At 72.0% G+C, this 57352-nt stretch carries 52 protein-coding genes and 1 pseudogene (2 of these 53 only partly in view); 25 read left to right on the top strand and 28 right to left on the bottom strand.

What is annotated here, in order from left to right; all coding sequences use genetic code 11:
* Both AB0J88_RS32585 and AB0J88_RS32580 read right to left on the bottom strand, forming a co-directional pair.
* On the bottom strand, positions 1–1277 hold the 5' portion of the coding sequence (locus tag AB0J88_RS32585) for a serine hydrolase domain-containing protein (RefSeq protein ID WP_364357220.1). The gene continues 130 nt to the left of window position 1, outside the view; the window shows 1277 of its 1407 coding nt (coding positions 1–1277); the start codon lies at positions 1275–1277; the stop codon falls past the left edge of the window.
* 14 nt (positions 1278–1291) lie between these two features.
* Positions 1292–1735, bottom strand: a complete 444-nt coding sequence (locus AB0J88_RS32580; protein WP_364357223.1) for a hypothetical protein — start codon at positions 1733–1735, stop codon at positions 1292–1294.
* A gap of 90 nt (positions 1736–1825) precedes the next feature.
* On the opposite strand from AB0J88_RS32580, the gene AB0J88_RS32575 reads away from it, so the two are divergent.
* Together AB0J88_RS32575 and AB0J88_RS32570 are read left to right on the top strand one after the other, a co-directional pair.
* Positions 1826–2008, top strand: coding sequence for a hypothetical protein (locus AB0J88_RS32575; RefSeq protein ID WP_364357226.1), 183 nt, complete (start codon positions 1826–1828; stop codon positions 2006–2008).
* Positions 2009–2096: 88 nt separating this feature from the next.
* Positions 2097–3557 carry a long-chain fatty acid--CoA ligase gene (locus tag AB0J88_RS32570; protein ID WP_364357229.1) on the top strand — a complete coding sequence of 487 codons (1461 nt, stop codon included), beginning with the start codon at positions 2097–2099 and terminating at the stop codon, positions 3555–3557.
* Here the strand turns inward: AB0J88_RS32570 and AB0J88_RS32565 are convergent.
* The 4 genes from AB0J88_RS32565 to AB0J88_RS32550 form a co-directional block, all read right to left on the bottom strand.
* Positions 3529–4764: a cytochrome P450 gene (locus tag AB0J88_RS32565; protein WP_364357232.1), complete on the bottom strand. Its 1236-nt coding sequence runs from the start codon at positions 4762–4764 to the stop codon at positions 3529–3531. The two genes, AB0J88_RS32570 and AB0J88_RS32565, sit on opposite strands and share 29 nt — an antisense overlap.
* Before the next feature lie 62 nt (positions 4765–4826).
* The gene (locus AB0J88_RS32560; protein WP_364357235.1) at positions 4827–5270 is read right to left on the bottom strand and encodes a nitroreductase family deazaflavin-dependent oxidoreductase; all 444 of its coding nucleotides are present in this window, start codon (positions 5268–5270) and stop codon (positions 4827–4829) included.
* A 9-nt stretch (positions 5271–5279) separates the two neighbouring features.
* Positions 5280–6290, bottom strand: a complete 1011-nt coding sequence (locus tag AB0J88_RS32555) for a serine/threonine protein phosphatase (protein WP_364357238.1) — start codon at positions 6288–6290, stop codon at positions 5280–5282.
* Positions 6291–6337: 47 nt separating this feature from the next.
* Positions 6338–7495 (bottom strand): monooxygenase, encoded by a 1158-nt coding sequence (locus AB0J88_RS32550; protein WP_364357241.1) that lies wholly within the window; start codon positions 7493–7495, stop codon positions 6338–6340.
* Positions 7496–7606: 111 nt separating this feature from the next.
* Between AB0J88_RS32550 and AB0J88_RS32545 the strand changes: the two are divergent.
* Positions 7607–7831: pseudogene (locus AB0J88_RS32545) on the top strand (sigma factor); the annotation flags it as partial.
* Positions 7832–7870: 39 nt separating this feature from the next.
* Here the strand turns inward: AB0J88_RS32545 and AB0J88_RS32540 are convergent.
* Positions 7871–8578, bottom strand: coding sequence for a DUF4386 domain-containing protein (locus tag AB0J88_RS32540; RefSeq protein ID WP_364357244.1), 708 nt, complete (start codon positions 8576–8578; stop codon positions 7871–7873).
* A 106-nt stretch (positions 8579–8684) separates the two neighbouring features.
* On the bottom strand, positions 8685–9065 hold the full coding sequence (locus AB0J88_RS32535) for a VOC family protein (protein WP_364357246.1): 381 nt from the start codon (positions 9063–9065) through the stop codon (positions 8685–8687).
* Between the two features lie 74 nt (positions 9066–9139).
* Here AB0J88_RS32535 and AB0J88_RS32530 point away from each other — a divergent pair, with 74 nt between their 5' ends.
* From AB0J88_RS32530 to AB0J88_RS32515, 4 genes are all read left to right on the top strand, one after another.
* Positions 9140–9589, top strand: a complete 450-nt coding sequence (locus tag AB0J88_RS32530; protein ID WP_364357249.1) for a response regulator — start codon at positions 9140–9142, stop codon at positions 9587–9589.
* A 23-nt stretch (positions 9590–9612) separates the two neighbouring features.
* On the top strand, positions 9613–10644 hold the full coding sequence (locus AB0J88_RS32525; protein WP_364357252.1) for a D-2-hydroxyacid dehydrogenase: 1032 nt from the start codon (positions 9613–9615) through the stop codon (positions 10642–10644).
* 205 nt (positions 10645–10849) lie between these two features.
* Positions 10850–12376, top strand: a complete 1527-nt coding sequence (locus AB0J88_RS32520) for a hypothetical protein (RefSeq protein WP_364357255.1) — start codon at positions 10850–10852, stop codon at positions 12374–12376.
* A gap of 176 nt (positions 12377–12552) precedes the next feature.
* A complete protein-coding gene (locus tag AB0J88_RS32515) occupies positions 12553–13773 on the top strand; it encodes an MFS transporter (RefSeq protein WP_364357258.1) in 1221 nt (406 codons plus the stop codon).
* Here the strand turns inward: AB0J88_RS32515 and AB0J88_RS32510 are convergent.
* The 3 genes from AB0J88_RS32510 to AB0J88_RS32500 all read right to left on the bottom strand — a co-directional run bounded on the left by AB0J88_RS32510 (position 13766) and on the right by AB0J88_RS32500 (position 16288).
* Positions 13766–14641 carry an RNA polymerase sigma-70 factor gene (locus AB0J88_RS32510; RefSeq protein ID WP_364357261.1) on the bottom strand — a complete coding sequence of 292 codons (876 nt, stop codon included), beginning with the start codon at positions 14639–14641 and terminating at the stop codon, positions 13766–13768. The genes AB0J88_RS32515 and AB0J88_RS32510 overlap by 8 nt on opposite strands.
* Before the next feature lie 21 nt (positions 14642–14662).
* Positions 14663–15415: an SDR family oxidoreductase gene (locus tag AB0J88_RS32505; RefSeq protein ID WP_364357264.1), complete on the bottom strand. Its 753-nt coding sequence runs from the start codon at positions 15413–15415 to the stop codon at positions 14663–14665.
* 126 nt (positions 15416–15541) lie between these two features.
* Entirely contained in the window at positions 15542–16288 is a 747-nt protein-coding gene (locus AB0J88_RS32500; protein WP_364357267.1) for a GntR family transcriptional regulator, read from the bottom strand.
* 120 nt (positions 16289–16408) lie between these two features.
* On the opposite strand from AB0J88_RS32500, the gene AB0J88_RS32495 reads away from it, so the two are divergent.
* The 7 genes from AB0J88_RS32495 to AB0J88_RS32465 all read left to right on the top strand — a co-directional run bounded on the left by AB0J88_RS32495 (position 16409) and on the right by AB0J88_RS32465 (position 22510).
* Entirely contained in the window at positions 16409–17296 is an 888-nt protein-coding gene (locus AB0J88_RS32495; RefSeq protein WP_364357269.1) for a TIM barrel protein, read from the top strand.
* Positions 17297–17366: 70 nt separating this feature from the next.
* Positions 17367–18311 carry a 5-dehydro-2-deoxygluconokinase gene (gene iolC / locus AB0J88_RS32490; RefSeq protein ID WP_364357272.1) on the top strand — a complete coding sequence of 315 codons (945 nt, stop codon included), beginning with the start codon at positions 17367–17369 and terminating at the stop codon, positions 18309–18311.
* On the top strand, positions 18304–19179 hold the full coding sequence (locus tag AB0J88_RS32485; protein WP_364357275.1) for an aldolase: 876 nt from the start codon (positions 18304–18306) through the stop codon (positions 19177–19179). The genes iolC and AB0J88_RS32485 overlap by 8 nt, the downstream gene beginning before the upstream one ends.
* A gap of 32 nt (positions 19180–19211) precedes the next feature.
* Positions 19212–20012 carry a 5-deoxy-glucuronate isomerase gene (gene iolB / locus AB0J88_RS32480; protein WP_364357278.1) on the top strand — a complete coding sequence of 267 codons (801 nt, stop codon included), beginning with the start codon at positions 19212–19214 and terminating at the stop codon, positions 20010–20012.
* Entirely contained in the window at positions 20009–21850 is a 1842-nt protein-coding gene (iolD, locus tag AB0J88_RS32475; RefSeq protein WP_364357281.1) for a 3D-(3,5/4)-trihydroxycyclohexane-1,2-dione acylhydrolase (decyclizing), read from the top strand. Before iolB ends, iolD begins: the two co-directional genes overlap by 4 nt.
* On the top strand, positions 21847–22341 hold the full coding sequence (locus AB0J88_RS32470; RefSeq protein WP_364738102.1) for an aldehyde dehydrogenase family protein: 495 nt from the start codon (positions 21847–21849) through the stop codon (positions 22339–22341). The genes iolD and AB0J88_RS32470 overlap by 4 nt, the downstream gene beginning before the upstream one ends.
* A complete protein-coding gene (locus AB0J88_RS32465) occupies positions 22259–22510 on the top strand; it encodes an aldehyde dehydrogenase family protein (RefSeq protein ID WP_364357287.1) in 252 nt (83 codons plus the stop codon). Before AB0J88_RS32470 ends, AB0J88_RS32465 begins: the two co-directional genes overlap by 83 nt.
* On the opposite strand, the gene AB0J88_RS32460 is transcribed toward AB0J88_RS32465, so the two are convergent.
* Positions 22507–23979, bottom strand: coding sequence for a serine/threonine-protein kinase (locus tag AB0J88_RS32460; RefSeq protein ID WP_364357290.1), 1473 nt, complete (start codon positions 23977–23979; stop codon positions 22507–22509). The genes AB0J88_RS32465 and AB0J88_RS32460 overlap by 4 nt on opposite strands.
* A gap of 96 nt (positions 23980–24075) precedes the next feature.
* On the opposite strand from AB0J88_RS32460, the gene AB0J88_RS32455 reads away from it, so the two are divergent.
* The 3 genes from AB0J88_RS32455 (at position 24076) to AB0J88_RS32445 (ending at position 27673) form a co-directional block, all read left to right on the top strand.
* A complete protein-coding gene (locus AB0J88_RS32455; protein ID WP_364357293.1) occupies positions 24076–25521 on the top strand; it encodes a glycosyltransferase family 39 protein in 1446 nt (481 codons plus the stop codon).
* A gap of 90 nt (positions 25522–25611) precedes the next feature.
* A complete protein-coding gene (locus tag AB0J88_RS32450; protein WP_364357296.1) occupies positions 25612–26349 on the top strand; it encodes a metallophosphoesterase in 738 nt (245 codons plus the stop codon).
* Between the two features lie 547 nt (positions 26350–26896).
* Complete coding sequence (locus AB0J88_RS32445) at positions 26897–27673, top strand: cupin domain-containing protein (protein ID WP_364357299.1); 777 nt, start codon at positions 26897–26899, stop codon at positions 27671–27673.
* A 3-nt stretch (positions 27674–27676) separates the two neighbouring features.
* Here the strand turns inward: AB0J88_RS32445 and AB0J88_RS32440 are convergent, their stop codons facing one another.
* Genes AB0J88_RS32440 through AB0J88_RS32415 form a run of 6 tightly spaced genes read right to left on the bottom strand, consistent with a single transcriptional unit; the run spans position 27677 to position 33207 of the window.
* A complete protein-coding gene (locus AB0J88_RS32440) occupies positions 27677–28420 on the bottom strand; it encodes an ABC transporter ATP-binding protein (RefSeq protein WP_364357301.1) in 744 nt (247 codons plus the stop codon).
* Positions 28417–29205, bottom strand: coding sequence for an ABC transporter ATP-binding protein (locus AB0J88_RS32435; RefSeq protein WP_364357304.1), 789 nt, complete (start codon positions 29203–29205; stop codon positions 28417–28419). The genes AB0J88_RS32440 and AB0J88_RS32435 overlap by 4 nt, the downstream gene beginning before the upstream one ends.
* Positions 29202–30014 (bottom strand): ABC transporter permease, encoded by an 813-nt coding sequence (locus AB0J88_RS32430; RefSeq protein WP_364357307.1) that lies wholly within the window; start codon positions 30012–30014, stop codon positions 29202–29204. The genes AB0J88_RS32435 and AB0J88_RS32430 overlap by 4 nt, the downstream gene beginning before the upstream one ends.
* Positions 30011–30967 carry an ABC transporter permease gene (locus AB0J88_RS32425; protein ID WP_364357310.1) on the bottom strand — a complete coding sequence of 319 codons (957 nt, stop codon included), beginning with the start codon at positions 30965–30967 and terminating at the stop codon, positions 30011–30013. The genes AB0J88_RS32430 and AB0J88_RS32425 overlap by 4 nt, the downstream gene beginning before the upstream one ends.
* Positions 30964–32478 (bottom strand): ABC transporter substrate-binding protein, encoded by a 1515-nt coding sequence (locus tag AB0J88_RS32420; RefSeq protein WP_364357313.1) that lies wholly within the window; start codon positions 32476–32478, stop codon positions 30964–30966. The genes AB0J88_RS32425 and AB0J88_RS32420 overlap by 4 nt, the downstream gene beginning before the upstream one ends.
* Before the next feature lie 36 nt (positions 32479–32514).
* Entirely contained in the window at positions 32515–33207 is a 693-nt protein-coding gene (locus AB0J88_RS32415) for a DUF1684 domain-containing protein (RefSeq protein ID WP_364357316.1), read from the bottom strand.
* A gap of 136 nt (positions 33208–33343) precedes the next feature.
* Between AB0J88_RS32415 and AB0J88_RS32410 the strand changes: the two genes are divergently transcribed.
* Positions 33344–34339 carry a helix-turn-helix domain-containing protein gene (locus tag AB0J88_RS32410; protein WP_364357319.1) on the top strand — a complete coding sequence of 332 codons (996 nt, stop codon included), beginning with the start codon at positions 33344–33346 and terminating at the stop codon, positions 34337–34339.
* Here the strand turns inward: AB0J88_RS32410 and AB0J88_RS32405 are convergent.
* Both AB0J88_RS32405 and AB0J88_RS32400 read right to left on the bottom strand, forming a co-directional pair.
* The gene (locus tag AB0J88_RS32405) at positions 34324–37794 is read right to left on the bottom strand and encodes a S8 family serine peptidase (RefSeq protein WP_364357322.1); all 3471 of its coding nucleotides are present in this window, start codon (positions 37792–37794) and stop codon (positions 34324–34326) included. The two genes, AB0J88_RS32410 and AB0J88_RS32405, sit on opposite strands and share 16 nt — an antisense overlap.
* Positions 37795–37933: 139 nt before the next feature.
* Entirely contained in the window at positions 37934–39037 is a 1104-nt protein-coding gene (locus AB0J88_RS32400; protein ID WP_364357325.1) for an AI-2E family transporter, read from the bottom strand.
* 180 nt (positions 39038–39217) lie between these two features.
* On the opposite strand from AB0J88_RS32400, the gene AB0J88_RS32395 reads away from it, so the two are divergent.
* Positions 39218–39808, top strand: coding sequence for a hypothetical protein (locus tag AB0J88_RS32395; RefSeq protein ID WP_364357328.1), 591 nt, complete (start codon positions 39218–39220; stop codon positions 39806–39808).
* Between the two features lie 51 nt (positions 39809–39859).
* Here AB0J88_RS32395 and AB0J88_RS32390 read toward each other — a convergent pair whose 3' ends face one another.
* The gene (locus AB0J88_RS32390) at positions 39860–40297 is read right to left on the bottom strand and encodes a DUF1801 domain-containing protein (protein ID WP_364357331.1); all 438 of its coding nucleotides are present in this window, start codon (positions 40295–40297) and stop codon (positions 39860–39862) included.
* A gap of 199 nt (positions 40298–40496) precedes the next feature.
* Between AB0J88_RS32390 and AB0J88_RS32385 the strand changes: the two genes are divergently transcribed.
* Genes AB0J88_RS32385 through AB0J88_RS32365 form a run of 5 tightly spaced genes read left to right on the top strand, consistent with a single transcriptional unit; the run spans position 40497 to position 47429 of the window.
* A complete protein-coding gene (locus AB0J88_RS32385) occupies positions 40497–42599 on the top strand; it encodes a galactose oxidase early set domain-containing protein (RefSeq protein WP_364357334.1) in 2103 nt (700 codons plus the stop codon).
* Positions 42596–43135, top strand: coding sequence for a hypothetical protein (locus AB0J88_RS32380; RefSeq protein ID WP_364357337.1), 540 nt, complete (start codon positions 42596–42598; stop codon positions 43133–43135). The genes AB0J88_RS32385 and AB0J88_RS32380 overlap by 4 nt, the downstream gene beginning before the upstream one ends.
* 48 nt (positions 43136–43183) lie before the next feature.
* On the top strand, positions 43184–44767 hold the full coding sequence (locus AB0J88_RS32375) for a glycosyltransferase family 39 protein (RefSeq protein ID WP_364357340.1): 1584 nt from the start codon (positions 43184–43186) through the stop codon (positions 44765–44767).
* Complete coding sequence (locus AB0J88_RS32370; RefSeq protein WP_364357343.1) at positions 44764–46299, top strand: glycosyltransferase family 2 protein; 1536 nt, start codon at positions 44764–44766, stop codon at positions 46297–46299. The genes AB0J88_RS32375 and AB0J88_RS32370 overlap by 4 nt, the downstream gene beginning before the upstream one ends.
* Positions 46296–47429, top strand: coding sequence for a hypothetical protein (locus tag AB0J88_RS32365; protein ID WP_364357346.1), 1134 nt, complete (start codon positions 46296–46298; stop codon positions 47427–47429). Before AB0J88_RS32370 ends, AB0J88_RS32365 begins: the two co-directional genes overlap by 4 nt.
* Here the strand turns inward: AB0J88_RS32365 and AB0J88_RS32360 are convergent.
* Complete coding sequence (locus AB0J88_RS32360) at positions 47413–47649, bottom strand: Lrp/AsnC ligand binding domain-containing protein (RefSeq protein ID WP_364357349.1); 237 nt, start codon at positions 47647–47649, stop codon at positions 47413–47415. The two genes, AB0J88_RS32365 and AB0J88_RS32360, sit on opposite strands and share 17 nt — an antisense overlap.
* Before the next feature lie 126 nt (positions 47650–47775).
* On the opposite strand from AB0J88_RS32360, the gene AB0J88_RS32355 reads away from it, so the two are divergent.
* Positions 47776–48693 carry an MFS transporter gene (locus tag AB0J88_RS32355; RefSeq protein ID WP_364357352.1) on the top strand — a complete coding sequence of 306 codons (918 nt, stop codon included), beginning with the start codon at positions 47776–47778 and terminating at the stop codon, positions 48691–48693.
* Here AB0J88_RS32355 and AB0J88_RS32350 read toward each other — a convergent pair.
* The 6 genes from AB0J88_RS32350 to AB0J88_RS32325 all read right to left on the bottom strand — a co-directional run.
* Positions 48677–49879, bottom strand: a complete 1203-nt coding sequence (locus tag AB0J88_RS32350; protein ID WP_364738099.1) for a cell wall anchor protein — start codon at positions 49877–49879, stop codon at positions 48677–48679. The genes AB0J88_RS32355 and AB0J88_RS32350 overlap by 17 nt on opposite strands.
* Before the next feature lie 39 nt (positions 49880–49918).
* Positions 49919–50542 carry a TenA family protein gene (locus AB0J88_RS32345; RefSeq protein WP_364357358.1) on the bottom strand — a complete coding sequence of 208 codons (624 nt, stop codon included), beginning with the start codon at positions 50540–50542 and terminating at the stop codon, positions 49919–49921.
* On the bottom strand, positions 50539–51129 hold the full coding sequence (locus AB0J88_RS32340) for a hypothetical protein (protein ID WP_364357361.1): 591 nt from the start codon (positions 51127–51129) through the stop codon (positions 50539–50541). Before AB0J88_RS32340 ends, AB0J88_RS32345 begins: the two co-directional genes overlap by 4 nt.
* A gap of 99 nt (positions 51130–51228) precedes the next feature.
* On the bottom strand, positions 51229–52248 hold the full coding sequence (locus AB0J88_RS32335; RefSeq protein WP_364357364.1) for a DUF3068 domain-containing protein: 1020 nt from the start codon (positions 52246–52248) through the stop codon (positions 51229–51231).
* 59 nt (positions 52249–52307) lie between these two features.
* Positions 52308–57155 carry an alpha-(1->3)-arabinofuranosyltransferase family protein gene (locus AB0J88_RS32330; RefSeq protein ID WP_364357367.1) on the bottom strand — a complete coding sequence of 1616 codons (4848 nt, stop codon included), beginning with the start codon at positions 57153–57155 and terminating at the stop codon, positions 52308–52310.
* On the bottom strand, positions 57152–57352 hold the final stretch of the coding sequence (locus AB0J88_RS32325) for a substrate-binding domain-containing protein (RefSeq protein WP_364357370.1). The gene runs 1407 nt beyond the window's last position; 201 of the gene's 1608 nt are visible here — the last part of the coding sequence; its start codon lies off the right edge, out of view; it ends in the stop codon at positions 57152–57154. Before AB0J88_RS32325 ends, AB0J88_RS32330 begins: the two co-directional genes overlap by 4 nt.

Here is a 57352-nt window from a genome sequence, read left to right as displayed (position 1 = left end):
GTGGTGATGACGTAGAGGTCCGCGACGAACGTGTCGCCCTGCCAGGCGCCGGTTGCCACGACCGGGCGGCCCAGCGGTGCGCTCTCCCGCCACTCGCCGTGGCCGACCTCGACGTCCATCTCCGGTCCGAGGCGGACGAGCCAGCCCCCTTCGACGGGTTCGACGACCACCGTGGTGCCGTCGGGCAGCGGCGAGTCCTCGGCGGAGCCGTCCAGGCTCGTCTTGAGGGAGCGCCCGGGGGCCGCGGCACCCGGCACGGCTGGCAGGGACAGGCTCCGCAGGCGCGCCGCGAGGAGCGCGTCCTCCTCCGCGCTGCCGGCGACCTCCAGGTTGGGCAGCAGGCAGTCCCACAGGGCGGCGGTGATCGCCTCCTCCTGGATCATGGCGCCGGTCACGACGACCACGAGATCGTGCGACGGTACGACGACGCACTGCTGCCCGAAGGCGCCCTGGCCCCGGTAGCCGTGGCGCGACATCCAGAACTGGTAGCCGTAGCCGCGGAGGGCGTCGGGATTCTCCGCCCAGCCCTCGACCTGCTCCGTGGCGACGTGCGGCGTGGTCGCCAGCCGCACCCACTCGCTCGGAACGAGCTGCCGGTCGCCCCACCGGCCGCCGCGCAGCAGGAGCTCGCCGAAGGCGGCGACGGCCTCGGTCGTGAGGTGCAGCCCGTGGAACCCGAAGACGGCGCCGCTGGCCACCCGGTCCCATTCGGCGTGGTCGACGCCCATCGGCCGCAGCAGCCGGTCGTCGAGGAAGTCGGGGAGGCCGCGGCCCGTGACCCGTTCCACGATCCGGGCCAGGACGTAGGTGGTGGCGTTGTCGTACGCGTGCCGGGTGCCCTCAGGGTGGGCGAACGGGACGCGCAGGAAGCCCTTGACCAGGTCGTCCGGCTCGAGCTGCCAGGCGTCGGCGAGGCTGTCGGTGTCGTGCCCGCTCGTCATGGACAGCAGGTGGTGAACGGTGACGCGGCGGGCCTGCTCGGATATGCCGGGCGGCACGCGGTCGGGCAGCAGGTCCACCACCCGGTCGTCGAGTGCCAGCAGCCCGTCGGCGATCACGAGCCCGACCGCGATCGAGGTGTACGACTTGGTCAGCGAGTAGAGCAGGTGCGGGCGGTCGGCCGAGTACGGCGCCCACCAGCCTTCGGCGGCCACGTGGCCGTGGCGTACGACCATGATGGAATGACACTCGATCGACTGCGCCTCGAACCGGTCGAGCACGGCGTTGACCGCGCGGGAGGACACCCCGGACGCGGAGCGGGGCAGCGGAGGGTGCATTCCCCGCACCTTAGCTACGCGGGCTCCGGCCGCAACTGATTAGTCGCGGTGACGGTCAGCGCGCTGTAGTGCATGGTGAAGCCGCCGCCCAGGTCGTCGATCGCCTGGCCGGTGGCTGCCAGCAGCGCCGTCAGCTGGTCCGCCGGGAGCCGCGTGTAGAGGCCCTGGGTCGGCAGCACGTCGAGCCACTCGTCGCGGGTGTAGTCGCGTTGCCAGTCGTCGCGCCAGCGGTCGGGTGGGGCGAAGCCGGCGTCCGTCATGCCGGTGACCACCAGGCCGCCCATCGTCGTGTACGCGGACAGGGCGTCCGCCGGCGGCGCGGGCAGGTCGGGAACCAGCCGGGCGGTGATCTCCGCGAACGCCGCCGCGGCGGCGGGGGAGGGCTGGCCGGCGTTCCAGAACACCGCGAGCCGGCCGCCGGGCCGGAGCACGCGGGCGGCCGCGGCGGCGCCGGCCACCGGGTCGATCCAGTGCCAGGACTGTGCCCACCGGTGTCTCCCTGCGCGACCCGCGCGAGCAACTTTTCGGCGCCGCCCGAGGCCGGCTCGATGATCGCCCGTTACCTCGCCGCGGAACGGGACCTGGGCCGCCTCGCGCGCGACGCCGATCTCGACATCCTCGGCCTGACGCTGATCGGCAGCGGCCACCTGGTGTTCGCCGGAGGGGAGGCGGCTGAGCCCGAGGCCGTACACCGGAGGGTCGCGTCCGTCCTGCGTTCGGCGGTCGTTTGACGATCCGCCGGATGACATTCATCAGGTGTCATTCGGCTCGGGGTTCGGCGAGAATCGACGGATCTCGTCGTCCCGGGGAGGCACCGCCGTGACGTTCAACCTCAGCGTGATCCTCCGAGAGTCCGCCCGCCGTGACCCCGACAAGACCGCGGTCATCTTCGGTGCGCGCAAGGTCAGCTACGGCGAGCTGGACGCGGCCGCCGACCGGGCCGCGGCCGGCCTGCTCCGGCACGCGTCGCCCGGCGACCGGGTGGCGTTGATGCTGCCCAACCGGGTCGAGTTCCTCGAGTGCTACTTCGGCATTCTCAAGGCCGGCCTGGTCGCCGTGCCGATGAACCCGTTGCTGAAGGCCGCCGAGGTCGCGCACATCGTGGACGACAGCGGTGCCCGCGTGGTGGTCGCGGGTGACCTGTCGGCCGGCGAGGTGCCCTCCGGCGTGTCGGTGCTCAACCCCGACCGGCCCGGCTACCTCGGCGATCCCGATCCGTTGCCCTATGCCGCCACCACCAACGCTGACGACACCGCGGTCATCATCTACACGAGCGGCACGACCGGCCGGCCCAAGGGCGCGGAGCTGACCCACTTCCAGCTCTATCTGAACTGCTCGCTGTCCGGCGAGCGGTTCGACACCGGCCCCGACGACGTCGCCCTCGCGGTGCTCCCGTTCTTCCACGTGTACGGACTGTCCAGTGTGGTCAACGGGGCGGTCCGCAAGGGCGGCACGATCGTGGCCGTGCCCCGGTTCGACGTGGAGCTCGTGCTCGACGCGCTGCACGACCACCGGGTCAGCATCCTGGCCGGAGTGCCGACCATGTACCACGCCCTGCTCAACGCCGACACCGGCGACCGTGACCTGTCGGCGCTGCGGCTCGGCTCGTGCGGCGGGGCGTCCATGCCCGAGGCGGTGCTCAAGGGCGTCGAGGAGAAGTTCGGCATCACCGTGCTGGAGGGCTACGGGCTGTCCGAGACGGGCAGCACCGCGACGATGAACCCGGGCGTCGACGACCGCCGCATCCGCTCGATCGGCCGGCCGATCTGGGGTGTCGACGTGCGGGTCGCCGCGTCGGACGGCGCGGAGGTGCCGACCGGCGAGGTCGGCGAGCTGCTGGTCCGGGGGCACGTGGTGATGAAGGGCTACCACGGCAACCCGGCGGCGACGGCGGAGACGATCCGGGACGGCTGGCTGCACACGGGCGACCTGGGCTACCGGGACGCGGACGGCTTCCTCTACGTGGTCGACCGGATCAAGGACCTGATCATCCGGGGAGGCTTCAACGTCTACCCGCGCGAGGTCGAGGAGGTCCTCTACGGCCATCCGGCCGTGGCCGAGGCCGCCGTGGTCGGTCGCCCCGACGAGCGGCTCGGCGAGGAGGTCGTGGCGGTGGTCTCGGTGCGGCCGGGCGCCGAGCTGGACACCGCGGAGCTCATCGCCTACTGCCGGGCCAGGCTGGCCGACTACAAGACCCCGCGCGAGGTCCGGGTGCTGGACACGCTGCCCAAGAGCGCGACGGGCAAGCTCCTCAAACGCGAGCTGCGAGCCAAGCTCTAGCTTTCCGCGGTACGACGACCATGCCGTCCCGTGGTCGGGCCGGGATCCGGTCCAGGGGGATGCCGAGGTCCTGCGGCGGCACGTCGTAGTCCAGTCGGGCCACCCGGATCGCGAGGTCGGACAGCAGCGCGACCGTGTTCGGCTCGCCGGGGCAGCGGTGGCCGGTGGCCGGGTTCCCGGCGCCCTGAGGCACGAGCGTGAAGGGCTCCAGCGCGGCGTCCGCGTCGGGGCCGAGGAACCGTTCGGGCTCGAAGCGGTACGGGTCCTTCCACAGCGCCGGATCGTGGTTCTGCCCGTACAGGTCGAGCAGCACCAGCGAGCCGCCGGGGATGGCGTGCCCGGCGTACTCGACGTCGCCGGCCGCCCGCCCACCGACGAACGGCGCGAAGGGATAGAACCGGCGGACCTCGTGCGCGAACGCCTCCGCGTACGCGGGGTCGCCGGCCCGCAGCCGGTCCCGGTGGCCGGGCCAGCGGTGCAGGGCGTGCGCGGCGAACGCGACGAACCAGCTGACCGCGATCGTCGGCCGCGCGATGTTGAGCAGCTCGACGGCGGCCGTCTCCCGGGTGAGCAGGTGCCCGTCGTCGGCACGGTGCCGCGCCACGACGTCCAGCGGAGTGGCGCCACCGGCGCGGCCGTCGCGCACGGTCGCCACGACGTCGGCCAGCCGCTGCTCCTGGCGCCGGCGCGCGGCCCGCGCCCGCCAGTGCCGCGGCCCGGCGGTGCCGAACCCGTCGACCATCGCGACGCAGTCCCCGGCCAGGTCGCCGTCCGGCGGCAGGCCCATCCAGCCCCCGACCGCTTCCGCCAGGACCGCGGCGGACGCGTCGAGGAGCGACACGGGCCGACCGGCCCAGCCGGGCGCGGCGGCGTCCCAGGCGGCCCCGGTGCGCGCGACGAGGTCGGCGATCCGGTCGGAGGTGAACAGCCCGAGGAACATCGCCTTGCGGTGGCGGTGCTCCAGGCTGTCGAGGGTGTGCACCGCGCCGTGCCCGAACAGCGTCGACTGGACGGCCCCCGGGACGGCGCCGGCGCGGCGGACGTGCCGCTCGTCGTAGAAGAAACGGGCGGCGGAAGGACCGCCGATGCCGAACGCCCGCCGACCCATCAGCCTGGTCTGGACCACACCGTCGGCACTGGCACGGCGGCTGTCCGGCAACCAGGCGTAGCCCTTGAGCAGAAGGGCGGCGGAACTGTCGCGCATCATGCTGACCTTCATTCCCACTGGAAATCGGTCATAAACGGCAGATTGCCGAGAGGTGCCGCCTTTCAGGCATCGTCCTTCGGTGTCAGGACGAAGAGCGGGATCACCCGGTCGGTCTTCGACTGGTATTCGTCGTAGTCCGGCCAGGTCGCCGTGGCCCGCTTCCACCAGGTCGCGCGCTCCTCGCCGGTCGCCTCGCGGGCCACGTAGTCCTTGCGGACCGCGCCGTCCTGAAGCTCGACGTGCGGGTGGGCGACGAGGTTGTGGTACCAGACGGGGTGCTTCGGCGCGCCGCCCTGTGAGGCGACCACCGCGTACTGGCCCTCGTGCTCGACCCGCATCAGCGGCGTCTTGCGAATCTTGCCGGTCTTGGCGCCGACCGAGGTCAGCAGGATGATCGGGCGACCACGCAGCGTGTTGCCCTCGGCACCCTGGGTGCTCTCGAACAGCTCGGCCTGCTTACGGGACCAATCGCTGGGGCTGGGGGCGTACTCACCGTTCAGGGGCACGGTGTCTCCTTAACTGGGGGGTAGACGTGAAGCTACCTCGATTTCCCGCGCGGCGTCCGCGGCCGGGTACGGAGTCGTCCGGCTCGTGCCCCACAGGTCCCAGAAGAAGTCGTTGAACACCACGGCGACCCGGGCGTACCGGCTGACCACCGCGGCGAGCGGTGCCGGCAGCCCGGCCGGTGCGGCACCGGCGGCGCAGGCCCGGACGTAGTCGTTGCGAGCGACCGTGTCCGGCACCCCGGCGGCGTGCGTGACCAGCCAGTTGACCAGCTGCGCCTGCGTGTAGCACCGGTCGTGCGTGGCGTGGTGGGCGACGAAGGCCCGCTCGTCGGCCGACAGGGCGAACGCGGGCGAGGTGGCCAGACCCAGGTCCGCGAAGTAGAGCCGGCGGCCGTCGGTGAGCACGTTGCTGAAGTGCGCGTCGAAGTGCAGCAGCTCGTTGTCGTTCATGAACCCGACGTCGGTGACCAGCGCCCGGCACACCATGCCCACGGCGGCCGCGAGCGCGTCCGGTCCGGCCGCCGACCGGTCGTGCAGCCACGTGTCGAGGGTCCACGGCACGTACTCCTGGAACAGGACGATGCTCGCGGTGGCCGCCGCGCGGGCGCGCAGCCGGTCGCCGACTCCCGGCGCACCGCCCCAGTAGGCGACGGCGGCCGTGAGGTCGGCGTGCTCCGCGGGTGGCGCGGCGGCGCCCGGCAGCACCCGCCAGTGATGGAGCAGCGGGAACGCCGCGGTCCGTCCGGCCAGCACCCAGTCGGTCGCCATGCGGTTCGCGGCGAGCTCGCGCCAGGCGCCGAAGCCGGGGCTGCCGACCTCGCCGACGCCGTACTGGCAGAACGCCGGGAGGTCGAACAGGTTCGCGGTCGACAGCGGGTGGCGCCGCTCGAGGTCGCTGAGCGGGATCCGTTTGACGAACACCGCCGCGCCCGCGACGTCGAGCCGGGCCACGGCGCCGCCGATCCCGCTGCCGATCGCGTGCGCCGTCGCCACCTCGTGCGCGAGCCGCTCGTCGGTCATCCTGGCCAAGGCGGCCGACACGGCCCGGTGGCGGGCCAGCCGCCGCGTCAGCGGGTCTCGATCACGATGGCCAGGCACATCTCGTCGGCGGTGCCCTCGCCCCAGACCACGTAACGCGGCGGGAGCTTGCGCAGCGCCGGCAGTCTCTGGCGCAGGCCGGCGTCGTGGGTGCAGGTCACGCGGTAGGTGTCGCCCGGCTCGACGGTGACGCCCTCGCCGACGGGGCGCACGGCCTGGTCGTCGAAGTTGAAGGCCGGCACGTCGAGCAGGGTACGGGCCCGCGGCGTGCCGGGGTTCAGCTCTACCTTGATCGAGCGGCCGAGCAGGTGCATGTGGCCGCCGACGCCGTACAGGGTGGCGGACCGGAAGACCCGGCGGGTGCACGACTGGGTCGGTCCCGGGTCGGGGGCGCCGCCGCAGAGCCGGGTGAGGCCGTTGGCCCGCTGGCCGGCCTGCTCGCCGAACCGGCGGACCACGTCGGCGACCGCGCGGTCCCGGTCGCAGAGCGCGCCCTGCTCGCCGGCGGCGCACGGCAGCTCGATCGGCGCGGGCAGCAGCGTGGTGTGCAGCGGGGTCAGCTTCCCGCCGGCCAGTCGCAGGCGGACGCCGGAGCGGTCGGCCCCGCCGGGTGCGCCGCCCGTGGCCAGCAGGCTGTAGTGGATCTGCATGACCAGCAGGCTGCCCGGGGTCAGCTCGAAGCCGACGCCCTCGGGGTAGACGGTCTCGCCGACGCCGGGCGCCCAGCTCGCCACCCAGGCCGGGTCGTCGCCGATGCCGGCGTCACCGAAGCACTGCCAGCCGTCGCCGTCCGTGGCCGCGTCGTGCGCGCGTACCCGATCGGCGTCTTCGGCCGGGATCTGGAAGAAGATCGCGTGGTGCACGATGTCGCGGTTCTGCGGCTGGAACTGGCTGCCGGTCAGGTACGCCGTCTCCGTGAGCTTCGGGTCGACCACGAAACAGCGGTACTCGTCGGCGTCGTCGCCGGGCGGGTCCGGAGTGAACGGTCGCGCCAGCCCGGTGTCGACGAACCGCTCACCGCCGCGCAACGGCTGGGCCGGCGGCGGGGGAGACCCGGTGTGGCCGGCGTGCGCCGCGGCGGTCTCGGTGGGCGCGGGCGCCGCGACCTCGGGCGCGCCGGAGCCGCAGGCGGCGAGGCCGATCGCGCAAATGGTCAGGACCGCGACGAACGACAGGCGTCGGGACATGTACGCCAATGTATCCCTAACCGGCCCGCCCGTCGGGTAGCCGACTCGTCGCGTGCAACTTAACGCCCCCGTGGACCGTAAGAGGGTGGACACGGGGAGGAGGGGCCGCCGGTGCGCGACGAGCGCGGGTTCGACGAGTTCTACCGGGCGACAGCGGCTCGGACGATGCGGTACGCGGTCGTCGTCGTGGGCGATCGTGGGGAGGCGCAGGACGCGGTGCAGGAGGCGTACGCACGGGCGTGGCGGCGCTGGGACACGGTGGCCGGTCACCCGGCGCCGGAGGCCTGGGTGCGCCTGGTGGTCAGCCGACTGGCGACCGACCGCTGGCGGCGCCTCGGCGGCTGGCGGTGGAGGCGATCGAGGACTGGCGCTGACTCAGCCCGCCACGGGCGTCGGTGCCTGGACGGACGGCGACGGGTGGACCGGCGCCTGCCGCCGCACGCCGCGGACGAGCAGGTAGCCGACCATCCAGAACTCGCCGACCGACGCGGGATAGGCGAGCGCCTCCGCGACGATGTGCGCGTCGGGGACGAGGTATCGCAGGAACGCGCTGAGCACGTACGCGGCACCGCCGCTGACGAGGATCCAGCCGAGGACGCGGGGCATCCAGCCCGACCGCAGCACGCACCAGCCCATGGGGATGAGCCAGAGGCCGAAGAACAGTGCGCCGACGCCCCACAGGCTCTCGCTGACCAGATAGAGCAGCTGCGCGTTGGCCGCCGCGTCGCCGATCGGGTCGACCGCGACCGCGACCGCGGTGGCCAACAACGCCGCGCTCACCAGACCCACGACCGCGTTGACCAGTCCGAAGGCGGCGATCCCGCTCGCGGCGCCGGTGCTCACGCTGCGGAACAGGCGATAGAACCAGACGGCGGCGAGGGTTTGGGTGAGGACCATGCCCAGCTCCAATGCGACGCCGGCGCGGGCGAGCGACTCGTGCGCGACCAGGTTCGCCAGCGTCGCGTCGGGATCGTCGGCGGCGAAGAGCCGCGGACGGACGATGAGGAACCCGAGCACGCCGGTGACGGCGTTGCCGAGGTAGAACAGCCCAGCCAGGCGAGCGGTGCGTGTCAACGCGTGCATCGTGACTCCCGTTCGCATCATGTTAAGAAAACTTGACACCATCGAAGGTAAAGCAGCCCCGACATGGTGTCAATAATTCTTTACCTGGGCCTGTGTAGGCCGGAGCTCACGGCTCGTGGAAGGGCTCCGGCTCGGCCGGGATGCGCTTGGCCATGACGCAGAACTCGTTTCCTTCCGGATCCTCCAGGACGATCCACGAGCCACCGGCCTGAACGGGGGAGCGGCGGGCGTCGAGGGCGAGCAGCCGGGCCAGTTCCTGATCCTGGTCGCCGTCCGTGGGGCAGACGTCGAACTGCAGCCGGTTCTTCCCGCTCTTCGCCTCGGGCACGCGGATGAACAGGATGTCGGGGCTGACCGTGGCGCCGCGGATCGCTACGCCGGTCTCGTCCCTGGCGAAGATCCGGTAGCCCAGCACATCCGACCAGAAGGTGGCGAGCAGTTCCGGGTCCGCGCAGTCGATGACGATGTCGCCAACTCGGCTGGTCATGCGCGGCAGCCTACTGATCACCTCACGGGCGTGCGACCATGGCCGTCGCGCACAATCGATCGAAGGGTTCGACCATGGTCTCTGCTCAGCCCGTGCTACACGTGCTCGTGGTCGAGGACGATCTCGGCGACCTCGCGCTGGTCGAGAATGCCTTCGCTGAGCAGGGTGTCGCCAGCAGCCTGCACCACGTCGCCGACGGCGTCGACGCCCTGGCGTTCTTGCGGCGGGAGAACGGCTACGCCGACGCGCCTCGGCCCGACCTGATTCTGCTCGATCTCAACATGCCGCGCGTCGACGGTCGGCAGGTGCTCGAGCAGATCAAGCAGGACGAGGACCTGCGGTCCATCCCGGCGATCGTGTTCACGACGTCCGCGGCGACCCCCGACATCGTCTCCAGCTACCGGTCGCACGCCAACGCGTACGTCACGAAGCCTATCGATCTTGATGAGTTCGATCGGGTCGTCGCCGAGATCCGGGACTTCTTCGGTCGGACCGCCTCGCTGCCGCGTACCGCGTCTTCGTAAGGACGTCGGCTACGGTCCTGATCATGTCCGCGCGGCTCGGCGTTCTGATCGCCACGTATCTCGAACCGGATCTCGTCCAACGTGTCGCAGAGGTGGACCCGAGGATCGACGTCAGTTACGAGCCGGACGTCGTACCCGTGCCGCGCTATGCCTGCGACCACGTGGGCACGCCGCGCGAGCTCACCGCGGCCCAGCAGGACCGCTGGGAGAGGGCCCTCGCCGGCGCCGAGGTGTCGTTCGACTTCGACTGGCAGGCACCCGCGGACCTGCCCACCCGCGCACCAGGGCTGCGCTGGGTCCAGGCGACCAGCGCCGGCATCGGCGCCTTCGTGCGGCGCACCGGGCTCGACCGCACCGGCCTGACCTTCACCACGGCGGCCGGCATCCACGCCGTCCCGCTCGCGGAGTTCGCCGTGCTGGGCGCGCTGCACTTCGTCAAGGGCGTCCCGCACCTGCGGGCGCGGCAGGCCGCGCACCACTGGCAGCGCTACACCACCAGCCGGTTGGCCGGCCGCACCGTCACCGTGGTCGGGCTCGGCGGGATCGGCCGCCAGGTCGTGGCCAGCTTCGCCGCCCTCGGCACCCGGGTCCTCGCGGTCGGCCGCCCCGGCCGCGACTACCAGATCGACGCCGCGGCCAGCGTGCACTCGACCGACGAGCTCGACGACCTGTTGCGCCGGACCGACGTGCTGGTGCTCTGCACGCCGCTGACCGCGCAGACCGACGGGCTGCTCTCGGCCGACCGGATCGCGAAGCTCAAGACCGGCGCGATCGTGGTCAACATCGGCCGGGGCCAGCTCGTCGACGAGCCGGCGCTCGTCGAGGCGCTGCGCGGCGGCGCGCTCGCCGGAGCCGCCCTCGACGTGTTCGCCACCGAGCCGCTGCCGGCCGATTCGCCCTTGTGGGACCTGGACAACGTGCTCGTCTCGCCGCACTCGGCGTCCACGGTGGACACCGAGAACGCGGCCATCACCGATCTGTTCTGCGACAACCTGCGGCGCTACCTCGACGGTCGCGAGCTGCTCAACGTCTACCAGCGGGAGTTGGGCTACTGACATGACGGACCTGACCGACCTGTTCCGCGACTGCGGCCCTGAACCTCCTGCCGAGATGGAGGAGCACTACCTGGGCACGGTCGACGGCATGGCGGAGGCGGGCGTACTCAGCCAGTAAAAGGCGATTTGGCTCGGTGGGGCAGCACGTTCGCGGACGGTGACCTATCGTCTGCGGTCTTGATCTTTGACCCTTCCGAGGACACCCATGTCGATAAACACTGCCCGCCGGCTGCTCGCCGGAGTAGCGGTCGCCGGCGCGTTCGTCGCGGCGACCGCGTTTCCCGCCTATGCCGCACCCAATCTGAAAATGGACACGTTCGACGCGCTCGTGGCCGCGAACGGCTACACGCGCGGATTCGTCGCGCTGTACGGCGGCGGAGAAGAGCTGGTCGGAAAGATCTCCATCCTGATCGACTCGTCAGACCTCGACGGCGCCTCCGTCGAGCTCGACTGGATGTCGAGCGACTGGCTGTGCGACGCCACCACCGGCACCCAGATCCGGTGCGAGCAGGACGCTCCCGAAGGCTCCTTCGGCACCAGCATCAGCTACGTGATCAATGGCAAGTCGGACGCGGAGATCGGCACCAAGAGCAGCATCACCCTCACCGCGGACGTCGACGGCGCCACGGCGACCACGAAGTCGGTCGTCACGATCGCCGAGGCGAGCGATCTGAGGGTCCAGGAGGACCCGCTCCTGGCCAAGGGTGACCCGGGCGGCTTGGCCAAGGCGAACGCGCCGGTCTCCAACGTCGGCGAGTCCACTGTGGCCCGGACGACGATGGTTCTCTCGCCCGACTGGCGCACCCCTTACGCCGGCGACTTCTCGAACTGCGTCAACTACATGGACGCGTTCACCATCTGTGAGTTCGACCAGCCGCTCAAGCCAGGGAAGAGCTACCAGCTTTCCGAGGACATCCCGTACGCCGTCTCGAAGACCGCCCGCACGGGCGCGGTGTTCTCGACGTACGCCGACTGGTACGTCGAGGACGACTGGAAGATCCTCGAGCCGTCGTGGGGCCTGGGCGACTATGAGCCGACGCGGGGCACGGGCGAGCCGCTGCGCCTCGAAGAGGTGACGACCACCGCGCGTGGTCCGCAGACCGACATCAACCCCTACGACAGCTTCCTCCAGGTCGACATCACGATCGGCGGCGACAACCACGTTGACATGGCCGCGCTCGGCGCCACCGCCACCGGCGCGGCGGGCGCGACCGTCACGGTGACGCCGGCCGTCAAGAACCTCGGCCCGGCCGACCTGGAGACGAGCTTCGACGAGCCCAAGACGCCGGGCCTGCGGATCACCATTCCCGAGGGCGCGACCGTGACCTATGCGACGTGGGACTGCGCCCCGTACACCGACGGTGGCACCTGGCCGCCGGACGACGAGGCGTGGGGCCAGGCGGGCGCGCGCGAATACGGTTGCGCGGTCTGGGACCAGTTCGCCGGGGACTCGTACGGGTACGAGTTCAAGCTCACCATCGACCGCGTGGTGGACGACGCTACGGGCACCGTCACCGCCAAGATCGACGGTGACCCGAACTCGGCCAACAACGTGGCCCAGATCGTGCTCAACGGAACCGGTGGCGGCAACGGCGGTGGGGACGGTGACGGCGGCCTGCCCGTGACCGGTCCGCAGGCCACGCTGATCGCGAGTGCCGGCGTGTTGCTGGTCGGGGCCGGCGTGGCCGGTTTCCTTATCGCGCGGCGTCGCCGGACCCGCTTCGTCGCCTGAGGTTTGCCAGGAGACCCGCCGGCAGCGGTCGGCGGGTCTCCTGCGGTAACGTGCGGGCCATGCCCGGCTACTCGCGCACGCGCTGACGTTCCAGGCCGACTTCCTCGGCCGGTCCGCTTCGCGTGCTGCTCCGACCAGTGCGGCACTGCGAGCCCTTCTGTCCAAGGGGTTCTTCCTTGCCGTCCCTGCTGCGAGACCGTGACTTCCGCTTTCTCTGGATCGGCCAGACCGCTTCCCAACTGGGGGAGCAGGCCAGCCTGGTGATCCTTCCGCTGGTGGCCGTGCTCACCCTCGGCGCCGCACCCGACCAGCTCGGCGTGCTCCGCGCCGTCGGTCAGGCGCCGTTGCTGCTGCTTCCGCTCGCCGTCGGCGCCTGGGTCGACCGGTGGCGCGGCCGGACTGTCATGGTGCTCGCCGACCTCGGCCGGGTCGTCGCACTGACCGGTGCGGTGGTGGCCGCGTATTTCGGTGGCCTCGGGCTGCCCGCCCTGCTGGCCGTGGCCTTCGCCGTCGGGGCGATGTCGGTCTTCTTCGACGTCGCCTACCAGGCGTCCGTCGTTCGGTTCGTGAGCCGCGACCGGCTCACGGAGGCGAACAGCGCGCTGGAGGGCAGCCGTTCCGGCGCCCAGATCGGCGGTCCCGCGCTCGGCGGTGCACTGGTCTCGCTGCTGTCGGCGCCGTTGGCCGCCGCGTCGAGCGCGACCTTCTTCGTGGTGTCACTGCTGACGATCCGTCGTATCCGCGCCGCGAAGCCGGTTTCGCACGAGGCCGGGTCGATGTGGCGTCAGGTCCATGATGGACTCCGCTTCGTCGCCCACGACGGTGCGTTGCGCGCGCTGTGCCTGGCCTCGGCGGCGTTCCAGCTCTGCTTCTCCGCCCTGATGACGATCTACCTGTTGTTCCTGCCGCGTTCGCTCGGCCTGTCGGGAGCCGCGATCGGCCTGGTGCTGGCCGCGACCGGTCCGGGCGCGCTCGTGGGCTCCCTGCTCGCCGCCCGCCTCCCGCGACGGCTCGGCCACGGCTTCGTGCTGGTGTCCGGCGCCGCGATCGGCGACGGCGTGCTGCTGTCGGTGTCCGCGCTGCACGGCCCGCCGGCGCTGACCGTGCCCGCGCTCGTGGTCGTCAACCTGGTCTTCGGCGTGTTCGGACAGCTCGTCAACGTCACCACGCAGGCCGTCCGTCAGGCGCTGACGCCGGACGGCCTCCAGGGCCGGGTGGCCGCGACGATCACCTTCGCCGGCATGGGCATGACGCCGCTGGGCTCGTTGCTCGGCGGTGTGCTCGCGGCGCACTGGGGTCTGCGCACGGCGCTGACGGTGACGGCTGCCGGCATGCTGCTCTCGCCGGTGGTGATGGCGTGCTCGCCGCTGGCCCGGCTCGGGCGGGAGCTCAGCTGAACTGGCGCAGCTTGTCGGGGTTGGCGACGATGTAGAGCTCCTCGATGCCGCGCGCCGAGGTGGCCATCGCGATCAGGGCCTCGGGCGTGCCGTCGGCGTGCACCACGAGCAGGCCGGCGTCGCCGTTGACCTCGACCGCGCGGAACGTCGCCGTGTTCCAGTACTTGCGCAGCACGTTATCGAGCAGGTTGGCCACCCGGTCCGCGCCGACGACGTCCTTGCGGGCCGCGTGCACCTTGCCGCCGCCGTCGTTGCGGGCGATCACGTCGCTGGCCAGGAGCTGTTCGAACGCGGCGACGTCGCCGTCGCGGGAGGCGGCCAGGAAGCGGTCGACGAACCGCCGGTGCTGGGCGCGGTCGACGGGTGCGGAACGCTCGCTGGTCAGATGCTTGCGTGCCCGGGTCACGAGCTGGCGCGCGTTGGCCTCGCTGGTCTCCAGCACCTCGGCCACGTCCTTGTGCGGGTAGCCGAACGCCTCGCGCAGCACGTACGCGGCCCGCTCCGCGGCCGGGAGCCGCTCCAGCAGGAGCAGCGCGCCCATCTCCAGCGCCTCCGCCCGTTCCGCGCCGAGCGCCGGATCCGCTCTGGTGTCGACGGGCTCGGGCAGCCACGGACCCACGTACGACTCGCGCCTGGCCCGGGCACTGGTCACCGCGTTGATGGCGAGGCGTGTGGTGGTGGTGCTGAGGAACGCGGCCGGGTTGTCGACCTTCCGGCGATCGGTGTTCTGCCACCGCATCCAGGCTTCCTGGACGACGTCCTCGGCGTCACTGACCGAGCCCAGCATCCGGTACGCGATGCCGAACAACCGCCCGCGTACCGCCTCGAACTGGTCCAGGTCTTCGCCCGTGACGTCAGTGCCGGTCACCCGACAACCCTAGCCCCGCTGCTACTTCCCGGAGTTGGCGGCGAGCCAGTCCGCGAGCCTCGTCGCACCCTTGTCGTAGTCACCGATCGGCACGATCGTCTCGTCGTTCATCACCTGACCGAAATAGGGTGCCTTCGGGTCGGTGACGACCTCGCGCTGGTCGCCCTTGGCCGCGAGCGCCTGCCGGATGATGTCGTCGAACGTGCCGCGATCCGGCCCGGCCACCTCGACGGCGCCGTTGACCGGTGCCGCGCCCGCCGCGTCGGCGACCGCCTTCGCGACGTCGGCGGACGCGATCGGCTGGAAGGCGACGGGCGCCATGTGCACCTTGCCGTCCCGGGTCGCCGAGTCGGCGATCGCACCGAGGAACTCGAAGAACTGCGTCGCGCGCACCACCGTGTACGGCAGGCCCGACTCGCGGATCAGCTTCTCCTGCGCGACCTTCGCCGGCAGGTACGTGCTCTGCGGACTGCGGTCGGAGCCGACCACCGACAGGGCGACGTAGTGCCCGACCCCGGTCGCCTTCACGGCCGCGATCAGGTTGTTCGTGGCGGTCGTGAAGAACGTGAGCACGTCGTCGGGGGCGAAGGACGGCGAGTTCGCCACGTCGACCAGCACGTCGGCGCCGGTCAGCACCTCGGTCAGCCCCTCGCCGGTCAGCGTGTTGACGCCGCTTGAGGGTGACGCCGCCACCGCCTCGTGCCCCGCCTTCTCCAGGTCGGCCACGACCTGCGAGCCGATCAGGCCCGTTCCGCCAATAACCACGATCTTCATGTGCTTACCCCTCCGGTCAGTCTGCGCGGCACCGTGGAGCGCCGCCACCACTTCGACCGGACAGCCCGCCGATCCGTGACAGGTCGCGGGAGGTTTCTGAAGCGGACATTCGACCCAGGCGGGTCGTCAACGCGCGACGAGGGACACCTCGAAGGAGTAGCGGTCCGCGCGGTAGACGTGGGAGCCGTACTCGATCGCTCGGCCCGCGTGGTCGTATGCCGTGCGCTGCATGGTCAGCAGGGGTGCGCCGCGGCTCTCGCCGAGCAGGCGGGCCTCCGCCGCGGTGGCCCGGCGCGCGCCGATGGTCTGGTCGGCGATCCTCAGCTGTACGCCCCGCGTGCGCAAGACCTGGTAGAGGCCCTGCTCGCCGAGCTCCTCCGCGGTCAGGTCGCGCGCGACCCCGGCGGGCAGGTAGTTGTGCATCAGCGCGAGCGGCTCGTCCTCGGCGTACCGCAGGCGTTGCGTCGTGATGACGTCGGCGCCGGCCTCGAGGTGCAGGGCGGCGGCGATGTGCTCGGGTGCGGGCACGACCGAGAAGGCCAGCACCTCGGTGCGCGGTGAGCGCTGTGCCCGGCGCAGGTCGTCGTTGAGGCTGGTCAGCTCGACCTTGCGGCGCACCGCGCTGTGCACGACCTGGGTGCCGACACCGCGTTTGCGCACCACGAGCCCCTTGTCGACCAGGTGCGCGATCGCCTGGCGCATCGTGGGACGGGACAGCCCGAGCCGGTCCGCGAGCATCACCTCGGTGTCCAGGCGGGAGCCGGCCGGCAGCTTGCCGGACTCGATCAGGTCTTCGAGGCTCGTCGCCACCTGGAAGTACAGCGGCACGGGGCTGAACCTGTCGATGGTGATGAGGCTGGCGATGCCGTCCACGTCGGACTCCTCGAGCGCTCGGGGACCTCATGATAGGGCTACCGGCAACGGTCGTTTGAACGTCAGTATGTCATGACAAACGCTTGACATGAGTTCGGGACCCCAAGCAGACTTCCTGACATGCGCATCGGACTCGTCGGTGCGGGTCACGGAGGTGGCGGCATGATCCGCGTTGCCGGGGCACCGATCTCGTGGGGCGTCTGCGAGGTGCCCGGCTGGGGCCTCATGCTGTCGGTTGAGCGGGTGCTCGCCGAGATGGCCGAGCTGGGACTGACGGCCACCGAGCTCGGCCCTGACGGCTATCTTCCGGCCGACCGCGCCGGGGTGCTGCGCCGGCACGGCCTCGAGGTAGCCGGCGGCTTCGTACCCGTGATGCTGCACGACCCCACCCACGACCCGCTGCCGGCGCTGCTGCCGTCCCTGGCGACCTGGGAGGGCGCGCTCGTGCTGGCCGCCGCGACCGGCGCGGACGGCTACGACGCCCGCCCGGAGCTCGATTCGGACGGCTGGCGGACGCTGCTGACCAACCTCGACCGGATCGACGAGGCGGTGACCGAGCGGGGCGTCCTCGCCACCCTGCACCCGCACATCGGCACCATGGTCGAGCGCGAGGAGGAGGTGCGCCGCGTCCTGGAGGGGTCGCACATCAAGCTCTGCCTCGACACCGGTCACCTGCTGGCGGGCGGCACCGACCCGGCGGCGCTGGCGCGCGAGGTGCCAGGCCGGGTCGCACACGTGCACCTCAAGGACGTCGACGCCGCGTGGGCGGCGCGGGTGCGCTCCGGCGAGGTGAGCTACACCGACGCGGTCCGGGCCGGGATGTACCGGCCGCTGGGCGACGGCGACGTCGACGTGGCCGGCATCGTCACCACCTTGACGGCCAACGGTTACGCCGGGTGGTACGTGTTGGAGCAGGACACGATGCTGGACGAGGACCCGCCGGCGGGGGAGGGACCCGTGCTCGACGTCCGCCGGAGCCTGGAACACCTGCGAAAGGTGAGCGCATGAGGGAGCTGGCGACCGAATCATTCGGCTCAGTCGCCGAGTCATGCCCGACCCCGCGAAGCGGGGCCGGCGCATGACACCGTTTGATGTGGTCGCGGTGGGGCGCCTCGGCGTCGACCTCTACCCCGAGCAGGTCGGCGTGCCGCTCGGTGAGGTGCGGACCTTCGCCAAGTCGCTGGGCGGCACGGCTGCCAACGTCGCGGTCGCGGCCGCCCGGCACGGCCGGCGGGTCGCGCTCGTCAGCGGCACCGGCCAGGACCCGTTCGGTGACTACCTGCACGACGAGCTGCGCGGCTACGGCGTCGACGACCGCTGGGTCGCGACCGTCCCCGACCTGCCGACCCCGGTCACCTTCTGCGAGATCTTCCCGCCGGACCACTTCCCGATCTACTTCTACCGCTACCCGATCGCGCCCGACCTGCGGGTTTCTCCGGAGGACCTGGACCTCGAAGCCCTGCGCGCGGCCGGCGTGCTCTGGTTGACCGGCACCGGCCTGTCCGCGGAGCCGAGTCGCGCCGCACACCTGGCCGCGCTGCGCGCCCGCGACCGCGCGCCACTGACCATCCTGGACCTCGACTACCGCGCCCAGTTCTGGCCGGACGAACAGAGCGCCGGCGCCGCGTACCGCGAAGCCCTGCCGTTGGTGACGGTCGCTGTCGGCAACCAGGAGGAGTGCGCGGTGGCCACCGGCGAACGCGAGCCGGAGCGGGCCGCCGCGGCCCTGCGCGACATGGGAGTCGAGCTCGCCGTCGTCAAGCTCGGCGGCGACGGCGTGCTCGCGGTCAGCGCGACCGAGGCGGTCCGGGTGCCGCCGGTGCGCGTCGAGGTGGTCAACGGGCTCGGCGCCGGCGACGCGTTCGGCGGGGCGCTCTGCCACGGCCTGCTGGCCGGCTGGGAGCTGGCCCGGGTGCTCGCGTTCGCCAACGCCGCCGGTGCGCTGGTCGCCGGCCGGCTCGCGTGCGCACCCGACATGCCGACGTCGGCCGAGGTGGAGGAACTGGTGACGACCGATGCGTGAGGAAGCGTTGCGGGAGCTGGTGCGGACCCGCGCGGAGGAGCCGGAACGGCTGGCGGCCACCGCCGCGGCCCGGCGCCGACGGCCGCTGCTGGGCGAGCGGGGCCGGCTGATGCTGATCGCCGCCGACCACCCGGCGCGTGGCAACCTCGCGGTCGGCAAGCGCGGCATGGCGATGGCCGACCGGATCGACCTGCTCGACCGCCTCCAGGTGGCGCTGTCCCGCCCCGGCGTCGACGGCGTGCTGGCCACCCCGGACTTGGTCGAGGACCTGCTGCTGCTCGACGGGCTCGACGGCAAGGTGGTCATCGGCTCGATGAACCGCGGCGGGATTCCCGGCACCGCGTTCGAGATCGACGACCGGTTCACCGCGTACGACGCCGACGCGCTCGCCTCGGCCCACCTCGACGGCGGCAAGATGCTGCTGCGCATCGACCCGACCGACCGGGCGAGTGCCGACGTGCTGCACGGGTGCGCCGAGGCGGTCAGCGCGCTCGCCGCGCACCGGCTGATGGCGATGGTCGAGCCCTTCTGGGTGCGCCGCGACGACGCCGGCAAGGCCGTCAACGACCTGTCGCCCGACGCGGTGATCAAGTCGATCGCGGTCGCGCAGGCGCTCGGGCGCACGTCCGCGTACACCTGGCTCAAGCTCCCGGTCGTCGCGGACATGGAACGCGTCCTCGCCGCCAGCACGCTGCCGGCGCTGCTGCTCGGCGGCGATCCCGGCGAGGCGCCGGACGAGACCTTCGCCGCCTGGCAGAAGACGTTGCGGCTGCCGACCGTACGCGGGCTGGTGGTCGGCAGGACCCTGCTCTACCCGCCGGACGACGACGTGGCGGCCGCGGTGGACACGGCGGTGAGCCTGCTGTGAGCGAGGACTGGCACCGACCACAGTGCACAGAGGTGACGCCCGACGGCGACGGCTGGCAGCACACGGGTCTGCGGATCGTCACGCTCGTGCCCGGTGAGTCGACGACCTGGCACACCGGCGACCGCGAGATGGTCGTCGTGCCGCTGGCGGGCGGCGCCGAGGTGAGCTGTGCGGGTGTCGACCTGACGCTGCACGGCCGGCCCGATGTCTTCACGGCGGCCACCGACCTCTGCTACCTGCCTCCGGCCAGCGCGGCGACGATGCGCAGCGCGGCCGGTGGCCGGTTCGCGGTCGCGTCCGCCTCCGCCGAGCCGGGACTGCCTGTCCGTTACCGGCCGGCCGTCGACGTGCCGGTCGAGGTGCGCGGCGCCGGCGTCTCCACCAGGCAGGTCAACAACCTGGCCGACGCGGCCTCGTTCGAGTGCCGGAAGCTGATCGTGGTCGAGGTGCTCACGCCCGGCGGCAACTGGTCGAGCTATCCGCCGCACAAGCACGACGAGCACCGGTCCGACGAGACCGAGCTCGAGGAGATCTACTACTTCGAGGTGGCCCGCGGCGGCGCCGGCTACCAGCGGGTCTACGGCAGCGCGCCGGAGCGCCCGATCGACGTGCTGGCCGAGGTGCGCACCGGCGACATCGTGCTGGTGCCGCACGGCTGGCACGGCCCGTCGATGGCGGCGCCCGGCTACGACCTGTACTACCTCAACGTGATGGCCGGGCCGGGCGACCGGGCCTGGCGGTTCCGCGACGACCCCGCGCACGCCTGGATCCGCGACACCTGGGCGGACCAGCCGACCGACCCGCGCGTTCCGTTCTACGGGAGGCCAGCATGACGACGCGACTCACGGTGGCACAGGCCCTGGTCCGGTTCCTGACCGTGCAGGAGACCGAGCGCGACGGCGCACGCCGCCGGTTCTTCGCCGGCACCTTCGGCATCTTCGGCCACGGCAACCTGGCCGGGATGGGCCAGGCGTTGCGCGAGTACGCCGATACGATGCCGTACCACCTGGCCCGCAACGAGCAGGCGATGGTGCACTCGGCGGCGGCGTACGCCCGGATGACCAACCGGCTGGCCACCTACGCCTGCACGACGTCCATCGGCCCGGGCGCGACCAACATGGTCACCGGTGCCGCCGGGGCGACCATCAACCGGCTGCCCGTGCTGTTGCTGCCCGGCGACACATTCGCGACCCGGGTCGCTGACCCGGTGCTGCAACAGCTCGAGGCGCCGTACGCCGGTGACGTGTCGGTCAACGACTGCCTGCGTCCCGTGTCACGTTACTTCGACCGGGTCAACCGGCCCGAGCAGCTAGCCCCGGCCGCGTTGCGGGCGATGCGGGTGCTGACCGACCCGGTGGAGACCGGCGCCGTCACCCTGGCCTTGCCGCAGGACGTGCAGGCCGAGGCGTACGACTGGCCCGACGAGCTCTTCGCGCCGCGGGTGTGGCACGTGGCCCGCCCGGTGCCCGAGCCGGCCGCCCTCGACCGCGCGGTGGAGGCGATCCGGTCGGCGCGCCGGCCGCTGATCGTGGCGGGCGGCGGTGTCATCTACTCGGAGGCCACCGAGGCGCTCGCGGCGTTCGCCGAGCGGACGGGCGTGCCCGTCGGCGAGACCCAGGCCGGCAAGGGCGCGCTGCACCACGACCACCCGTCGGCGGTCGGTGCGATCGGCGCCACCGGCACGACCGCGGCCAACCAGCTCGCCGCCGATGCCGACCTCGTGATCGGCGTCGGCACGCGCTATTCGGACTTCACCACCGCCTCGCGCACCTTGTTCGCCGACCCAGGCGTGCGTTTCGTCAACGTCAACGTCGCCTCGTTCGACGCGGCCAAGCACAGCGGACTGTCGATTGTGGCCGATGCGCAGGCCGGGCTGGCGGCGCTGGACGAGGCGTTGGCCGACTGGCAGGTCGACGACGGCTATCTCGTGCGGGCGGCCCAGCTGACCGCGGCCTGGAACGAGACCGTCGACCGCGCGTACGCCCTCGACCACCGGCCACTGCCCGCCCAGAGCGCGGTGATCGGCGCGGTCAACGATGCCGCCGGCGACCGCGGCGTGGTGGTCTGCGCCGCCGGTTCGATGCCCGGCGACCTGCACAAGCTGTGGCGGCCCCGGGATCCGAAGCAGTACCACGTCGAGTACGGCTACTCCTGCATGGGCTACGAGATCGCCGGCGGTCTCGGGGTCAAGCTGGCCGCTCCCGACCGGGACGTGTTCGTGCTGGTCGGCGACGGCTCGTACCTGATGATGTCGAGCGAGCTGGCGACCGCGGTCGCCGAGGGCGTGAAGCTGATCGTCGTGCTGGTGGTCAACCACGGGTTCGCCTCGATCGGCGCGCTGTCCGAGACGGTCGGCGTCAACCGCTTCGGCACCTGGTACCGGGACCGCGACGGCGCGAACCTGCCGACCGACCTGGCCGCGAACGCCGCGAGCCTGGGAGCGCACACCATCGCCGTGGCCGACCTCGACGGGTTGCGGGCTGCGCTGGCGACGGCGCGGGCGTCCGACCGCACGACCGTCATCCAGATCGAGACGGACCCGCTGGTCTCCGCGCCGGACTCGGAGGCGTGGTGGGACGTGCCGGTCGCCGAGGTGGCGCGCACGTCCGGCACCGACGCGGCTCGGGCCGCGTACGAGAAGGCCAAGCAGGCCCAGCGTGACTACCTGTGAGAGGCGATCCTGTGATCGAGCACGTCATCGGCGGCACCCGCCGCACGTCGCAGCGGACCCTGCCGGTGTACGACCCGGCGACCGGTGTCGAGACCGCGCGCGTGGCGGCGGCGGACGCGGCCGACGTCTCCGACGCGGTCGCGGCGGCCGGCAAGGCGTTCGTGGAGTGGAGCGAGGTCTCGCTGGCCCGGCGCGGCGCGGTCATGTTCGCCATGCGCGACCTGGTCGACCGGCACGCCGACGAGCTCGCCCGGCTCGTCACCGCCGAGCACGGCAAGACGCTCGACGACGCGCGCGGCGAGGTGACCCGCGGCCGCGAGGTGATCGACTACGCCTGCGGCGTCCCGTCGCTGCTGAAGGGCGCGTACACCGACCAGGCCTCCACCGGGGTCGACGCGTGGAGCCGCTGTGGATGCATCCGCTGGCCATCCCGACCGGCAACACGTTCGTGCTCAAGCCGAGCGAGCGGGACCCGTCGGTGTCGTCGCTGATCGCCTCGTCGGGCCGTGCCTGTTCGACTACGTCGGCACCGACATGTCGGTCTGCACGGAGGAGGTATTCGGGCCGGTGCTGGTGGTCCTGCGGGTGTCCACCGGTCACGTCGCGCTGGCCGGGGCCGGCGGTCGAGGCCGCGCCGTCGATGCACTTCCCGACCGCTAGCTGACACCCCGGTAGCTGCTCAGGACGAGCCGGAACGCGGCCTCGTCGCGCGGCCAGTCGGCGTCGTCGGTGAACCACGAGAGGGCGTACGCCCGTCCGGGCTCGGTGGTGACGGTGACGCGCCGCGCGTGTCGGCCGGACCAGGTGAACTCCCAGTCGGCACCGCCCTCGGCGGCGCGGACCGGACCGATCCGGAGCCGGGTGTAGCCGGCCAGCGCGGCCACGTCCGGCTCTGCCGCGCGCCAGAGGTCGGCGGGGTCCGCGGTGGCGGTGACGGACGGGTCGACGGCCAGGGTCCTGGTGCCGCCCGGGTCCCGGAAGCAGACCGCCGCGCCTGCCCGGAAGCGGGTCCAGCTCGCGGGCACGGCCACCGTGAAGCCCGTCCCGTCGGTGTGCCAGCGCCAACCGGCTGGCAGGGCGAAAGCGCCGGGGCCGCCGTCGGAAGCGGTGGCACTCGGTTGCGGGCCGGTGTTCAGGCAGGCGTGGACCGTCGGTGGGCTGGGCGGTGGTTTGTCGGCCGGCAACGCGACCGCGGCCGCCGTGCCGACCGAGGCCAGCGTGAGCGCCGCCGCCCCGGCGAGCACGACCCGCCAGCGATGCCGGCGCGCCAGCCCGCCGTTGCCGTCGGCGACCGCTTCGCGCAGTCTCCGGGCCAGTCCTCCGCACGCCGGTTCGCCGTCCGCGACCGCTTCGAGCAGCCGCCGGGTCTCGACAGCGTTCGGCCGGCGGCCCGGGTCGCGATCCAACAGGCGCAGGATCACCGGGGAGAGCGAGCCGGCCCGGTGCGGCGGGTCGGGTGGGCCGGCGGCGAGCGCGGTCAAGGTGGCGAGCACGCTCGGCCGGTGGTAGGGCGCCGCGCCTTCGACCAACGCGTAAAGCGTGGCGCCCAGCGACCACAGGTCGCACTCCACGGTGGACGCGCCGGTGCGGGCGAACTCCGGCGCCACGAAGTCCGGCGAGCCGAGCACCTGGCGCGGGATGGTCACCCCGCCCTCGGCGGCGACGGCGAGCCCGAAGTCGGTCAGCACGACGCGGCCGTCGTCGGCGAGCAGGATGTTCTGCGGCTTAACGTCGCGGTGCAGGATGCCGGCCCGGTGCGCGGCCTCCAGAGCGGAAAGGATCTCCAGCCCGAGCCGCGCGGTCTCGTCGGGGTCGAACGGTCCGCGCTCGGCGACGACTTCGTGGAGGGACCGGCCCGGCACGTACTCCATGACGATCCAGGATCTGTCGGTCTGGAGCACGTCGAGGATCGCGACCACGTTGGGGTGCCGCAGCCGTGACGCCGCCCGGGCCTCACGCAGGGTCTGCTGCCAGCGGTCGGCGCCCAACCACGGCTGCGCGAGCACCTCCTTGACCGCGACGGCTCGCCCGAGGACGGGGTCGTGCGCGCGCCAGACCCGACCCATGCCGCCGGTGCCGATGACCTCGTCGAGGACATAACGGCCGGCGAGCACGGATTCGGCGGTCACATCAGTGCTTCGAGACCGCTGGCGCGGAGGATTGGCCAATCGCGAAGATTCTTTCGGGGGACACCACCGCGGCTGGCCGACCGATAGCGTCGACGCGTGGACGAACCGGGGGAACGGCCCGCACTGTCCTGGGGTCCGGTAGGTGCGGTGGCCGTGCTGCTGGGTGTCCTGGTCGCGGCCAACAGCAACAGCTACGGCTACCACCGCGACGAGCTCTACTTCCGCCTGCTGGGCGAGCATCCGGCCTGGGGCTACGTCGACCAGCCGCCGCTGACGCCGCTGCTCGCGCGGGCGACGACCGAGCTCTTCGGCGACCACCTGTGGGCGTTGCGGATCCCGGGGTCGCTCGCGATCGTGGTGACGGCGATCCTGAGCGCGCTGCTGGCCCGCGAGCTCGGCGGCCGCGCCGGCGCGCAGGTGCTGGCGGCACTCGGCGCGGCCGGCGCGTACCCCCTTGTCTTCGGTCATGTCCTGCTCACCGCGACCGTCGACCTGGTGGTCGTGGCGGCGGTGCTGCTGTTCGTGGTGCGCGCCCTGCGCGGCGATCCCCGCTGGTGGCTGGCGGCGGGGCTGGGCGTGGGCGTCGGGCTCTACAACAAGCATCTGGTGCTGCTGACGTTGGTCGCGATCGGCCTGTCACTGGTCGCGGTCGGTCCGCGCCGGGTGCTCGGGTCGCGCTGGCTCTGGGCGGGCGTCGCGGTCGCGGTGGTGGTCGGCACGCCCAACGTGATCTACCAGATCACCCACGGTTGGCCGCAGCTCGAGATGGCCGCCGCGATCCGTGAGGACAAGGGCGCCGAGTCGCGCGCCCTGTTCGCGCCCTTGCAGCTCGTCCTGCTCGGTGTCTTCTTCGTGCCGGTGTGGGTGGCGGGCCTCGTGCGGCTGTGGCGCACGCCGGGTCTGCGCGCGCTGGCCCTGGCGTACCCGGTGCTCTGCGTGCTGGTCCTGGTGACCGGCGGGCAGCCCTATTACCCGCTGGGCCTCGTGCTGGCACTGTTCGCGGCGGGTTGCCCGTCGGCGGTGCGGTGGCCCCGTTGGCTGCTCGGGGTCGGGGTGCCGCTCAACCTGGCGGTGTCTTCGGTGGTCGCGCTGGCGTTGCTGCCGGTGTCGGTGCTGGCGAAGACTCCGATCGCCGACCTCAACCAGGGCACGAGCGACCAGATCGGCTGGCCCGTGTACGTGGACCAGATCGCGTCGGTGTACGACTCGCTGCCGCCCGCGGACCAGTCGCGCGCCGTGATCCTGACGGCGAACTACGGGGAGGCGGGAGCGCTTGACCGTTACGGCGCCGGTCTGCCCGCTGTCTACAGTGGACACAACGAGCTGTGGTACCGGGGTCGTCCGCCCGAGGACGCGACCGTGGTGGTCGCGGTGGGCTTCGGCGACGGGCTCGGCGCGCTGTTCGGCTCGTGCCAGGTGGCCCGAGACCTCGACAACGGCGTGGACATCCCGAACGAGGAGCAGGACAACGACGTACGCGTCTGCCGGGACCCGGTCAGCCCGTGGCAGGTCCTGTGGCCCCGCCTCCAGCACTACTCCTGACATCCTAGGACGCTTTAGGGAGTGTGCGGCCGGCCACCGTGAGCGGATTGGCCCTCCACGCGCGGCGGCCCGGTGCCCTAGCGTGAGGCGATGATCATTGCGCAGCTCAGCGACCTGCACGTCGACAGTGGCGAGCGCAGCCGGCGCCGGGTCGAGCGGGTCGTGCGGGAGTTGGCGGGGCTGCGGCCGGCACCCGACGTCGTGCTGGTCACGGGGGACATCGCCGACCACGGGGCGGAGGCCGAGTACGAGGTCGTCCGTGAGCTCGTCGACCTCGCGGTGCCGGTGCTGTACTGCCCCGGCAACCATGACGTCCGGGCGGCGTACACGAAGGTCCTGCTCGATGAGCCGGCGGGTGATGGCCCGGTCAACCGTGCCCACCGCGTGGGCGGGGCGCTGTTCGCGATGTGCGACTCCAGCATTCCCGGCCGGCACGACGGAGTGCTCGAAGAGTCGACGCTGGACTGGCTCGACGCCGAGCTCGCGGCGGCTGCCGACCTGCCGGCGTTCGTGTGCTTCCACCACCCACCGGTCGTGCTGGGGTCGCCGTTCGCCGACCAGTGGCGCCAGTTCGCCACGGACCGTTTGGCCGAGGTCGTCACCGCACACCCGAACGTGGTGGCGTTGCTCTGCGGCCACGCCCACACGCCAGCCGCGTCGCTGTTCGCGGGCCGCCCGCTCCTGGTCGCCCCGGGCGTGGTCTCGACCTTCCGGCTGCCGTTCGAGCCCACAGCGACGATCGACGAGGACCTACCGTCGATGCTGGCCTACCACCTGCTCACCGACGACGGCCGCCTGACCACCCACTACCGGGTTGTCTCGACCTAGACGAGTAAGTCCTAACTACCGCCAATGGGTGGGCGGGGGGTGTCGGTGGTCCGGTTGAGGCAATAGAGATCACCATGCGTTTGGCCTGGCTGAGGGTCGGTGACTGGCTCGGAGCGCCGTGGCGGGTTGGTCCGTCGGTCTACGGGTGTGTCGGGACGGGGCTGGTTGTTGGTGGCGCGGGCCGTGATCGGGTGTGGCTGGTCTGGTCTCGGATGGGGCTGGGTCGTGATCGGGTGTGGCTGGTCTGGTTATGGGACGGCGTGTCGACCAGATCTGGCGCACACGATCAACGTTTCGGTCCCGGATCTTCCAGATAGCTCACACCCGATCACGGCCCAGCGCTTAAGGGCCACGGCCCACGGGCCACGGCCACGACTGACGGGGCACTACGGCCCACGGCCCACGGGCCACGGCAGGCCTGCAAGGCGGGCCGTTAGGACTTGTTCGTCTGGGGTGCGCAGTGGACCAGTATGACCGCTATCTGCTCGACAGCCATGCGCTCCGCGCTATCGGGACGGCGCTGGAGGGTGCATCCTCCAATGAACCCGTGAGGCTTCCGAGCGACCTCGCGGCCGCGAGTCTGGCCGCGTGGCACCGCGACGAGGTGGAGGCGACCGCCTTCCCGGAGTCGTCGCGACAGTCGTTACTGCGTGATCATGCTGCGACGCTCGCGCTGATCGGACGTGCCGTCGAGGAGAGCGGCCGCCCCACCGAGGACGGCGTCACCGTCCAGCTGCACCCCGACCTTTTTCGCGCGGCCTGCGGGGCGGCGGCTCGCGGCTACTCTACGATGGATGGTCTGGAGGTCCGCTCAGAACTGGGAGGTCCCGTGGAGACGGATCCGCCGCCGTTGACGGTGGTGCGGCCCGGTGAGGGGCAGGTCGGTCAGCTCGGCTCGATCGGTGTGCAGTTCAAGCTCTGGGGCCACGACACCGGCGGGGCCTTGTCCATTGTCGAGCATCCGTTCCCGGTCGGCGCGTCGGTGCCGCCGCACCTGCACACCCGGGAGGACGAGTATTCGATCGTCACCGAAGGTGAGATCGGATTCCGGTCGGGGGACCGTGAGGTCGTGCTCGGCGCCGGCGGTTACATCACCAAACCGCGGGGTGAGCTCCACGCGATGTGGAACGCCGGATCCACGCCGGCGCGGATGATCGAGATCATCAGCCCGGCCGGCTTCGAGCACTTCTTCCGCGAGGTCGCCGAGGCGATCGCCGCGGGATCCCTCGGGGCCGAGGCGGGCGCCGACCTGGCCGAACGGTACGGCCTGCGGTTCGGCGAACCGGACTGGCTGCCGGGGGTCGTCGAGCGCTACGGGCTCTAAGGCTCATCCTGGCAGGCGCGGGATGCTCCCGATCAGCCGCTGGGTGTACGCGTTCCGCGGGCTGCCGAGCACCGCACCCGTCGCGCCCTGCTCCACTACCCGGCCGCGTTCCAGGACCACCGTCTCGTCGCAGAGGCTGGCCACCGCGGCCAGGTCGTGGGAGACCAGCACCAGAGTGAGGCCTCGGGTGGCGCGTAGCTCGGCCAGCAGGTCGATGATCCGCACCTTGGTGGTCACGTCCAGCGCGCTGACCGGCTCGTCGGCCAGCAGCACCGTCGGCTCGACCGCGATGGCGCGGGCGATCGCGATGCGTTGCCGCTGGCCGCCGGAAAACTCGTGCGGGTAGCGGTCCGCTGCGTCGACCGGCAGCCCGACCGCGTCCAACGCCGCGGCGACGCGCCGCCCGTGGTCTTCGAAGCCCAGCGCCCGCAACGGTTCCGCGACGATCCGGGAGACCTTCTGGCGCGGGTCCAACGAGGAGTACGGGTCCTGGAACACCGTCTGCACGTGCCGCCGGAACTCGCGGGCGGCGCGGTGGCCGGTCGGCAACGGCGCGTCCTGGAACAGCACCGCCCCCGACGTCGGCCGGCGCAGGCCGAGCAGCAGCCGCAGCAGCGTCGTCTTCCCAGCCGCCGACTCGCCGACGAGGGCGACGCTGCGGCCCGGTGTCACGCCGAACGAGACTCCCTCGAGCACGGGCGCACCGGACGGATACCGGAAGCCGACGTCGCGGGCCTCGAGAATCACAACGCACCTCCGAGCGCGTCGTCCAACCGACGCGCGCTGGCCACCAGGGCCGCCGTGTAGGCGTCGCCGGGGTCGGCCAGGACCGCACGCAGCGGGCCGGTCCGCACCGCGCGCCCGGCCGACATGACCACCACCTCGTCGGTGACCTTGCCGACGACGGCGAGGTCGTGGCTGACGAACAGCAGTGCCATGTCGTGCGCCGTGACCAGCCGGTCGAGCAGGGCCAGCACCTCGGCCTGCACGGTGACGTCCAGCGCCGTGGTCGGCTCGTCGGCGATCAACAGCTTGGGGCGGCAGGCGAGGGCCATCGCGATCGCCGCGCGCTGACGCTGGCCACCCGAGACCTCGTGGGGATATGCGCGGGCCACCCGCGCGGGCAGCGCCACCTCCTCCAGCGCGGAGACGACGGCCGCGCGCAACGCGGCGCCGCGCAGGCCCTGGTGCCGGCGCAAGGGCTCCGCGACCTGGTGACCCAGTCGCATCAACGGGTCCAGCGCCGTCGACGGCTCCTGGAACACCACCGCGGCGACCCGGCCGCGCAGGCGGTTCAACGCGCGGTCGGAGGCGCCGATCACCGGCACCCCGTCGAGCACTACCGTGCCTGACGCGCGCAGTCCCGGCGGCAGCAGGCCGGTCACCGCCAGCGCGGTCAGCGACTTGCCCGAGCCGGACTCGCCGATCAGCCCGAGGCGGTGCCCCGACGAGACCGAGAACGAGAGACCGTCGACCAGCACGGCGCCGGAAGCCGTCGACACCGTCAGGTCGGAGACCGTCAGCAGGCTCACCGGTGCCCCCTCCGGGTCGGGTCGGCGACGTCGCGCAGGCCGTCGGCGAGCAGGTTGACGCCGACGACGAGCACGACCAGCAGGACGCCGGGTGCGATGGCTCCGGTCGGCGCGGTCAGGACCGTCGACTGCGCCTCCTGGAGCAGCCGGCCCCAGGACGCGTTCGGCGGCGGCGGCCCCAGACCGAGGTAGGAGAGGCTGGCTTCCGCGAGCACCGCGAGGCCGAACTGGAGGGCCAGGTTCACGGCGAGCGTTGGCCAGATGTTGGGCAGCACGTGCGCGGTGACGATCCGGGGCCAGCCGACCCCCGAGGTGCGGGCCGCCGTCACGTAGTCCATCGCCAGCACCCGTTTGACCAGCACCCGGGTGAGCCGCGCGACGATCGCCGACATGGCCAGGCCGATCGCGACGATCGCGGAGCCGAGCGACGCGCCACGGGCGGCCACCACGAGCATCGCCAGCAGCAGGGTCGGGAACGCGATGAGGATGTCCAGCAGCGCGGCGAGCGTGTCGTCGACCCAGCGGTTGGCGAAGCCCGCGAGCAGCCCGGCGACACCGCCGACGACCGCGCCCAGGGCGACCGCGCCGAGGCCGACCGCCACCGCGATCCGGGCGCCGATCATCAGCCGGGTGAGCAGGTCGCGGCCGAGCTTGTCGGTGCCGAGCAGGTGGTGCGCGCCCGGGCCTTCGAGCCGGCCGCCGGTGGTGTCCGCGGCCGGGAACGGCGTCCAGAACAGCGACACCAGCGCGACGGCGAGGACCAGCCCGACCAGCACGATGCCGGCGATCAGGAAGACGCGGCGCCTCATCGGGAGAACCCCCCACGCAGCCGAGGGTCGATGAGCCGCTGGGCGACGTCGGCGAGGAAGCCGACGACCAGCACCGCGAACGTGCTGACGAACAGCACGCCCTGGATCACCGGGTAGTCGTGCTGGGCGATCCCGCGCACCAGCATGCTGCCGAGTCCGGGCAGCGCGAACACGCTCTCGATGACGACCGCGCCGAGGAACGTGGTGGCGAGCTCGATGCCGAGGACCGACACCACCGGCACGGACGCGTTGCGCACGCCGTGCCGCCACATCGCGCCGGCGAACGACGAGCCGAGCGCGCGGGCCGTTCGCAGGTGGTCGCTGCCGAGCACGTCGAGGGTGGCCGACCGGACGTACCGGATCAGTGATGCCGCCATGACGAGAGCGACGGTCGCGACAGGAAGCACCAGTGCCTGAAAGGCGTCGGGGAACGACGCCCACCCGTCGGGCGGGAAGCCGCCGGCCGGCAGCACCCGCAGGTGCAGCGCGAAGACCCAGACGAGCAGCAGACCGAGCCAGAACGCGGGTACGGCGATGCCGAGCTGCGACCCGAGCCCGACGAGCGCGCCGTACCACGTGTGGGCGCGGTGCGCGGCCAGGAACCCGACCGGCACCGCGACGACCACGGCGAGCACGAACGCGGCCAGCGTCAGCGGCACCGTCACCGACAGGCGGCTGACGATCTCCGGGCCGACGGGCAGCGAGCTGACGAACGAGTCTCCGAAGTGGAGCGTCGCCAGTTGGCTGAGCCAGTGCCCGAACTGCGCGGGCAGCGGCCGGTCGGTGCCGATCTGGTGCCGGGCGGCGGCGACCTGGTCGGGCGTGGCACCGACCGACAGCAGGGCGTTGGCCGGATCGCCCGGCAACAGCCTCAGCAGCAGGAACAGCACCACGCTCGCGAGCAGGAGGGTGCCGACCAGCAGCGCCGCCCGGCGCACCAGATAGCGGGTCATCCCTTGGTGATGCCGTACGCGTAGAACTGGGAGTTGAGGCCGTTGACCGGGTAGCCGGACAGCTTCGTCGACGCGACCACGATCTGCGGGTAGAGGTACAGCCAGTCAGTGGCCGCGTCGGCCGCGATCTGCTGGTCGGCCTTCTTCAGCAGCTCGGTCTGCTCGGCCTCCGAGCCCGCCTGCTCGGCCTGCTTGATCCATGCGGTGACCTGCGGGTTGTCGTAGCCCCAGTAGAAGCTCGGGTCGCCGTACCAGACGACGTCCCGGTCGTTGACGTGCTCCTGCAGCGTCGCCGTGAAGTCGTGGTTCTGGTAGACCTTCGTGTACCACTGGTCCGGGGTGATCACGTTGATGTTGACCGTGATGCCGACCTTGGCCAGCTCCGACTTGACGAACGCCGCGACCGTCGGGTGCGGGTCGTAGTTCGGGGTGTCCAAGGTGAAGGTGAAGCCGCCCGGGTGTCCGGCCTCGGTGAGCAGCGCCTTCGCGGCGTTCACGTCATAGGCGTTGACCCCGGTCAGGTCCGTGTGCCACGGGTCCGTCGGCGGCACCATCGAGCCGATCAGCTCGCCGTGGTCACCCCAGATCGACTGCAGCAGCTTCTTGTCGTCGATCGCCGAGCTGACGGCCTTGCGCACCTTGACGTCGTTGAACGGCGCGACCCGGTCGTTGAACGCCAGCAGCAGCTTGGTGGTCGAGTGTCCGTCGTTCACCTTGTACGCCGGGTTGTCGGTGAACTGTGCCAGCGCGTCGGGGTTCTGCTCGCTGGTGACCACGTCGACGGCGTTGGTCAGCAGCGCGTTGTCGAGGGCGCTGCCGTCGGTGAAGTAGTGGAACACCACGCCGCCGTTGGTGGCCGGCGTGCCCCAGTAGGAAGGGTTCTTCTTGAGCGTCAGCGAGGAGCCGCGCTTCCAACCGTCCAACGTGTACGGACCGGTGCCGTCCTCCTTGGCGGAGAGGTTGCCGGCCTGGTCGTTGACGATCCACACGTAGCTGAGGTTGTAGACGAACGAGATCGAGCGGGTCGCCAGTGTGACGGTGACCGTCTTCGGGTCCGGCGTCGCGATCGACTTGATCTCCGGGAAGCTGCTCTTGCGCGCCGACTTCGAGTCCTTCGCGAGCACCTTCTCGATGCTGTACTTCACGTCGGCGGACGTGAGGGCCTTGCCCGAGTGGAACTTCACGCCGTCGCGCAGTGTGAAGGTGTAGGTCAGGCCGTCGGCGCTGACCGTGTGCGCGGTGGCCAGCAGGGGCTCCACCTTGCCGTCGTCGGTGAGCCGGAACAGTCCTTCGTAGACGTTCCCGTTGAACGCCTCGGTGACGCCCTGGCCGCCGCCGGCGGTGTTGTCGAGGTTCTGCGGTTCGTAGAGCGAGCCGACCTGGACGACGGCGTTCGCGTCCGGGGCTGCCGCGCCCGCGGACGAGCCGCCGCCGCTGGTCGAGCCGCACGCGGCCAGGGCCACGGCCGTCGCGACAGCGGCGCCGAGCAGCGCGATTCGTTGCTTCTTCACGTGTGTGTCTCCGGCATTCGAAAAGAGGGGGGTGGTTCAGTGCACCTGGAAGCCGCCGCGGAAGAGGGGCTGCTTCTCACCGGCCAGGACGGCCCTGCGGAAGCGGTTCTGCCGCGGCGGCATCGGACAGTTGTATTGCCCGGAGAACCCGCACGGCGGCACGAAGGCGCGGTTGAAGTCGAGCACGACCCGGTCGTCGCCGGGCTCGCGGGACACGATCAGGAAGCGTCCCGACTCGTACGTGGTGAGGCCGTTGGTCTCGTCCCCGAAGACCAGCAGCAGCGTCCCCTCGTCGTCGAACGCGTCGAAGGCGTAGTCGACCCCGTCGAGGGTGAACAGGATGTCGCCCGGCACGGCGAGGTCCCGGGTCAGTCCGTTGTCGCGCAGGTGCTCGAAAGCCACGAGGCGGGGCGGGTCGTGGGGCACGAACCGCGCCTCGATCACCCAGTCGGGGTCGAACGGGTAGGCGTCGATGGTCTCGAAGTGACGGATGGCCGGTGAGTCCGCGTCGAACCGGCGCACTCCGTGGAAGACCAGGCCGGTACGCAGGTCGCGGCGCTCGATCGGCACGCTGCCCGGGTGGTCCTCGACCGCGGCGCCCCAGATCGTCTCGACGAGGGCGAGGTTGCCGTCCGGGCCGGCCACTCGCTTGACCCGGGCGGCATGCCAGGCGGGCCAGCCGGCGCGGGCACGGTCGAGCACCGCGGCGGGAGCGGGGGTCGTGGGCACGGTCGGTCTACCTTCGCGGGGTCGGGACAACAACTCGACTTAACCTACTTCCATGGTGGGTTAATCCAGCCAGTGCTGTTGATCACAGAGCCGCCGGACTTCGCATGATCAACAGGTCGTTCGTACAGTGGCGCGCATGGATGAGCTGCTCTCGGCGGCCGAGCAGGACGCGTACCGGCTGCTGGTCCGGATCGGCGCGGCCGACGCGGGAAGCCTGGCGGAGTCCGCGGCGCTGCCGGCGGCGGAGGCGGAGGCGTTGCTCGCGGCCCTGCACGCGAAGGGGCTGGTGAGCGCCGGCCCGGTGTTCCGGCCGTTGGCGCCCGACGTGGCGCTCGGCGACGCGTTGCTGCGCCGCCAGGAGGTGCTCGACGACGCCCGCCGGACGATCGCCGCCCTCAGCGAGGACTTCCGCCGCCACAGCCGCCGCCGCGACGCCGACCGCCTGGTCGAGGTGATCGTGGGCCGAGACGCGCTGCGCGGCCGGCTGCGGGAGATGCAGGAGGGCGCCCGCAAGGAGATCCTCTGGTTCTGCCGCGCCAACCCACTCGCGATGCCAGGGCCGGAGAACACCGAGGAGGACACGGCGCTGGCGCGCGGGGTCCGCTACCGGGCGATCTACGAGCGGGCGCTGCTGGAGATCCCGGGCGAGCTGCCGAGCATCCTCGAGTCGATGACGGCGGGCGAGGAGGCGCGCAGCCTGCCGACCCTGCCGGTGCGTCTGGCGATCGCGGACGGCGAGCTCGCGATCTGCCCGCTGGTGCCGGACGAGGCCCGCGACCTGGGCGAGCCGACGGCCGCGCTGATCCGGTCGAGCGAGCTCCTGGACGCGCTGGTCGCGCTCTTCGAGAGCTTCTGGGAGCGGGCCACGCCCCTGCGGGCGGACGGCCGCCCGGCGGAGGACCTCGGCGAGGCCGACGTGCTCCTGCTGTCGCTGGTGGTGTCCGGCCTGCCGGACAAGTCGATCGCGACGCACCTCGGCGTGAGCAAGCGTACGGTGCAGCGCCGCCTCGAACGCCTGATGGCCCTGGCCGGCGTCGACACCCGCACCGGCCTGGCCTTCCAGGCGGCCCGCCGGGACTGGCTCACAGCCCCGGCGGACCGGTTGGACCGGTTCGGTCAGTCCCGCGGGTAGGCGCGGACGACCGTCTGGTCGAGCGTGTTGCCGGCGCGGTCGGTGGCCCGGACCCGCAGCGAGACCGCGCTGTGGCCCCGCGGAACCGAGGCCACACCGTCGCGGACCGTCGTCGGGCGCCAGGTGGTGCCGTCGTCGGTCGAGACGTCCACGCGCAGCGTGCGGAGCTTGGCGTTGAAGTCCAGCGCCACCCCGTCCCGGCGCACGTCGTAGTCCACGCTCAGCAGCGGCAGGTCGCCCGCCGCACCCGAGCGGAACGTCCACGACGTGTCGGTGCGGGTCGCCACGGTCCAGTCGTCGCCGCCGTGGGCCGTGGTGACCTTCAGGCGGTAGGCCGACGAACCCGGCGTCGTGACCACGTCTTGCCAGCCGTCCGGAAGCTCGGCCAGCACCGCGCCGTCGCGCCACAGCGTGGCAGCCACCTCGGTGCCGCCCAGGTGGGCGTAGTGGCCCTCCCGGTCGACCAGCGCCGGCACCCGCAGGCGCAGCACGTCACCCGCGCGGGTAGAGCCCAGGTCGGCCGGCCGCACGACCGGTGCGCCCCAGCTCTCCCTGGCGGTGCCGGCCTTGACCGTGTGCGGGGCGTCGCGGAAGCCGCTTTCCAGCGGACCCCAGCCCCACGGGTAGCCGTCGGAGACGTAGTGCTGCCACAGCGAGTCGCCGGCGGACACCCACTCCTCACGGACCGACGGGGTGCGGGCGTCGCGGGACGTGTCGTTCCACGCGTACTCCTGCCAGGGGCGCCAGCCGAAGCGCTGCTCGCGTACCCAGTCGAAGCCGCCGTTGTCCGCGTAGTCGGTGGTGATCCGCCGGCTGTTGGCCGCCGTCACCTGGTGCACGACCTGGTCCGGGATGCGGCCGGGGGAGACCTGGACGACGTCGTAGAGGTACGGGCTCGACGTGGTGAGCGTCAGCGACAGGGAGGCCTTGCCGGTCAGGCGGGCCGCGGTGGGCTGGTCGAGCGCGAGCGACACGATCGGCAGGCGGTCGCCCTCAGGGCTCCACGAGGTCCACGTGGAGAAGTCCGGCGGGCGGACGACCAGCGCGACCGCCGCACCGGCTCGGGCCGCCGCGTCGATCTTGGTCAGCTCGTCCTCCTGGTCGACCGGGATCAGCACCGCCTTGCCGCGCACGTCGCGATCGCCGGGCCGGGCCAGGGGGAAGCGCCGGGTCCCGTCGTACGCGGGGGAGTTGCCCATCAGATGCAGCTCCACCGGGCCCTTGACCCCCGGCACACTGGCTACCGCCATCGGCGCCACGAGCTGCCAGCGCGACGAGAACTCGAAGCTGCCCGCCCGGACCGGCTTGGTCGGCACGACGTTGACCTGCTCGACGTTGCTGAAGTGCATGACGCCGTGGGCGATGGAGCGGCCCGTGCCGGTGACGCGGTGCACGTAGTAGGACAGCACCGCCTGCTGCTCGGCCGGCTTGGGCGTCTCGATCCGGATCGGCCGGGCCTTGCGGGCGTCGACGACGACCTCGACGTCGCGGTCGACCGTGAGCTCCGGGATGGTCATCAGCGTGGCCTGCTCGTCGTTGCGGGCACCGTCTTCCAGCACACCCTGCAGGATGTACGTGCCTTCCCGGACCTCGAAGGTGGCGCCGCCCTCGGACGCCCAGGCGAGCACGTCGTTGCGGGCGTCGTCGCCGAACAGCGTCAGCACCGGCAGCGCGGCGGGCGCACCCGTGCGGTCCAGCGCCCGGACGGTGACGTGGTGCACCGGCCCGTCCTTGATCGCGCCGACGGCCGTGGTGACCTTGACGGCGGTCGCGGTCGCGGTGATCCAGCCGCTGAGCGTGCCGAGCGGCAGCGTGCCGAAGTCGACGGTCGCGTCGACGGTCGCGGTCCCGCGCGCGGGCACGGTCACGGTGGCGGCGCTCAGCTTCACGGCGGCCGGGCCGGTCAGCACCAGCGTCACGGGGGAGTCGCCGCTGTTGCTGTAGGTCAGCGTCCGGGTGCCCGTGGTCGGCGTGCCGCCCACGGTGTGCAGGCCGAAGTCGGCGACGCCGGTGCCGGTGACCGCCTGGGCGGTGGCCCGGGCGACGTCGACGCGGCCGGCGCCCTGTGCGTACACCGGCAGGTCCGGGGCGGTCTGTGCGGTGCTGACCAGCGCGTTCTTGATCGCCGTGCCGGTCCAGTCCGGGTGCTCCTGCGCCAGGATCGCGGCGGCGCCGGCCACGTGCGGCGTGGCCATCGAGGTGCCGGACGCCGCCGTGTAGTTCGCGTCGACCGGGCCGCCCATCGTGGTGCCGGCCGCGCGGGCCGCGACGATGTCGACGCCCGGCGCGGTGAGCTCCGGCTTGACGCCCTGGTCGCCGAGGCGGGGGCCGCGGCTGGAGAAGCTGGCGAGCCGGTCGTCGCGGTCGACGGCGCCGACGGTCAGCGCGCTGCGGGCCGCGCCCGGGGAGCCGACGCTGGAGGCGCTGCCGGCGTTGCCGGCCGCGATCACGAACAGGGCGCCGCTGCGCTCGCTGAGCTCGTCGACCGCCAGGCTCATCGGGTCGAGGCCGTCGGTCGGATCGCCGCCGAGGCTCATGCTGACCACCTTGGCGCCGCTGTCGACGGCCCACTGCATGCCCGCGATGATCTGCGACTCGGAGCCGCTGCCGGTGTCGCCGAGCACCTTGCCGACCAGCAGGTGGGCGCCGTACGCGATGCCCTTGCGGCGGCCGTCGGACGCGGCGCCCGTGCCGGCGATGGTCGAGGCGACGTGGGTGCCGTGCCCGTGGTGGTCGACGGCGTCGGCGCTGTCGCTGAAGTTGCGCGCCTCGATCACCTGGCCGGCCAGGTCGGGGTGGGTGGCGTCGACGCCGGTGTCCAGCACCGCGACCTTGACGCCGCGCCCGTCGAGCCCGCGCTGCCACGCCGCCGGAGCGCCGATCTGCGCGGCGCTGCGGTCCAGGCTGGCGTGGACCTTGCCGTCGAGGTAGATCGTCGTGGCGCCGGTAGTGCGCGCAGCCGGGCCGGTCTGCGCCCGCCAGAAGTCCGCCAGGCTGTCTTTGGCCGGCGCGATCGCGCGCGCGTCGATGCTGGGCAGGCTCGCGCTGGTGCGCTGGCCGGCGGTGCCACCGCGCACGATGAGCGGCAGGGTCGTGGAGGCGGCGTCGCCGAAGCCGTCGGCGACCAGCTTCTCCACGTCGAACAGGTCGACGTCGAGCCGGCCGGCCTCGATGAGCGGCACGGCGTCGCTGGGCAGGACCCGCAGCCCACCGTCGACCTCCAGGGTGTGGAACGTGACCCGCTCGCGGCCGGGCGCGGGCGTCACGCTGGCCGCCTGGCGGCCTCCGGCGGCCTGGACCAGCGAGACGGTGTCGCCGGTGACGAGGGTGATCTGGACGCCCTGGCCCGCGGGAGCGGGGGTGGCCGGGCTCCCGGGTGCGGGACCGTTGGCCAGCGCGGCTCCGGGCAGGGCCGCCACGCCGGCGATGACGCCGGCGAGCAGACGACTGAACATGGGGGACTCCTTCGCGCGGTGGTTCGCTGCACGCATCCTGGAGTCCGGATATTCATGTTCGTGTTACCGAAGCCTGCCGCAGTGCGGACATGGCGCGATGTGGACACCGCGAGCCATGTCGATGACGTGGCGCGCCCGGCTACTTCTGCCAGGGGTTCTGGGGACGCCGGCGGCCGACCATCCAGCGCCGCTTGCCCGTCGGCTCCTGGCCGGCCCGCCAGGTCGCCTCCCCGCGCAGGCTGCCGCTGCCCGCCAGGAAGATGTCGGCCCAGCGCGTGCCCGGTGACGCGTCGACCAGCAGCGCCCGGGCCAGCAGGGTGAGCGGGACGGCGAGGATGGCGCCGACGCCGCCCAGGATGAACGTCCAGAAGATCAGGGACAGGAACGTCACCGTGACCGAGAGGTTGACGCTGTCACCGACGATCTTCGGCTGGACGATCGACTGGAGCACGAAGTTGATCACGCTGTAGACCACGATCACCGCGATCATCAGCCCGAAGCCGCCTTCGAGCAGGCCGAGCACCGCCGGTGGGGCCAGGCCGATGACGAAGCCGATGTTGGGGATGTAGTTGGTGACGAAGGCGATCACGGCCCACAGCGTGGCCAGCGGAATGCCGAGGATCCACAGGGCGATCCCGTCGAAGACCGCGACGATCAGGCCGAACACGGTGGACACCACGAGGTAGCGGCGGGTGCCGTGGACGAACTGGCGCAGCGCCCTGGTCAGCGAGGGGCGGAACAGGTCGGCCCGCGCCATCCGGCTGGGGTAGCCGCCGGTCTCGACCGCCATGAACAGCAGCAGCGTCACCAGGAACACGATGTTGGTCAGCAGGTTGATCACCACGCCGGCTGCGGTCTGGGCGATGTTGGCCAGCGTGCTCGGGTCGATCCGCGTGACCAGCTGCTCCGCGTCGTTGGCCTCGACGCCAAGGTCCTGCAGCCACCGCTGCACGTCGTCGACGATCTCGCTGACCCGGTCCGAATAGCGCGGGGCGAGCGACGCGAGCTGGATGCCGGCCGCGACCAGCGACGCCACGCCGGCGGCCAGGATCCCGTACAACACGATGATCAACACCGTGGTCGCCAGCCACCCGGGTATCCAGCGGGTCAGCGCGGACCGGATCGGGCTGAGCGTGACCACCAGGATGAGCGCGAGCAGGATCGGGCCGAGCAGCCCGCCGGCGGCGCGCATGCCGGCGATCACCACCACCAGCGCGGCGGTGGCGAACACGGCGCGGGTCACGCCGTTGGTGCTACGCCGGTCCTCCCCACCCTTCCGCACGTCTCATCTCATCACGTACCGCCATTTTCGGGTACAAATCACGTTGACTCCTGATAAAGGACATGAAGATCGTTCCTACATGGTTACCTGACAGTGGGTCGCGCCCCGTTCATGAGCTTCGACGGCAGTTGGGGTGATCTTGTGAAGTTATCCGTACTTGCCCGGTTCGGTGGCGCCGCGATCGCGGTTGCCATTCTCGGGCTCGGAGCCGCACCGGCCCGGGCCGACACCACCGTCAACATCGATCCCGCTGACACCGGCAAGACCGCAGCGGCGTTCCCCGTCCACAGGTGCGACCCGAACCTCGGCGGCGGCCCGTTCCCGGGCGAGGACGTCTGGGTCTTCGCGGCGCCGAAGGGCGCCGGCGAGTTCCGCACGCTGACGATCGAGTTCGCGACGGAGGGCGGTCCGCAGACCGAGACCATCACCGCCGAGCCGGCGAACGACCGCGCGATCGTCGGTGACCGGGCCTGGATCCGGACCTCGGCGGGCCTGTCGCCCTCCGGCGAGCTCGTCAACCCGTTCTCGATCGTCAGCGCCACCGCGGTGGTCACCGGCGCCGACGGCACCTTCGACCTGGCCCAGACCTGCCCGGCCACCGGCGGCATGCTGCCGGTGACGGGACCCGCGGTCGGCGGCCTGTCCTTGCCGCAGCTCGCCGGCGTCGGCGGCGCGCTGACGGTCGCCGGGCTCGGCCTGGTCGCCCTGCGTCGGCGGCGGCGCGTGGCCTGACCCGAACAACCGAACACCCTCGGCGGCGACGCCGGGGGTGTTCGGTGTGTCTCAGCCGCGGTGCGCGCGGACCGTGCCCTCGACGAGCTCCCGCAGCGCGCCCTCGTCGACGTCGGCCAGCCGCTTGAGGTAGAGGCAGCCCTTGCCTGTCTCGTGCGGCCCGAGCGCGGCCAACGTCTCCGGATAACGGGCTTCGTAGCCGGCCTCCAGGTAGACGACCAGCCGCGTCTTGCGTGGCGCGAAGCCGACCAGCGGCGCGTCGCCTTCCCGCCCGCTCTCGTAGCGGTAGTGGTAGCTGCCGAATCCCACGATGCCCCCGCCCCACAAGGCCGGCGGCTCGCCGGTGACCTCGGCCATCAGCGCGGCCAACGCCCGCGCGTCGGCCTGACGCCGCTCGTCCGCGACCGCCGCGAGGAACGGCTCGACAGCCGTGTCCACCGGGCGCATCACGGGAGCCGTCCGGTCCGCGTCCGCCGAGGAAGTCACCATGCCGACGATTGTGGACCACGCCGCCGGCACTCCTGGTCAACGGCTCGTTACCGGCGCGTACGTGGATATGGGCAGATCCGGAGAAAGTCTTGCCTGGTAAGGGATCTATTCGGACAGTTGCGGGCAAAGCAATATTGGCCGGGATGGCGATGACCGGTAGCCTGCGGAACGGCCCAGACGTGGATCGACGGGAGATGCCGTGCACAACACGGAAGCCGTGCCGATGTTCAGCCCGGAACTCCGACGGGGACTCGGCCGACTCCTCGCGCTCACGCTCTTGCTGACGGCGGGGGTGTTCATCGCCTCGCCGGCGCAGGCCGCCGCCAACCTCGTGCAGAACCCGGGGGTCGAGCAGATCGGCGCCGACGGCTTCCCCACGTGCTGGGAGAGGTCGGGCCAGGGCGACAACACGTACACGCTGGCCAGCACGGCCGAAGGGCGCACCGGCAAGGGCCTGCGGGTCGCGGTCACGCGGCTCAACGACGGTGACCGCAAGGCGATGATGACCGAGAGCGCCCAGTGCGCGCCGCGGGTCACCGCCGGCAAGCAGTACGACCTCTCGGTCTGGTACAAGTCGACCACCGCGGCCAACGCGATGACGCTGTTCAGGCACGACAAGACGGCCGGCTGGCAGTACTGGATGGACCCGGCCACGCTGCCCGCGACCAACGCCTGGACCCAGAAGACCGTGCGGACGCCGCCGGTGCCGGCCAACACCGACCAGGTCACCTGGGGTGTGTCCGTCTACGGCATCGGCACGCTCACCACCGACGACTACTCGATGACCGAGGTGAGCACCGCGATCGGCTCGCCGACCGCGTGCACCGACGCGAACAACTGCATCAAGGGCAAGTGGCAGGTGATGCCGTACGAGTCGACCGTGCGCGGCATCCACTCGGTGGTGCTGCACAACGGCAAGGTGCTGCTCGTCGCGGGCTCCGGCAACGACCCCAACGCGTTCGCCGCCGGCACGTTCAAGACCGCCGTGTACGACCCGGCCAACGGCAGCTTCACCAACGTCGCGACGCCGGTCGACCTGTTCTGCTCGGGTCACGTGCAGCTCGCCGACGGCCGCGTGCTGGTCATGGGCGGCAACAAGGACTACCCGAGCGCCGACGGCACCGTGGGCTACAAGGGCCTGAAGAACTCGTACCTGTTCGACCCGGCCACGAACAAGTACACGCGGACCAACGACATGCTCGCCGGCCACTGGTACCCGTCGGCGACCATGCTCGGCAACGGCGACATCATCTCGCTCGGCGGCCTCGGCGAGGACTCGACGGGCACCACGACCACCGACTACTACAGTGCCGCGCAGCAGAAGTGGCTGCCGATGGACCAGGTCAAGCAGACCTGGGCGTGGTGGGGGCTCTACCCGTCGATGGTGCTGATGCAGGACGGCCGGCTGTTCTACACCGGCAGCCACACGTTCGGCAACGGCCTGCCGGGCACCGGCGCCTCGATCTACAACTACGGCGCCAACACCATCACCGACGTGCCCGGCCTGCAGAACAAGGACGAGCGCGACCAGTCGATGAGCGTCATGCTGCCGCCGGCGCAGGCGCAGCGGGTGCTCACGGTCGGCGGCGGCAACGGTGACACCGGCGCGACCGCCGGCCGGCTGACCGACATCATCGACCTCAAGGCGGCCAACCCGCGCTACACCGCCGGCCCGCTGATCCCGCAGGGCAAGCTGACCGGTGGCGTTCCGCAGACCGGTGCCCAGGGCAAGATGTACGTCTCGCTGGTGCTGCTGCCCGACGGCACGGTCTTCGAGACCGGCGGCGCCCTGCACAACCGGGCCGACCCGGTGTTCGAGGCGTCGATCTTCGACCCGGCGACCAACACGTTCAAGTCCGGCATGGCCACCGACCCGGTGCCGCGCACGTACCACTCGTCGGCGTTCCTGCTGCCCGACGGCCGGGTGATGGCGGTCGGTGACAACCCCGGCAACGGCTCGTTCGACACCCGCATCTCGATCTACTCGCCGCCGTACCTGTTCAAGGGCGCCCGGCCGCAGATCAAGACCGTGACCAACACCAACTGGGCGTACGGCAGCACGCAGCGGATCACCACCAACGGGGCCATCACGCGTGCCTCGCTGATCCGCCCCGCGGCGGTGACGCACTCGTCCGACCCGAACCAGCGGTTCGTCGAGCTTCCGCTGACCGTCAAGGCCAACAACGCGATCGACCTGAACGTCACCAACAACCCCAACGTCGCCCCGCCCGGCTGGTACATGCTCTTCGTGCACAACGCCAAGGGGATCCCCTCGGTCGCCAAGTGGGTCAAGCTCGGATGAGCCGTTGGTTCACGGCCGCCGCCGGATGGGTACGGGGCCGCAGCCGCCGCGAGCAGCTGGGTCTCGCGGCGGTGCCGGTGGTGCTCGTGCTCGTCCTGGTCGGAGTGCTGGTCTCCGGTGGTGGCGGCGGCGCGGGGCAGTGGCTCGCCGGCTCGCCCTCCACGACGCCGGCCGACGAGCCGGCCGACCTCGGCGACACCGGGTCCGAGCCCGTTGCCAGCGACCCCGGGCCGACCGGCCCGACGGGTGCGCCGCCACCGCTCATCCACAACTTCGCCGACCAGCCCGACGCCAAGCCGAACGCCGCGCAGCCCTCGCCGACCGGCGGTGTGCGGATCGCCGAGGGCACGGACGGCTGCGACCACGCGTACGGCGACCGCGACGTTTGCGTGCCGTGGACGTTTCCGGCCGACGTGACGGACAAATGCGGATGGCTCGAGGACCGTGGCTACGAGTCGCTGCAGATTCCGGGCAAGCGGGACCGGCACGGCCTGGACCGCAACGGCGACGGCACCGCCTGTGGCGCGGGGGACTGACGCGGTGACCGAATTCGCCTTTGCCGGCGCCGGCCCTATCCTGCACCGATGAACGAGGCCGCGCGCTCCCAGCTTCCGGTGGCCACACCCAACGGCGAGGTGCACATTCCGTTGCCGCGCCGGGTCGGTGTGGTGGACAAGCCGCTGGAACCCCCGACGGACGCGACCATCCTGCTGCCGAAGACCCCGAGCCAGGAGGAGTCCGAGCGCCGCCTGCGCAAGGCCGCGTGGCTGCGCCGCACCGCCTGGGGCGCACCGGCGCTGCTGACCCTGGCGCTCGGCCTCGTCGGGCTGACCCGGCCCGGCCTCTGGGCCGACGAGTTCGCGAGCTGGGGCAACACCACGGTGTCGTGGTCCGAGTTCTGGTTGCAGCTCAAGGGCACCGACGCCAGCATCGGCCCGTACTACGTGGCGCTCCGCCTGTGGACCACCGTCTTCGGCGACTCCGACCTGGCGCTGCGCCTGCCGTCGCTGCTCGCGATGGCCGGCGCCGCCGCGGTCATCGGCCTGATCGGCAACCGCCTCGGCAGCTACAAGATCGGCCTGCTGGCCGGCCTGACCTTCGCGATCATGCCGATCGCCACCCGCTTCGGGCAGGAGGCCAGGCCGTACGCGTTCGCCGTGCTCTTCGCCGCCATCGCGACGCTGCTGCTGATCCGGATGCTCGACGGGTTCACCCTCGGCATCGCGATGATGTACGCGGCCGCGGTCGCCGGGGTCGGCCTGATGCACCTGGTGGCCATGCTGCTGCTCGCCGCGCACGGCCTGGCCGTCCTCGTGCTCAAGCGCAAGCTGTTGTGGCGGTGGATTCCCAGCGCGTTCGCCGGGATTCTCCCGCTCGTCCCGATCATCCTGATCGGTCGTCGGCAACAGGGAAACCAGATCGGCTGGATCCCGTTCACCGACCTGCACCGCGTCGAGGCGTACGGCCTGGAGTTCTTCGGTGGCGCGCTGATCGGCGGCGCCATCATCGCCCTCGGCGTGGCCGCCGTCTCCCGCGAGAAGGGCGCGATCGTCGGCATCACCATCGGCGTCGTGCCCGTGGCGATCCTGATGGCCCTGGGCACGGTCGCCCACCTGTGGCAGCAGCGCTACGTGCTCTACACGATCGTCGGCTGGGCCATCCTGGTCGGCCTGCTGCTCGCCAAGCGCGGGCTGGTCGCGATCCTCGCCACGATGGCCGCGCTGGCCGTGCTCGCCCTGCCGGGCCAGGTCGAGGTGCGCAAGCCCTCGTTCCGCTACCAGGACACCAAGGTGGTCGTGGCGCTGCTCGAGCGCGACGTCCAGCCCGGCGACGGCATCGTCTACGGCCTCAAGGACCGCGGTCCCGGTGTGCTGAACCGCGACGTCATCGCCCACTACCTGCCGGCCGACCGGCGGCCCACCGACCTGCTGGTCGACCGGCCGATGCGCACCGACGGCTGGATGGTCGCCAGCGAGCACACGGACCTGGCCGCCCGGTTCAAGGACACCAAGCGGATCTGGGTGCTGCGCCTCGGCGAGTATGCCAATCCGCTCGACGAGCTCGACGGGAACAAGAAGGAAGTTCTCGAAGAGGGTTACGATGTCGCCGACAGCTGGTGGACCACGGGTTACACCGTCGCATTGCTGACCCGGAAGGACACCGTGTGACAACCCACGTCGGGGCCGAGCGCCGCGACGAGCCGGGCGAGCGCACACAGATCATCCCGCGCCAGTACCACCCCGGTGAGACGCACGTGATGCCCGCCGTGCGCATGCCGATCACGGCCCGTGCGACGACGATGGCACAGCGTCACGCGAGCTGGCTCCCGCGGATGTGGCCGCTCGCCGCCTGGTTCCTCGTCGTCCTCGCGATCACCATGTTCCTGAGCGTCAAGTCGACCGGGCCGCTCGGCGCCGTCGTGACCATCGTGTGGACGTACCCGGTGATCGGCACCATCGCGGGCCTGGTCGGCGCCGTGATCACCCTGCGGCGGCTGCGTCGCGACCGGCTCACCGCCGCCGACGACCAGGTGATCCGCTGCCGGGACCGGCTCGTGGTGGTCGTGCCGACCATCGGCCGCAACGACACCTATCCCGCGCTGGACCGCGTCGTCCGCTCGTACATCACGTACCTGCCCGAATGCTTCCCGAAGCTGCGGGTCGACGTCGTCATCGAAGAGGGCTGCGAGGCCGCGGAGCAGATCTACCGGCTCGGCGAGATCAGCCGCTACATCCGGGTCGTCACGGTCCCGCGCAGCTACCACACGGTCAACGGCACGAAGTTCAAGTCGCGCGCCAACAACTACGCGCACGAGCTGCGGATCGCGCAGCACGAGGACCGCGCCGACGTCTGGGTGCTGCACATGGACGACGACACCGGCGTCGGCCTCGACACGGCGATCGCCGTCGCCCGGCTCATCGAGCAGCAGCGCGACCGCGGCGACGAGGCGGCCCACCTCGCCCAGGGCATCCTGACCTACCCGCGCGAGCACGCCGGCAACCGGCTGACCTGGCTGGCCGACGCGAGCCGGCCGATCGCCGACGTCACGGTCTACTCGGCGTTCACCGGCAGCGGCTATCCCGTCGCCGGCGTGCACGGCGAGCTGCTGCTGGTGCGGGCCTCGGTGGAGGCCGAGATCGGCTGGGACTTCGGTCCCGAGGCGATCGTCGAGGACGCCCAGTTCGCGCTCGTCTTCAGCCGCCGCTATCCCGGGCGCAGCGCGTGGTTCGCGGGCCGGTGCTACGGCGCCTCGCCCGCCACCGTGCGCGACTTCTTCCGGCAGCGCGAACGCTGGGCGTGGGGACTGATCGGCCTCGCGCTCGACGACCGGATCCCGCTGCGCGACCGGCTCTACATCGGATATTCGACGTTCACCTGGGTGATCAGCCCGTTCCAGCACCTCGGCACCATCCTGCTCGTCGGGTGGGTGCTCGGGTCGTTCGACACGGTGCCGCTCACGCTGTGGGTGCTGCCGATCTGGGCGCTCAACATGGCGTACGCCATCTGGCTCTATTCGGAAGGGCTGCGGATCAACGTGAGCGTCTCCCGCCGGGCCAAGTACCGGTGGTGGGAGGGAATAGCCGTGATCCTGCTCGTGCCCCTGTTCTCGATCATGGAAGCGGTCGGCGCCGTCCGCGGCCTGATCCGCCACCTGCGCGGCGGGCAGCAGCAGTTCGTCGTGATCGCGAAGCCGATATGAGTCGGCGGTGGGCCGCGGCGGCCTGTGCCGTCCTGCTGCTGGCCGGCGGCTGCTCGTCCGGTGAGGGAGACCCGCTCGACCGGGTCACGGACGAGCCGCCCGGCGCGACCGCGGGGCCTGGCGGCGCGCCGAGCGAGAAGCCGGTCGTCAAGGTCAAGGACCCGTGGCAGCCGGGCATGCGCCAGCACGGCATCGCGATCTACTGGGAGAACAACCCCAACGACACCGACCAGATCGTGCGGGCCAAGGCGCAGAAGATCCTCGACCACGTGGTCGCGCTGGGCGCCAACGCCGTCTCCGTCTCGTTCTCCTTCACGATGGACTCCGCGTACGCCGACGAGGTCAAGACGGACAACCCGATCACCCCGTCGCCGGCCCGGCTGGCCCTGGTGCTCGACGAGGCGGCCAAGCGCGACCTGCGCACGGCGATCCGGCCGATGCTCAGCGAGCGCAACCTGACCAAGGACGACCCGGACATGTGGCGGGGCTCGATCCGCCCGTCGAGCAAGACCAAGTGGTTCGCCTCCTACCGGGACATGCTGGTCAGATACGGCAAGGTGGCCGAGAAGGCCAAGTCCGCCACGTTCGTCGTCGGCACCGAGCTCAGCTCGCTGGAGAGCAACACGACGGGCTGGAAGACGGTCGCCACCGGCGTCAAGGCCGTCTTCTCGGGCGAGCTGGACTACAGCGCCAACCACGACCGGCTCAAGGAGAAGGGTCCGGCGGCGGGCATCACGCTCTCCGTCGACGCGTACCCGCCGGTGCGGGTGTCCGACAGCGCCACGGTCAGCAAGCTCGTCGACGGCTGGAACGACTGGCTCGACGACAACCGCGGCTCGGGTGAGCTGTCGGACCTCGTCCTCGCCGAGGTGGCGATCGCCGCTCGCACGGGCGCGTACTCGGAGCCGTGGTCGCCGCACGCCAAGGGCTCGATCAAGCCGGAGATCCAGCAGCACTGGTTCGACGCGGCGTGCCAGGTGATGCACGAGCGGGAGCTCGCCGGCATCTACTTCTGGATGATCAACCTCGACGCGGACCCGAAGAGCAAACCGTCGAGCAAGTCACCGATGGACTTCCTCGGGCGGCCGGGCGAGAAGAACATCAGGGCCTGCTTCACCAAGGACGCATAGTCCCCGCACCCTTGAGGCGACGCACGACGGGCGCGGTCTCGGCCTGGACGACACCGTCCAACGCGCCGATGTCGTGGGCGAGGTAGTCGTACAACGCGGCGAGGTCCTTCGCGATCACCGATGCCACCACGTTGGACGGGCCGGTGGTGGCGGCGGCGAAACCGATCTGTGGATGGGTGGCGAGCGCGCTGGTGACGGTGGTCAGTGCGGCAGGCGCCACGGTGAGCCACAGCGACGCCTCGGCGGTGTAGCCGAAGAGCGCGGGCTCGATCTCGACGTCGAAGTAGAGGCCCGGATCGCGCTGTCTGGTGGGCGGGGCGCGCCCGGCCGGTTGGACCTGCCCGGGGTGGGCAGCTTCACGGTCGCGGCTTCCCTGGTGGTCTACGGCCTGATCCGGGCCGGCGGCAGCGGCTGGACCGACCGTGTCACGGCAGGCGCGCTGGCGGCCGGCGTGCTGGCGGCGGCCGTGTTCGTCGTGGTGGAACGCCACCGTGCGGACCCGATGCTGGACCTGGCGCTGTTCCGGCGACCGGCGTTCACGGTCCTGATGCTTTCGGCGGCGGCGCTGACCGCGGCGGCGTTCGCCAACCTGGTCTTCGTCTCGCTGTGGGCACAATCGGTGCTGGGCCTGGGCGCGCTGAGTGCCGGTCTGGTGCTGGCCCCGATGGCGGTGGGCGCGTTCGTGGTGGCCGGCCTCGGGGGACGCCTGCTGCATGGTGTCGCGCCCCGCTGCACCATCGGGTCCGGTCTGCTGCTGGTCGCGCTCGGCACCGCCCTGTGCACGCTGGTCGGCCCCTCGTCGGGCTGGGCGGTCCTGGTGCCGGGTCTCTGCGTCACAGGCGTGGGAGTGGGCCTGAGCACGCCGGTGCTGGCCTCGGCCGCGCTGTCGGCGGTCCCGTCGTCGCGCGCCGGCATGGCCAACGGCGCGTCGAACACGTTCCGGCAGCTCGGCTACGCCCTGGCCCTGCCGATCCTGGCCACGGTGGTGACCGCGGCGGCACGGTCGGCGCTGACCGGCGCGGTCCCGTCACCGTCGACGGTCGCGCAACGGCTCACCGGTGGGGGATACGCCGACCTGCTGTCCGCGGCACCGGCCTCGGTGCTGCGGGCCGCGTACGCCGCGGGACTGGACCGGATCTTCACGGTCAGCGCGATCCTGGCCGCCGTCGCGGGTGTCGCGGTCCTGGCGATGCTGCGCCCGCCTGCCGATCCGCGGGCGGCCGCCGCGCCCGCGCCGGCCGACGTGGTTAGGACGCCAGGCTGAACCTGAGACCGCCCGAGATCGAGTGTGTCGAGGGGAGGCCCGTGGTGACCGCCCGCGCCCGGTTGGTCGACGCGAAACCGCCGATGCCCAGTTGACCGTGGCTGTTGAGTCCCCACGCGACGACGCTGCCACGGGTGATCGCGAGGCTGTGCCCGTTGGCGGCGGAGCCGTCGTCACCCGCGGCGACAGCGGTGACCCGGGTCAGACCGAGCACGTCGACCGGGACCAGCCGCCGCTCGTTCGTGCCGTCGCCGAGCTGGCCCGTGGCGTTGCTGCCCCAGGCCTTGACGCGGCCGTTGGCCAGCAGAGCCAGGCTGTGGCCGAATCCTCCGTCGACGGACTCGACCCGCACTCCGGTCAGGCCGAGGGTGGCGACCGGGCTGGGCTGCGGGCTGACCCTGTTGCCGATCCCCAGCTCGCCCGTGGCGTTCAAGCCCCAACCGCGGAGCGAGCCATCGGTCAACACCGCCAGGCTGTGGTACGCGCCGGTGCCGATGCTGGTCACCCGCTGGGGCAGGCGCACCGCGAGCGGGACCGGGTGCGGCTGGCCGTCGGCCTGGCCCTGGCCGAGCTGTCCGTCGAAGTTGTCGCCCCACGCCATGACGGTGCCGTTGGCCAGCAGCGCCAGAGCGAAGTTGTTCCCGGCCGCGATCGCGCTCACGCGGCCGGGCAGGCCTTCCACCGGCACCGGAAGTGTGCGGTCAGACGTGGTGCCGTCGCCCAGCTGGCCCGAGAAGTTGAAGCCCCACGCGCGTAGCGTGCCGTCCCGAAGGAGGACGAGGCTGAAGCGGCCGCCGGCGGCGACGGCCGTGACCCCGCTGAGTTCTGCCACGCTTCCCGGGATCGGCCGCGAGGTCCTGGTGCCATCGCCGAGTTGGCCGAACTCGTTGGATCCCCACGCTTTCACCGTGCCGTCGGACAGCAGGGCCAGGCCGTGGGCGAAGCCGGCGGAGACCGCGCGCACGGTGTGCGGGCCGGCCACCGTGACGGCCGTCGGCCAGTTGGCAGCCTCCCCGACCGTCCCGATGCCGAGCTGTCCTTCGGCGTTGGTTCCCCAGGCCTCGGCCTGGCTGCCGCTCTCGACCGGCGCGGCCACGGCCGGCGCACCGACCCCGCTCGGGAGGGCGATCAACCCCCCGACAACCACCGCGGCCAGCAGCCGGCGTCGCATGAACGTTGCTCGCATGTAGTTCCCCCCGTGAATGCGAAGCCGCCCTGCGTCACATTACGCACTCCGGCCGGCGTGGTAGGCCGCCTCGAAGAACTCGACCTCGAGGCGCATCGCGCGGCGGTAGACGGGCGCGGTGCGGGTGTCGCCGTACCTGTCCAGCAGACCCTCCGACGTGGCCGCCAGCTCCTCGAACGCCGGGTCGGCGTAGGTGCGGATCCAGTCGCCGTAGCGGTCGTCGGGTGTGCCGTCGGCGAGTGACCGACCGAGGTGGGCGTAGAGGCGCATGCACGGCGTCAGGGCCGCGCAGGTCTGGCCGGGACCGCCGAGCGCCGCGGTGGCGAGCAGGAAGTCCGTGTACGCCAGCGTGGCCGGCAACGGCGAGACGTCGGCCAGGTCGATGCCGAACCGCGCCGCGTAGCCCTCGTGCAGTGCAAGCTCGTCGCGCACCCCGGCCAGCAGGTCGGCGAACGCGTCGAATCCGGCGCGGTCCGGGCTGTGCGCGACGGCCAGGGCGTACGCGCGGGCGAACGACTCGAGGTAGAACGCGTCCTGGGCGACGTAGCCGGCGAACACCGGCTCGGGGAGGGTGCCGTCACCGAGCCGTCGCACGAAGGGATGCGCCAGCGCGGATGCGGCCAGGTCGGCGTTGTCCTGCCAGAGCGTCGCGGCCAGACTCATGCGTTGCCTCCCCAGAAGGCGGCCTCGGCAGCGGCGACCGCGGTGAACACCTCGTCGGCGCTGTCCGCACCGAGCGCGTGCTCAGCGGCCGACGCCAACCCGGCCACATAGTCCGCGAACCCCGGCGCGGTCCAGTGCTCCACGTACTCCCGGAAGTCCGGCGCACCCGGAGCCGCGAACGTCCACGCGTCCAGATAGGCCCGCTCGATGGCCCACAGCCCGACCAGCGACTGCGGCACCGGCGCGGCGTCCAGCCTGGCGAGCAGCTCGCGGTAGGCCAGCGTGGCCGGCCCGGGCGCGGTGGCCAGGTCCAGCCCGTGCCGCTCGGCCCGGTCCTCGAACCAGGTCAGCTCGTCGACGAGCGCGACCGCACCGGCGGCCAGCACGGCCTGCGCGGGCCGGGGCGCGCGGGCCAGCATCCGTGCCTGGAACGCCAGCAGGTCGGCGACGAAGTGGTGGTCCTGGACCAGCCACTCGGCGAAGACGGCCGGCGGGAGGGTGCCGTCGCGCACGCCGGTCAGGAACGGATGCCGGGTGGCGTCCGCCCAGGCCTGGGCATGCCGACGCAGAAGATCATCGAGCTGCACAAGTGGCGACTTTATCCAACGGGCGACCAGTCGAGGCGTCGGAGGCCCATCGGCGGCGGAGCCAGGCACTGGCTCCGCCGCCGTCGGTCGCGCTGAGGGTCAGGACCCCTTGACGTGTCGGCCCGCGCCGACCTCTTCGGGCTCCGGGGCCGGTGCCACCGCTTGGGCGGCCGGACGCCGCCGCATCAGCAGCAGGGCGCCGCCGATCAGGATCAGGCCGAGCAGCAGCAGGACCAGCGGTCCCCAGAGCTTGACCAGCATCAGCAGCTGGCGGTTGCTCGACGCCGTGTCGGCGCTCTTCTTGATGGTGTCGTCGGTGTAGGTGAAGGTCGCGTCGAGGATCGTCACCGAGACGCCGTTGTTGGCCAGCAGGTTCTTGTGCTGGACCTCCTGGACCTTGATGAACTGACCAGTCGTCGGCTCGACCCACACGGTGCGGGTGTTGTCGTAGACGATCTCGCCCGAGGTCGCGCCCGGGGCGAGCGCGCCGACCAGCACCGCCATCCGGTCGGCCGGCACCTGCTGGCGCGCCTCGCGGATCTCCTGGGTGAACTGGTAGGTCTCCAGGCCCTCGATCTCTTCGGTCTTGACGAACTTGGCGGGCTGCGTGCCCAGCACGTCCCGGTCGAAGATCTGGTAGTCCTTCTTCTCGGTGCCGAACGGGAACTTGTAGATCTGGCCCGAGTAGTCGACCTTCTCGCGGTTGCCGCCGGTGTCGAGCCACTGCCCGTCCCACTTCTGGGCGGCGGCGGTCTTGCGGTCGACGGCGAGCGAGGTGCTGTACGCGCTGACCCGCTCGTTGTTGTCGGTGCGCACCACGTCCTGGCCGACCAGCCACACGGCGGCCGAGCCGTCGAGGTCACCGGTCAGTGCGGCGGTCGCCTTCCGGTCGGCCTGGACCCGGATCGTCGAGCGCAGGGTGCCCGTGTTGACCGCCACCGAGCCGTTGGTGATCTGCATGAAGGTGGCGTTCGGTGCTTCGGCTATCGACTGCGTCGGCTCGAGGTCGTAGGGGAGCTGGGCCGCTCGCGGGCCGACCACGAAAGCCAGCCCGGCGGCGAAGACCACGGCTACCACGCCGACGCCGAAGAGCACGGCACTGACCGCGCGGGACGTCATGGGGTGCCTCCACAATGTAGGTATTGACAGGGGGGAACGCGCTGCTGGCGAGCAGGTTACTACTCAGTCACTTCCGTCCGCGACCCCCAAGATTTCGGACGTCGCAGTACCAATGTGTAGTTCCAGGTGATCGTTTCGCGGAGCAACGGCACCCGGGCGGACCATTGCGCCCACCAGGGGTGATAGCGGGGCAGGACATCGACGATCTCGATCTGCCCCCGGCGGGCGGCGGCCCGCGCCCAGCGGTGCACCTGGGCCGCGCTGACGGGGAAGAGCGTCTCCCCGTAACGGTTCTTGGGCTCGCGGCCGTTCTTGCGCGCGTACCGCCGGCGGGCGCGGGTCCCGCCGAGGTAGTGCCACGGCGCGGTCTCGTGCCCGCCCCACGGCGACAGCCACGGCGTGAACGACACGAACAGCGTGCCGCCGGGCCTGGTCACGCGGACCATCTCGTCGAGCATCCGCTCCGGGGTCTCCACGTGCTCGACGACGTTGGAGGAGTAGCAGACGTCGACCGACGCGCCGCGCACGGGCAACGCCGTGCCACTGCCGCGCACGGACGGCGCCCCCGCCCCACCGTTGCCGGGCTCCGGGAGGTCGCCGGCCTCAGGATCGAGTCCGAGGTACGTGGACCCGGCACTCTGGAAGGCCTCGGCGAAGTATCCCGGCCCACCGCCGACGTCGAGCACGACCGCGTGGCGAAGGTCCAGATAGGACCCGAGCTGGCGGACCGAGTCGGCGGCGAGCGTGGAGTAGAAGTGGTCCGGGTCGGTCTGCTCGCGCAGGAAGGAGCGGAACAGCCGCACCGACCGGCCCAGGGTGGCCCGATAGGGCGCTTCGGCGCGAGGTTCCTTGGCCGACGGGGCCAGGGTCGCGGCCACCGCGCACACCGCGGCCAGCATCGCGGCCTGGGTCGGGCCGGTGTAGGCCCAGTCCTGTCCGTGCCCCTGCACGCGCCCCAACACCGCGATCGCGGTGCCGATGACCGCCGCCGCGGCGGCCACCACGGGCAGCAGCCTGGGCCATAGCTGCCGGCCGATCATCGCCGCGATCAGCAGCGCCAACGCGGGAAAGCCACCGAGCACGACGGCGACCAGGCCGAGCGGCACGACGATCCACCACGACGGCGGGCCGGCTTCCACGACGGCCGCCCCTGCCCGGCGCCGCACCGGGATGAGCGCCAGCGCGAGCACCAGCACCACGGCGGCGGCGCCGGCGGCCAGGCCTGCCCGGTACGGCCGGTCCGGGGTGAACTCGAGCGTCACCGTCCCACCCGCGCCGGCCGGCACCTCGTACGCCTGCTGCCATCCGTCGACGCGGACCTTCCGCAGACGGTTCCCGTCGAGGATCGCCGCCGCGCCGTTGTTGAAGTTCTCCGGGATCACCAGCAGCGCCGCCTCGCCCGGAGCGACCGTCACCGTGCGCACGGTGGAGTCCCAGCGGGTCACGCTCACCGCCCGCGTGGCCGGCGGTGCCGCCGCGGCCGCGCCGACCGGGGTCAGCGTGGCCGTGTCGACCAGGAACGCCGCGGACGGCGTGGTGTGCAGGCGGTGCTCGCCGGCCTCCAGCGCCACGGACTCGCTGGCGAACACGTCGCAGATGGAGATCGCCAGCCCGCGCCCCGCCCGGACGTCGGCGAGGCTGCCGGCGACCGAGGTGGCGTAGGCGGTGCCGTCCAGCGTGACGGTCGGTCCGGCGCCGCAGGGTGCGTCGAGCTTGGGCTGCGGTGCCCGCGCGGTGACGCCGGGAACCTCCACCTCGGCGAACCCCACGGGTGCCGGCCAGCCGCTGTCGCGGGGGTCGCCGGTGACCTCCTCGGAGCGGGACACCACGAGCGAGAGCCGGTCGGTGGTCACGGCCGGGAACCGCACCCAGCCGTCGGCGCCGATGTCGGCCGGGATGTCGCGCCCGGCCACCCGCACGATGACCGCGAGCGGTTTCGACGCGACCGGCGCCGAGGGGACGACCAGGCGGACGCTGTCCACCCGGCGCTTGCCCGCCCATGCCAGGTCGAGGGACGGGGTCGGGTCGACCGGCTCGGCCAGCCACGCGGTGGCCGGGTCGCCGTCGACGGCGGCGTCCGCGCCGACCAGCGGGTCGCCGGCGAGGACCGACGAGGACTCCGCTTCGACGGGGGCGTCCAGGGGCACCGCGCCGCCGGGCCGCGGGCGCGCGGTCAGCCGGACGGCGTAGTCGGTCCTGGTGGGCGTGGTGAAGATGCGGTCCAGGCCGAGCGGCTCCTCGCCGGTGCGGCGCAGGAACTGGTCACAGTGGATGGTGCCGGCGGGCGCGAAGCAGGCGGCGCGGTCCTCGGGGCCGCGGGCGAACGCGTAGACCGGCGGCCGTCCGCTGGGGGAGTCGGCCGGAACCCGCAGCGCGCGCTCCGCCGCCAGCCCCGGGATCCCGAGCTCACGCAGGCCCACGGCACCGTCGGGGAAGCCGGGGGCCAGGGCCAGCACGGTCACCCGGACCGTCGTGGTCAGGCCGGGCAGCGGGTCGACCCGGTGCGGACCCGGGCGCTGCGGCACCTGGCGCTCGACGGCGCCCTGGTCGGTGCTGACCCGCACGTAGCCGATCGGGGTGGCGTCGCGCAGGTCGGTGTCGAAGTCGACGGTGAGCTCGTCCACCCGGCGCGGGGTGTCGAACGTGACCTCCAGCCACTGGCCGGCGGCCGGCGCGAGCGGGTCGGACCGCCACGCCGTGCGCGGGTCGCCGTCGAGCGCCGCGAACGGCAGGTGGGACACCTCGGTCGGCGCCAGGGTGTCGGCGAAGGCCGCGCTGCTGGAGGCGGTGACGGACCGGATCCCCTGGTACGCCGTGAGGGTCTCGTGCCCCGCGGCCGGGAACGGCAGCAGGTCGGAACGCTGGCGCCCCTGCCGGGTCTCCTCGTCGGAGGTCATCGTCTGGCTGAGGTTGTCGCGTACGCGGCCGACGTTGAGCTCGCGGCGGCGCAGCCCGTCGGTGACGATCGGGGTCGTGTCCGGTGGGACCGGGGTGGTCAGGTCGTCGCCGGCGAGCACGGCGGGGGTCCCGGCCGTCAGCACGCCCTGCTCCAGCGCGGTCAGCAGCGACTCGGGGCCACCGCTGACCACGCGCACGTCGTCGGCCGACACCGCGGACACGACCGGGACGTCCCGCTCGACCTCGAAGATCTCGATCGCGGGCACGGCGGTGCCGGCGTCGGCGGGGCTGCCGGCAGGGTCCGCCGCGACGGTGGGGCCGAACTGGGCCGCCGGACGCAGCCCCGGGGAGTTGGTGACGGCCGATCGGATGGCCGCTATCGGTGGCGCGCCGGTCGCGGTGCGGTCGATGTCGTGGCGCACCAGCAGGAAGCGGTAGCCGGACCGGGCGAGGAAGTCGGCGAGGGCGGGGGAGCCGCGGCCCTGTTCGAGCACGGCCTCGACGGTGTCCATGACCCGGGTGTTGCCCTCGGAGCCCAGCGGGATCTGGTTGCGGGTCGCCCAGGGCGCGCCGGCCAGCGGCTGGATGACCTCGTCGACCGTGCGACCCCAGGTGTTCTGCGCGAAGCCGACGCCGGGCACGACCAGCGTGCGGGCGCGGGAGTCCTGCGCGGCGAGCCAGCCGCTGGCCTGCCGCCAGTAGTCGGGCACGTCGGACCAACCGGGACCGGGGCGCAGCGCGCCGGACCAGGCCGGCGCGGCGGCCACGAGCAGCAGGGCCGCGACAACGGGCGCGACCGGCAGCCGGAAGCGGCGCACCGCGAACGCGCGGCTGGCCGCGTGGGCGAGCCCGAGCACGATCGGCAGCCGCAGCACCGGCTCGAACTTGTGCACGTTGCGCAGCGGTGCGAGCGGACCGTCGAGCAGGTCGCGGACCGGGCCGGCGAACGGGCTGTCGAAGGTGCCGAGGTAGCCGACGGCGAGCAGGGTCAGCCCGGTCAGCATGCCGAACACCAGGAACCGTCGCTCGGGCAGCCCGCGCAGCCCGAGGCCGACCAGGCCGACGATCGCGACGAGCGCGGTCGCGACCATGAGCACCGGGCTGTCGATCAGCACCCAGCCGGCCGGCCACCAGGGCTCGCCCTGGATGACGTACCCGACCCACTGGTTGGTGCCGCGCATCGCCTGGAAGAGCGAGGTGACCGCGGTGGTGGTCGCCGACGACTCGATGAAGTCGAGGAACGGCAGGCTGTACTGGCCGAGCAGCAGCAGCGGCAGCACCCACCACAGGCTGACCGCGGCCACGCAGAGGGTCCACCAGGCGGCCAGGGCGGTGTGCCGGCGGTCCCAGCGGCGGGTCAGGAACCAGATCCCGGGCAGGACCAGCGCCATCAGCACGGCGGCCGCGTTGATCCCGCCCATGCACAGCACGGCGAGGGCGGACAGGGCCGCCGCGCGGCGCGGGGAGCGCACCGTGACCAGCGGCAGCAGGACCCAGGGCAGCATGACCACCGGCAGCATCTCGGCCGAGAGCGGCCCGACCTCGGTGAGCATCCGGGGTGCCAGCGCGTACGCGAGGGCGGCCAGCAGGCGGGCGGGCTCCGAGCCGACGCGCATCGCGTGGGCGAGCAGCAGCACGCCGAGGTAGGCGACGCAGAGCAGCAGCGCCGACCACAGCCGCTGGGTGATCCACGTGGGCACGCCGAGCAGGTCGCCGCCGGCGAAGAACGGCCCCATCGGGAACAGGTAGCCGTACGCCTGGTTCTGGAGCTCGCCCGAGGTCGCCTCGGGGTTCCACAGGTGCAGCGCCCGGCCCATGAAGCCGATCGGGTCGACCGCGAGGTCGAGCTTGGTGTCGAAAGTGGACTGTCCGGGGCGCTGGAGGAACGCGACGGCGACCAGCAGCAGGGCGCCGGCGGCGGTGCCGATCCAGCGCCGGCTCCGGCGCGCCGGGGGCTGCGCGGGCTCGGTGGCGACGGCCGTGACCGGCTCACGCGTGATGGCGGTCAACGGCGGCACTCCGGCGGCAGGCAGCTGAACTCCGCGAGCGCGGAGAAAAAGATCTGGCGGATCCCGGACGGCTCGGGCGTCAGCGCCACGCGGCCGCCGGTGGCCTTGGCGATCGTGTTGAGCTCGCCGGCGTCGATGTCGGGGCCGACGCCGATGAACAGCACGGGAAGCGGGCGGCGCGGGTCCTGGAGCCGGGC

This window comes from Asanoa sp. NPDC049475 (assembly GCF_040676915.1).
In the GTDB taxonomy this organism is placed as follows: domain Bacteria; phylum Actinomycetota; class Actinomycetes; order Mycobacteriales; family Micromonosporaceae; genus Asanoa.
The sequence above is the reverse complement of the archived record's forward strand: the minus strand, read 5'-3'. Positions and strand labels throughout refer to the sequence as shown.

Coding starts and splice junctions, on each gene's coding strand:
- AB0J88_RS32565 (WP_364357232.1), bottom strand. CDS start 4,764: ATGATGCGCGACAGTTCCGCCGCCCTTCTGCTCAAGGGCTACGCCTGG.
- AB0J88_RS32575 (WP_364357226.1), top strand. CDS start 1,826: ATGATCGCCCGTTACCTCGCCGCGGAACGGGACCTGGGCCGCCTCGCG.
- AB0J88_RS32375 (WP_364357340.1), top strand. CDS start 43,184: ATGAACGAGGCCGCGCGCTCCCAGCTTCCGGTGGCCACACCCAACGGC.
- AB0J88_RS32495 (WP_364357269.1), top strand. CDS start 16,409: ATGCGCATCGGACTCGTCGGTGCGGGTCACGGAGGTGGCGGCATGATC.
- AB0J88_RS32540 (WP_364357244.1), bottom strand. CDS start 8,578: ATGCACGCGTTGACACGCACCGCTCGCCTGGCTGGGCTGTTCTACCTC.
- iolD (WP_364357281.1), top strand. CDS start 20,009: ATGACGACGCGACTCACGGTGGCACAGGCCCTGGTCCGGTTCCTGACC.
- AB0J88_RS32535 (WP_364357246.1), bottom strand. CDS start 9,065: ATGACCAGCCGAGTTGGCGACATCGTCATCGACTGCGCGGACCCGGAA.
- AB0J88_RS32405 (WP_364357322.1), bottom strand. CDS start 37,794: ATGTTCAGTCGTCTGCTCGCCGGCGTCATCGCCGGCGTGGCGGCCCTG.
- AB0J88_RS32345 (WP_364357358.1), bottom strand. CDS start 50,542: ATGAGTCTGGCCGCGACGCTCTGGCAGGACAACGCCGACCTGGCCGCA.
- AB0J88_RS32410 (WP_364357319.1), top strand. CDS start 33,344: ATGGATGAGCTGCTCTCGGCGGCCGAGCAGGACGCGTACCGGCTGCTG.
- AB0J88_RS32380 (WP_364357337.1), top strand. CDS start 42,596: ATGAGCCGTTGGTTCACGGCCGCCGCCGGATGGGTACGGGGCCGCAGC.
- AB0J88_RS32365 (WP_364357346.1), top strand. CDS start 46,296: ATGAGTCGGCGGTGGGCCGCGGCGGCCTGTGCCGTCCTGCTGCTGGCC.
- AB0J88_RS32505 (WP_364357264.1), bottom strand. CDS start 15,415: ATGAAGATCGTGGTTATTGGCGGAACGGGCCTGATCGGCTCGCAGGTC.
- AB0J88_RS32450 (WP_364357296.1), top strand. CDS start 25,612: ATGATCATTGCGCAGCTCAGCGACCTGCACGTCGACAGTGGCGAGCGC.
- AB0J88_RS32335 (WP_364357364.1), bottom strand. CDS start 52,248: ATGACGTCCCGCGCGGTCAGTGCCGTGCTCTTCGGCGTCGGCGTGGTA.
- iolC (WP_364357272.1), top strand. CDS start 17,367: ATGACACCGTTTGATGTGGTCGCGGTGGGGCGCCTCGGCGTCGACCTC.
- AB0J88_RS32520 (WP_364357255.1), top strand. CDS start 10,850: ATGTCGATAAACACTGCCCGCCGGCTGCTCGCCGGAGTAGCGGTCGCC.
- AB0J88_RS32530 (WP_364357249.1), top strand. CDS start 9,140: ATGGTCTCTGCTCAGCCCGTGCTACACGTGCTCGTGGTCGAGGACGAT.
- AB0J88_RS32430 (WP_364357307.1), bottom strand. CDS start 30,014: ATGAGGCGCCGCGTCTTCCTGATCGCCGGCATCGTGCTGGTCGGGCTG.
- AB0J88_RS32485 (WP_364357275.1), top strand. CDS start 18,304: ATGCGTGAGGAAGCGTTGCGGGAGCTGGTGCGGACCCGCGCGGAGGAG.
- AB0J88_RS32525 (WP_364357252.1), top strand. CDS start 9,613: ATGTCCGCGCGGCTCGGCGTTCTGATCGCCACGTATCTCGAACCGGAT.
- AB0J88_RS32390 (WP_364357331.1), bottom strand. CDS start 40,297: ATGGTGACTTCCTCGGCGGACGCGGACCGGACGGCTCCCGTGATGCGC.
- AB0J88_RS32425 (WP_364357310.1), bottom strand. CDS start 30,967: ATGACCCGCTATCTGGTGCGCCGGGCGGCGCTGCTGGTCGGCACCCTC.
- AB0J88_RS32555 (WP_364357238.1), bottom strand. CDS start 6,290: ATGACCGACGAGCGGCTCGCGCACGAGGTGGCGACGGCGCACGCGATC.
- AB0J88_RS32350 (WP_364738099.1), bottom strand. CDS start 49,879: ATGCGAGCAACGTTCATGCGACGCCGGCTGCTGGCCGCGGTGGTTGTC.
- AB0J88_RS32550 (WP_364357241.1), bottom strand. CDS start 7,495: ATGTCCCGACGCCTGTCGTTCGTCGCGGTCCTGACCATTTGCGCGATC.